This window comes from Pseudonocardia terrae (assembly GCF_021343995.1).
In the GTDB taxonomy this organism is placed as follows: Bacteria; Actinomycetota; Actinomycetes; order Mycobacteriales; family Pseudonocardiaceae; genus Pseudonocardia; species Pseudonocardia terrae.
The window spans coordinates 1-57,671 of record NZ_JAJTTE010000038.1; the positions used below are offsets into that span (position 1 = coordinate 1).

The 57,671-nt window shown below is 72.4% G+C and carries 39 protein-coding genes, 1 tRNA gene and 1 pseudogene (1 of these 41 running past the window's edge); 23 read left to right on the plus strand and 18 right to left on the minus strand.

All coding sequences use genetic code 11. The annotated features are described in order from the left end of the window. The 4 genes from LWC33_RS23290 to LWC33_RS23305 all read left to right on the plus strand — a co-directional run. On the plus strand, window positions 1-326 hold a 326-nt coding region (locus LWC33_RS23290), incomplete at its 5' end, for a hypothetical protein (RefSeq protein ID WP_233306575.1). A 219-nt stretch (window positions 327-545) separates the two neighbouring features. Continuing rightward, window positions 546-2,519 (plus strand): MFS transporter, encoded by a 1,974-nt coding sequence (locus tag LWC33_RS23295; RefSeq protein WP_233306576.1) that lies wholly within the window; start codon window positions 546-548, stop codon window positions 2,517-2,519. Next, complete coding sequence (locus LWC33_RS23300) at window positions 2,516-3,673, plus strand: DNA polymerase III subunit delta' (protein ID WP_233306577.1); 1,158 nt, start codon at window positions 2,516-2,518, stop codon at window positions 3,671-3,673. Before LWC33_RS23295 ends, LWC33_RS23300 begins: the two co-directional genes overlap by 4 nt. A 127-nt stretch (window positions 3,674-3,800) precedes the next feature. After that, window positions 3,801-4,199: a nuclear transport factor 2 family protein gene (locus LWC33_RS23305; RefSeq protein WP_233306578.1), complete on the plus strand. Its 399-nt coding sequence runs from the start codon at window positions 3,801-3,803 to the stop codon at window positions 4,197-4,199. Between the two features lie 164 nt (window positions 4,200-4,363). On the opposite strand, the gene LWC33_RS23310 is transcribed toward LWC33_RS23305, so the two are convergent. From LWC33_RS23310 to LWC33_RS23325, 5 genes are read right to left on the minus strand one after another with little or no spacing between them, the layout of a single operon-like run. Continuing rightward, window positions 4,364-4,669 carry a hypothetical protein gene (locus LWC33_RS23310; protein WP_233306579.1) on the minus strand — a complete coding sequence of 102 codons (306 nt, stop codon included), beginning with the start codon at window positions 4,667-4,669 and terminating at the stop codon, window positions 4,364-4,366. Then, the gene (locus tag LWC33_RS23315; RefSeq protein ID WP_233306580.1) at window positions 4,669-5,199 is read right to left on the minus strand and encodes a hypothetical protein; all 531 of its coding nucleotides are present in this window, start codon (window positions 5,197-5,199) and stop codon (window positions 4,669-4,671) included. The genes LWC33_RS23310 and LWC33_RS23315 overlap by 1 nt, the downstream gene beginning before the upstream one ends. Window positions 5,200-5,213: 14 nt before the next feature. Then, a complete protein-coding gene (locus LWC33_RS23320; RefSeq protein WP_233306581.1) occupies window positions 5,214-6,824 on the minus strand; it encodes a glycosyltransferase family 2 protein in 1,611 nt (536 codons plus the stop codon). Beyond that, complete coding sequence (locus LWC33_RS35380; RefSeq protein WP_255692595.1) at window positions 6,825-6,950, minus strand: hypothetical protein; 126 nt, start codon at window positions 6,948-6,950, stop codon at window positions 6,825-6,827. It lies immediately after the preceding gene. An 8-nt stretch (window positions 6,951-6,958) separates the two neighbouring features. After that, a complete protein-coding gene (locus LWC33_RS23325) occupies window positions 6,959-7,342 on the minus strand; it encodes a hypothetical protein (protein WP_233306582.1) in 384 nt (127 codons plus the stop codon). A 124-nt stretch (window positions 7,343-7,466) separates the two neighbouring features. On the opposite strand from LWC33_RS23325, the gene LWC33_RS23330 reads away from it, so the two are divergent. Further along, window positions 7,467-7,540: transfer RNA gene (locus LWC33_RS23330), tRNA-Thr, on the plus strand. 132 nt (window positions 7,541-7,672) lie between these two features. Here LWC33_RS23330 and LWC33_RS23335 read toward each other — a convergent pair. Next, entirely contained in the window at window positions 7,673-9,379 is a 1,707-nt protein-coding gene (locus tag LWC33_RS23335) for a DUF5635 domain-containing protein (protein WP_233306583.1), read from the minus strand. Window positions 9,380-10,020: 641 nt separating this feature from the next. Here LWC33_RS23335 and LWC33_RS23340 point away from each other — a divergent pair. From LWC33_RS23340 to LWC33_RS36220, 5 genes are all read left to right on the plus strand, one after another. Next, window positions 10,021-10,620, plus strand: coding sequence for a hypothetical protein (locus LWC33_RS23340; protein WP_233306584.1), 600 nt, complete (start codon window positions 10,021-10,023; stop codon window positions 10,618-10,620). A gap of 94 nt (window positions 10,621-10,714) precedes the next feature. Continuing rightward, complete coding sequence (locus LWC33_RS23345; RefSeq protein ID WP_233306585.1) at window positions 10,715-10,987, plus strand: hypothetical protein; 273 nt, start codon at window positions 10,715-10,717, stop codon at window positions 10,985-10,987. Further along, complete coding sequence (locus LWC33_RS23350) at window positions 10,984-11,580, plus strand: PIN domain-containing protein (protein WP_233306586.1); 597 nt, start codon at window positions 10,984-10,986, stop codon at window positions 11,578-11,580. The genes LWC33_RS23345 and LWC33_RS23350 overlap by 4 nt, the downstream gene beginning before the upstream one ends. Then, window positions 11,577-12,755 carry a hypothetical protein gene (locus LWC33_RS23355; protein ID WP_233306587.1) on the plus strand — a complete coding sequence of 393 codons (1,179 nt, stop codon included), beginning with the start codon at window positions 11,577-11,579 and terminating at the stop codon, window positions 12,753-12,755. The genes LWC33_RS23350 and LWC33_RS23355 overlap by 4 nt, the downstream gene beginning before the upstream one ends. 37 nt (window positions 12,756-12,792) lie before the next feature. Next, the gene (locus LWC33_RS36220) at window positions 12,793-15,141 is read left to right on the plus strand and encodes a DEAD/DEAH box helicase (protein ID WP_233306588.1); all 2,349 of its coding nucleotides are present in this window, start codon (window positions 12,793-12,795) and stop codon (window positions 15,139-15,141) included. Here the strand turns inward: LWC33_RS36220 and LWC33_RS23365 are convergent. Beyond that, window positions 15,130-15,450, minus strand: coding sequence for a PIN-like domain-containing protein (locus LWC33_RS23365; protein WP_233306589.1), 321 nt, complete (start codon window positions 15,448-15,450; stop codon window positions 15,130-15,132). The genes LWC33_RS36220 and LWC33_RS23365 overlap by 12 nt on opposite strands. A gap of 120 nt (window positions 15,451-15,570) precedes the next feature. Continuing rightward, entirely contained in the window at window positions 15,571-15,993 is a 423-nt protein-coding gene (locus tag LWC33_RS23370) for a DUF433 domain-containing protein (RefSeq protein WP_233306590.1), read from the minus strand. Between the two features lie 1,023 nt (window positions 15,994-17,016). Between LWC33_RS23370 and LWC33_RS23375 the strand changes: the two genes are divergently transcribed. From LWC33_RS23375 to LWC33_RS23385, 3 genes are all read left to right on the plus strand, one after another. Continuing rightward, a complete protein-coding gene (locus LWC33_RS23375) occupies window positions 17,017-18,306 on the plus strand; it encodes a M20 family metallo-hydrolase (protein ID WP_233306591.1) in 1,290 nt (429 codons plus the stop codon). A gap of 401 nt (window positions 18,307-18,707) precedes the next feature. After that, the gene (locus LWC33_RS23380; RefSeq protein WP_233306592.1) at window positions 18,708-19,103 is read left to right on the plus strand and encodes a hypothetical protein; all 396 of its coding nucleotides are present in this window, start codon (window positions 18,708-18,710) and stop codon (window positions 19,101-19,103) included. A 133-nt stretch (window positions 19,104-19,236) separates the two neighbouring features. Beyond that, the gene (locus tag LWC33_RS23385) at window positions 19,237-20,451 is read left to right on the plus strand and encodes an FAD-dependent monooxygenase (RefSeq protein WP_233306593.1); all 1,215 of its coding nucleotides are present in this window, start codon (window positions 19,237-19,239) and stop codon (window positions 20,449-20,451) included. A gap of 120 nt (window positions 20,452-20,571) precedes the next feature. Here the strand turns inward: LWC33_RS23385 and LWC33_RS23390 are convergent, their stop codons facing one another. The 8 genes and pseudogenes from LWC33_RS23390 to LWC33_RS23425 all read right to left on the minus strand — a co-directional run bounded on the left by LWC33_RS23390 (window position 20,572) and on the right by LWC33_RS23425 (window position 42,348). Next, window positions 20,572-21,222 (minus strand): hypothetical protein, encoded by a 651-nt coding sequence (locus tag LWC33_RS23390; RefSeq protein ID WP_233306594.1) that lies wholly within the window; start codon window positions 21,220-21,222, stop codon window positions 20,572-20,574. 240 nt (window positions 21,223-21,462) lie between these two features. Continuing rightward, window positions 21,463-23,178 carry an ABC transporter ATP-binding protein gene (locus LWC33_RS23395; RefSeq protein WP_233306595.1) on the minus strand — a complete coding sequence of 572 codons (1,716 nt, stop codon included), beginning with the start codon at window positions 23,176-23,178 and terminating at the stop codon, window positions 21,463-21,465. After that, window positions 23,175-24,857, minus strand: coding sequence for an ABC transporter transmembrane domain-containing protein (locus LWC33_RS23400; RefSeq protein ID WP_233306596.1), 1,683 nt, complete (start codon window positions 24,855-24,857; stop codon window positions 23,175-23,177). Before LWC33_RS23400 ends, LWC33_RS23395 begins: the two co-directional genes overlap by 4 nt. Continuing rightward, complete coding sequence (locus tag LWC33_RS23405) at window positions 24,854-25,795, minus strand: methionyl-tRNA formyltransferase (RefSeq protein WP_233306597.1); 942 nt, start codon at window positions 25,793-25,795, stop codon at window positions 24,854-24,856. The genes LWC33_RS23400 and LWC33_RS23405 overlap by 4 nt, the downstream gene beginning before the upstream one ends. Then, a pseudogene (locus tag LWC33_RS23410) lies at window positions 25,795-39,792 on the minus strand (amino acid adenylation domain-containing protein); the annotation flags it as partial. The pseudogene LWC33_RS23410 and the gene LWC33_RS23405, both read right to left, overlap by 1 nt. 8 nt (window positions 39,793-39,800) lie before the next feature. After that, window positions 39,801-40,826 carry an iron-siderophore ABC transporter substrate-binding protein gene (locus LWC33_RS23415; RefSeq protein ID WP_233306599.1) on the minus strand — a complete coding sequence of 342 codons (1,026 nt, stop codon included), beginning with the start codon at window positions 40,824-40,826 and terminating at the stop codon, window positions 39,801-39,803. Continuing rightward, window positions 40,823-41,050: an MbtH family protein gene (locus tag LWC33_RS23420; RefSeq protein WP_233306600.1), complete on the minus strand. Its 228-nt coding sequence runs from the start codon at window positions 41,048-41,050 to the stop codon at window positions 40,823-40,825. Before LWC33_RS23420 ends, LWC33_RS23415 begins: the two co-directional genes overlap by 4 nt. A gap of 29 nt (window positions 41,051-41,079) precedes the next feature. Further along, window positions 41,080-42,348 (minus strand): lysine N(6)-hydroxylase/L-ornithine N(5)-oxygenase family protein, encoded by a 1,269-nt coding sequence (locus LWC33_RS23425; RefSeq protein WP_233306601.1) that lies wholly within the window; start codon window positions 42,346-42,348, stop codon window positions 41,080-41,082. Window positions 42,349-42,910: 562 nt separating this feature from the next. Between LWC33_RS23425 and LWC33_RS23430 the strand changes: the two genes are divergently transcribed. Together LWC33_RS23430 and LWC33_RS23435 are read left to right on the plus strand one after the other, a co-directional pair. Continuing rightward, window positions 42,911-44,032, plus strand: coding sequence for an NAD(P)-dependent malic enzyme (locus LWC33_RS23430; RefSeq protein ID WP_233306602.1), 1,122 nt, complete (start codon window positions 42,911-42,913; stop codon window positions 44,030-44,032). A 58-nt stretch (window positions 44,033-44,090) separates the two neighbouring features. Next, complete coding sequence (locus LWC33_RS23435; protein ID WP_233306603.1) at window positions 44,091-44,879, plus strand: OBAP family protein; 789 nt, start codon at window positions 44,091-44,093, stop codon at window positions 44,877-44,879. A gap of 33 nt (window positions 44,880-44,912) precedes the next feature. Here the strand turns inward: LWC33_RS23435 and LWC33_RS23440 are convergent, their stop codons facing one another. Continuing rightward, entirely contained in the window at window positions 44,913-46,853 is a 1,941-nt protein-coding gene (locus LWC33_RS23440; protein ID WP_233306604.1) for an aconitate hydratase, read from the minus strand. Between the two features lie 168 nt (window positions 46,854-47,021). On the opposite strand from LWC33_RS23440, the gene LWC33_RS23445 reads away from it, so the two are divergent. Both LWC33_RS23445 and LWC33_RS23450 read left to right on the plus strand, forming a co-directional pair. After that, the gene (locus tag LWC33_RS23445; RefSeq protein WP_233306605.1) at window positions 47,022-48,014 is read left to right on the plus strand and encodes an NADPH:quinone oxidoreductase family protein; all 993 of its coding nucleotides are present in this window, start codon (window positions 47,022-47,024) and stop codon (window positions 48,012-48,014) included. Window positions 48,015-48,090: 76 nt separating this feature from the next. Next, the gene (locus tag LWC33_RS23450; protein ID WP_233306606.1) at window positions 48,091-49,083 is read left to right on the plus strand and encodes an RNA polymerase subunit sigma-70; all 993 of its coding nucleotides are present in this window, start codon (window positions 48,091-48,093) and stop codon (window positions 49,081-49,083) included. 40 nt (window positions 49,084-49,123) lie between these two features. On the opposite strand, the gene LWC33_RS23455 is transcribed toward LWC33_RS23450, so the two are convergent. Then, window positions 49,124-49,741: a TetR/AcrR family transcriptional regulator gene (locus tag LWC33_RS23455; RefSeq protein ID WP_233306607.1), complete on the minus strand. Its 618-nt coding sequence runs from the start codon at window positions 49,739-49,741 to the stop codon at window positions 49,124-49,126. A 123-nt stretch (window positions 49,742-49,864) separates the two neighbouring features. Between LWC33_RS23455 and LWC33_RS23460 the strand changes: the two genes are divergently transcribed. The 6 genes from LWC33_RS23460 to LWC33_RS23485 all read left to right on the plus strand — a co-directional run. Beyond that, entirely contained in the window at window positions 49,865-51,418 is a 1,554-nt protein-coding gene (locus tag LWC33_RS23460) for an acyl-CoA synthetase (RefSeq protein WP_233306608.1), read from the plus strand. Then, window positions 51,415-52,404 (plus strand): LLM class flavin-dependent oxidoreductase, encoded by a 990-nt coding sequence (locus LWC33_RS23465; protein ID WP_233306609.1) that lies wholly within the window; start codon window positions 51,415-51,417, stop codon window positions 52,402-52,404. Before LWC33_RS23460 ends, LWC33_RS23465 begins: the two co-directional genes overlap by 4 nt. Before the next feature lie 38 nt (window positions 52,405-52,442). Then, window positions 52,443-53,198, plus strand: coding sequence for an SDR family NAD(P)-dependent oxidoreductase (locus LWC33_RS23470; RefSeq protein WP_233306610.1), 756 nt, complete (start codon window positions 52,443-52,445; stop codon window positions 53,196-53,198). A gap of 54 nt (window positions 53,199-53,252) precedes the next feature. Further along, window positions 53,253-55,196, plus strand: coding sequence for an acetoacetate--CoA ligase (locus LWC33_RS23475; RefSeq protein WP_233306611.1), 1,944 nt, complete (start codon window positions 53,253-53,255; stop codon window positions 55,194-55,196). Then, window positions 55,193-55,921, plus strand: a complete 729-nt coding sequence (locus LWC33_RS23480; RefSeq protein ID WP_233306612.1) for an LLM class flavin-dependent oxidoreductase — start codon at window positions 55,193-55,195, stop codon at window positions 55,919-55,921. Before LWC33_RS23475 ends, LWC33_RS23480 begins: the two co-directional genes overlap by 4 nt. A gap of 953 nt (window positions 55,922-56,874) precedes the next feature. Next, window positions 56,875-57,671 carry the 5' portion of a hypothetical protein gene (locus LWC33_RS23485; RefSeq protein WP_233306613.1) on the plus strand. Its footprint extends 61 nt past the window's final position, so only the first 797 of its 858 coding nucleotides appear in the window; the start codon lies at window positions 56,875-56,877; its stop codon lies beyond the right edge, outside the window.

Below are 57,671 nucleotides of genomic sequence, written 5' to 3' on the forward strand. Positions count from 1 at the left end.
GCCCACCCCCCGTCCCCGCCGAGGCGCACGCCCTCGACCTGGGCCGGGCCACCCCGGATCCCGAGCCAGGACCGCCGGTCGACCCGCTGCTGTTCCGCGCGTTCGCCCGCTCGCCGACGGCCCCGCCCGCCCCGCCCCGCGATCGCCGGCGAGGCGCGGTGATCGACGGGATCGAGCACCGCCCGCCCGTGCGTCCCGACCCGCAGATCGTCGGGCTCTCCCGGCGGCTGCGCGGGCGTGTCGGATCGCGCGCGTTCACCCTCGTCTTCGTGGGTGTCTACCTGCTCATCCTGGTCCAGCTGATCGTGGCGCTGATGAACTCCTGAGACCGCCCGCGCGGAGCCCGCGCCGTCCTGTCGGTGCGCCCGTCTACCCTGAGTGCGACGACAGGGGCAGGCCCGGCTCGCGCGCGGCCCGCCGTCGACCAGCCCGGTCGAGCGAGGATCGGCGGGCGTCGCACGCGAGGGAGGTGACCCGCGATCGGCTCGGAGAGCGTTCCCGGCAGTCTGACGGGTACGGCCAACCCGGCACCCACCGCGCACCGCGTGCGCAGCGTCCTGGCCATCCCCGCCTTCCGCAGGCTCTGGACCGTCACGGCCTTCACCGCCACCGGCGAGTGGTTGAGCCTGCTCGCGCTCACCTCGCTGGCCACCCAGCTGACCAGCGGGTACGCGGCGCAGAGCTTCGCGCTCGGCGGCGTGGTCGCCACCAAGCTGCTGCCGGCGCTGCTGCTCGGCCCGATCGCCGGCGCGCTGGCGGACCGCTTCGACCGGCGCCGCGTGATGGTCACGTGCGACGTGCTGCGGTTCTGCCTGTTCGTGTCGATCCCGATCGTGGGCTCGCTGTGGTGGCTGTTCGCGGCTACGTTCCTCATCGAGCTGTGCGCGATGTTCTGGATCCCGGCGAAGGACGCGTCGGTCCCGAACCTGCTGCGCCGCAAGGACCAGGTGGAGACGGCGAACCAGCTCGGCCTCGTCCTCACCTACGGCATCTCGGTGCTGGTCGCGTCCGGGCTGTTCGCAGTGATCTCGAGCATCCAGCACCTGCTGCCGAGCCAGGACGCGTTGACCACGGTCTACGTCGCCCTGGTGCTCGACGGGTGTGCCTTCCTCCTCTCCGCCACGGTCGTCTGGTTCGGGATCAAGGAGATCTCCGGACGCTCCGGGCCGCGCGACTCCGAGGAGCAGCCGGGCCTGTTGACGCTGCTCCGCGAGGGGTTCGCCTACGTCGCGACCACGCCGCTGATCCGCGGTCTGGTGCTCGGCATCATCGGCGCCTTCGCGGCCGGTGGCGCGGTCATCGCCTCCGCCAAGCTCTACGCGGCCAGCCTCGGCGGTGGCGACGCGGCGTACTCGGTACTGTTCACGGCGGTGTTCGTCGGCCTTGCCCTCGGCATGGCGGTGGCGCCCCGGCTCGCGCACCGGCTCCCGCACAACCGGCTGTTCGGCACGGCGATCGTCGGCGCGGGCGTCGCGTTGATCATCGTGGCGGTGTCCGGCCACCTGTTCATGGCGATCCTCGCCGTGGCGCTGGTCGGCGGCTTCGCCGGCATCGCCTTCCTCACCGGGCTCACGATCATCGGCTCCCAGGTGTCGGACGACATCCGCGGCCGGATCGTCGCGTTCGTCCAGTCCCTGGTCCGGCTGGTGCTGCTCGGCTCGATGTCCCTGGTGCCGGTTCTGGTAGGGCTGGTCAGCACCCGCGCGGTCGACCTGTTCGGTTGGCACTTCACGGTCGACGGCACGCGGTTCGTGCTCGCCGGTGGCGGTCTCGTCGCCGCCGTCGTCGGCACTCTGGCCTACCGGCAGATGGACGAGCGGCGCCTGGAGCCGCTGCTGGGCGATCTCGTCTCGGCACTGCGGCAGGGCGAGGTCCGCCGCGGCTCCGGCACCCTCGTCGCGGTCGAGGGCGCCACCCCGGAAGAGGCCGCCGACCAGGCCGAACGGCTCGCGCAGGCGCTGCGCGAGCGGGGGCACGTCGTCGTGGAGCCCGACGACGGGGAGCGCGACGAGCTGCGCTGGGCGGCCGCCACCCGCGAGGCCCACCTGGCCGGGGCGCGGGCGAAGGCCCTCGCCGCGGCGGCGATCCGGGCCGACCTGGTGGAACGGGTGATCCGCCCGGCGCTCGACGAGGGCGCGGTCGTCGTCATGGACCGGTTCATGGTCAGCCCGATCGCCCACTTCGGCGTCGCGGCGGACCGGATGGACGCCGAGCTCGAGCGCGGCGAGCTCGAGCGCCTCGCCGCCTGGGCCACCGGCCGGCTCCGGCCGGACATCACCGTGCTGCTCGACCGCGAGGGCGCGAGCGCCGAGTCCGGCGGCGTCGCCGGCGAGGAGCACGTCCGGGTGCAACGGTTGCTGGCCGGCCTGGTCGCAGCCGAGCCCCAGCACTACGTGGTGGTCGACGCCGACGGCGAGCCCGAGGAGGTCGCGGCGCGCATCCTGACCGGGGTCACCCCGTCGCTGCCGGAGGCCCCCGAGCAACCCGAGGACATCCCCCGGCCCGCGGTCGAGCCGTGAGTGCGGGTGTCTGGCGGGACGTCGTCGGGCAGCCCGCCGCGGTCGAGGAACTGAGCACCGCCGCGTCCACGCCGTCGGCGATGACGCACGCCTGGCTGTTCACCGGCCCGCCGGGGTCCGGCCGCTCCAATGCCGCTCGGGCCTTCGCCGCCGCGCTGCAGTGCCCCACGGGCGGCTGCGGCGAGTGCCCGGCGTGCCACACGGTGCTCGCCGGCACCCACGCCGACGTCCGGGAGGTCGTACCCGAGGGGCTGTCGATCTCCGTGGCGGAGATGCGCAACCTCGTGCAGCTCGCCGCGCGCCGTCCGTCCACCGGCGCCTGGCAGATCTTGATCATCACCGACGCGGACCGGCTCACCGAGGGCGCGGCGAACGCGCTGCTCAAGGCGGTGGAGGAGCCCGCGGACCAGACCGTTTTCCTGCTCTGCGCGCCGTCGGACCACCCCGAGGACGTGCCGATCACGATCCGCTCCCGGTGCCGCGTCGTCGCGCTGCGCACGCCGGCGCCGGAGGCGATCGCCGAGGTGCTCGTGGAGCGCGACGGGATCGAGCCCGAGCAGGCGCGGTGGGCGGCGTCGGTCTCCGGCGGGCACGTCGGCCGGGCCCGCCGGCTCGCCCGGGACCCGGAGGCGCGGGAGCGGCGTGAGCGGGTCCTCGGTGTCCCGCTGCGACTGCGGCACCTGGGGGACGCGTTCGCGTTCGCCGATGCGCTCGTCCGCTCCGCCGAGGCCGAGGCCGCCGACGTCAGCGGTGCCCGGGACGCCGCCGAGCGCGAGGAGCTCGCCGTCGCGATGGGTGCCGGCGGCACCGGTAAGGGCGCAGCCGCCGCCGCCCGCGGCGCCAAGGCCGCCGAGCGCGAGCTGGAGCGCCGGCAGAAGTCCCGCAACACCCGTACCCAGCGCGACGCCCTGGACCGGGCGCTCATCGACCTCGCCGGCTTCTACCGGGACGTGCTGGTCGCGGGCACGGCGGCGGTCGTCGCGCTCGGGAACCCCGACCGAGAGTCGGACATCCGCCAGGCCGCCCGCGAGTGGAGCGCCGAGTCCACCCTGCGCCGCCTCGAGGCCGTTCTCGCCTGCCGCGAGGCACTCGAGCTCAACGTGAAGCCGCGGATCGCGGTCGAGGCGATGATGACCGCGCTGCAGCAGGGCTGATCGGCCCTCTCACCTCGAGAGCTCCCGCCCCGCGCTGCTCCTCGCGACCCGAGGAGCCGTGGGCCGTCCGCCCGCCGTCGGTCGTCGAGCCCGATTGCGACGGATTCGCCGGGGTAGCCCCCGAGGCATGGAGGACAACCACATCCGCCACGACCTGACGCGCCACTTCGTCGCGGCGCTGCGCAAGTCGGAGCAGGACGGCGACGTCGACGACCTCACGGCCCTCTTCGCCGACGACGCCGAGCTGTTCCGGCTCGACGGCGAGGGCTCGCGGCGCGGCGGGGTGCGCGAGTTCTGGGAGCAGTACCGCGCCCAGTTCGGCGAGGTCCGGACCCAGTTCACCAACGTCGTCGAGAGCGACGACGAGGCCGCGCTGGAGTGGCAGAGCACCGGCACCCGCCCGAACGGCCACGACTTCCGCTACGAGGGCTCGACCTTCGTCACCTTCGACGGCGACAAGATCACCGGCCTGCGCACGTACTACGACACCGCCGCGTTCGTCGACGTCCCGGCCGGCCGCCGTTAGCAGACCGGCCGCAGCCTGACCACGGCGATCCGGCGGCTGACCGCGGCCCGGTAGCCGTCGTAGTCGGCCGCCGGGAGCGCCTCGGCCCGCACCGCCTTCCGCAGCAGGACCTCACCGCCGCGGACTGGCTGGTCGGCGCCGTCGACCGGCTGCTCCTGCGCTGATCAGCGGGGCAGTACCGCCGTCAGCCACTGCTCGAACCCGGGGCTGGTGGGCGGCCACGACCACGCCAGGGCCAGCTGCGCGAGCCCGATCACCGCGAGCGTCCGGCTCGTCCGGGGTCCGCTGTCCCGCGGGATCGACATCAGCGCGACCAGCGTGAACAGCACGTACGCCGTGACGGGGGTGAACCGCAGCGCGACCCAGACCGCCAGGACCGACGCGAGCACCGACACCGCGTAGCCCACCAGCGCCGCCGGGAACCGCACCGCGTAGATGATCGCGACGGCGAGGAACAGCGGCACGTGCATCAGCGACTTCCCCACGGTCGCGGCGGCCGTGCCCAGCCCGCCCCACACGCCGTCGGGGAACTTCCCGAGATCAAGGTTCGTGGCCACGAGCTGGATCGCGTCCCCGGTGAACCGCCACTGGAGGAACATCGGGCCAGCGTCACGAAGACGGTCGGGAAGGTGATCACCGCGACGGTCGCCGGCGCGGCCGCGCGGGTGGTCCGGAAGCGGTCGACGGCGAAGAAGAAGGCCGCGGCCCCGAGGGCGATCGCGTAGAAGATCGCGATCGGGTCGAAGAAGAAGCAGGCGGCGAGGGCGAGTCCGCAGGTGAAAACCGCGTCCGTGTCGCCGTCGACCACGAACCACACGAATCCCTGCAACGCCACGGCCAGCAGTGACAGCGCCGCGATGCCGGACATCGACTGACTCGCCGCGTACGCCACCGCGGGCACCGCGAACACGGGCAGGATCAGCCCCGCGACCGTCGCCAGGTCGAAGCCGCGGCGCAGCAGCTGCTCCCCCGTCAGGTGCAGGGTGACCCCGGCGAACAACGCCGCGACGATGCTCAGCGCGATCCCGCCGCCGGGCAGGACCCCGGCGAGCAGGGTCGGCAGAGGCGGGTAGGCGAGCCTGAGCCCCTGCAGGTCCGGCCCGCCGCCGGAGACCTGGCCGGCCTGCGTGAGGAAGGCCGCGTGCCGGGTGGAGACGAACCCGCGCCGGCCCGCCCACACGCCGAGCGCGATGAGCGGCGCCGCGAGTGCGAGTCGGACGCCCCAGCGGGCCCAGCCGTTCTCAGGCCGGCGCCGGCGCCGCGGCCGTCGTCGGAATGGCTGGCGGCAGCGTGACTGAGGCCATGGAGGGTCTTCTCCCAGTAGTGCGGCTTGGTGATCAGCTGCCAGACGGCCTTGTACGAGGCGATCGAGTGCAGGATCCAGTAGAGGGGGTTGAGCAGCGCCCGAAGCACGAGCGAGTATCGGCGGCGCTTGAACGCGCCCATCATCATCGACACGTAGATCATCAGCCCGTTGCCGATCACGAGGTTGAACAGGCTGACCCAGAGCACCCAGCCGGGGAACAGGCCGTCGAGCACCGTGGGCGGCAGCAGCAGCGACACGATGAAGAGCAGGTACAGCGGCGGGGTGAACAGGAAGGTCACCGGCGTGCCGCCGATGAGCAGCGCGAACGCCAGCGTCTGCCGCAGCCCGGCCGTACGCACCAACCGTAGCGGGTGCCGCAGGTGCACCAGCAGCGTCTGCAGGTAGCCCTTGATCCACCGCGACCGCTGCCGCACCCGGTTGCCCGGCGGGCGGTTGGCCTCCTCGAAGGTCGTCGAGTTGACGACGCCCACGGTGCTGCCCAGGGCGGCCGCGCGAATGCCGAGGTCGGCGTCCTCCGTGACGTTGAACCGGTCCCAGCGGCCGAGGGTCCGCAGCGCGGCGGTGCGGACGTGGTTCGACGTGCCGCCCAGCGGGATCGGCAGTCGCAACCGGTCCAGCCCGGGCAGCATGTAGTCGAACCAGAAGGAGTACTCGGTCGTGAACATCCTGGTCAGCCAGTTGTCCGTGGCGTTCCAGTAGTTCAGGGCGGCCTGCACGCACACCAGCCGGTCGCCGCCGCGGCGGAAGGCGACCACGGCCTTCTTCAGCTGGTCGGCGTCGGGCTTGTCCTCGGCGTCGTAGATCACGAGGTGCTCGCCGCGGGCGAGGAAGAGCCCGACGTTGCAGGCCTTCGCCTTCGTCTGCGGCTGACCGGGCGGCATGATCAGGAAGGTGATGTTCTCGGGCGGGTTCGAGGCCTTGGCGGCCTCGATGGTCTCGGTGTCGCTCTCCTCGAGCAGCAGCAGGATCTCCAGCTTCTCCGCCGGGTAGTCCAGCCCGCCCAGGTTCCCGATCAGCTGCGCGACGATGTTGGCCTCGCGGAACACCGGCACCAGCATCGTGTAGACGGGCAGGTCGGCGGGGTCGAGCGCGGTGACCTCCTCGTCGGTGACCTGGACGTGGTTCTCCTGCCGCACGCCCCTCATGCAGACGACGAACTTGAACACCACGCTGACCAGGAACGCCAGGCTGACGACCGCCAGCAGCGCGATCAACGTCGTCCGCGGCGCCAGGACCAACCCGGCCACGATCGCCGCGCCGACCAGCCACATCACCACGCGCTGGCCGGGGAACAGCACCTACCGCGCGGACTGCGCCTTGTCGCGCCGCCACAGTCCCAGCGTGGCCTGCTCGACGACCGCGTCCCGGTACCCGGCGTGCAAGGCCTGCACGATATCCCAGTCCGTGGTGACGGCGAGGGTCACCGGCGCCTTCAGTCGCTCCTCGATCCGCCGCCGCCGTTCCTCGGTCGGTCGCTCGGACGTCGCGACGAGCACGGTCTCCTGCCGTGCCTGGCCGCCGGCTGACGACGGACCGGGAACCACCCCTCGGCACCGAGCTCCTGCGGGTCGAGGCCGTCGAGCAGGTCGCGGTCGATCCCGGTGTCCGCGAGGTCGACGTACCCGCACTCCCACGTCCGCGCCAGCAGCCGGTACAGCTCGGTCCGCTTCACCAGCCCGGCCGCGACCAGCACCGCCCCGATCCGCGCCCCGTTGCGCGCGGACACCTCGACCGCCCAGCCCCGCTGCTCCGCGCTGATCCGCCCCTCGGCGATCAGCACGTCCCCGATCCGCGCGTCCGTGCCGACCGTCGTCATGATCCGAGCATCGTGGGAGCGGCCCCACCCGACATGCCTGAGCTGCGAAGACGACCCGTCCGAGTGACGGGGTGGGGGTCGGGTCGCCGGTCCGGGGGCGGTGGGTAGACTGACGTCGCACCACGCCGCCTTAGCTCAGTCGGTTAGAGCGACGCACTCGTAATGCGTAGGTCTGGGGTTCGACTCCCCAAGGCGGCTCCCTTTTCGCAGGTCAGCGACCTGTCGATTCCTGCTCTCGACTTTTCGTGGCCTCCCGTGTGCGTAGCTCAGTGAGGACTCGTCCGGCAGCACTGGCATGACGGTGTGCGCCCCGATCTTGGTTTCTAGCGTCTACGGCAACGCAGCCAGGAAGTGCGCGTTCCGTCCCTTGCCGTCGCCTCGGACGAGGACTCCGTCGGCGACGAGGCGGTCGAGGTGGTTCAGCGAGCCGGTCTGGGTGAGGCCGGTGAGCGTTGCGTAGTCACCGGATGTGATCCGGGAATGGGCGGCCAGCCAGAAGCGGGCGACCGTGCCGGGGTCGTCTGGGCGTCGATAGGTCAGGATCCCTCGGGCCCGGCGATCGGGAGCGGGGGCAGCGTTCTCGACGACCCGAATCGCGGCTGGGGACAGAGCCCAGACGTCCTTGAACCGTGTGAGAAGTGGTGAAGACCCGACGCGGCATTCGGTGGCCGCGGTGTCGAGGGCTTCCGCTGCTTCCTGCGGTGTGCGCTGGAGGAGGTCGGCGATGAGGTCAGGGGTGGCGAACGGCTGGCGGAGAAGGTGGTCGACGATGAGGGCGACTCGGACGTCGCGTCGTCGGACGGCCGGCTCGATGCGGCCGGTGAGGGCCATGACCGGGATGACAGGGCGGCCGCCGACGAGCCGTGTCCTGACCCGCGGGCCGTCTTCTTCGATGATGAGGGGCGGTCGGTGGCCGAGCGCAACCATCTCCCTGTACATGCGGTCGACACCCATGCCTTGCTTCTCGACGAGGTTAAGCGCTCTGAAGAGGTCAGCGAGTGCGGGATGGCGGGCGTAGCGCTGGGCCAGGACGGTAGCGGCCGTGATGCCACCTGTGAAGCCGCCAGGGCTGATGACCTGCAGGGCCGAGTCGGCGTCGATCCACGTGATCGTCACCGGGCCGGACGACAACCAGTCGCGGTGCACGAGGCCGTTGAGAACGGCCTCGCGGGCTGCCCGGGGTGGTAGCCGGCGGACGGTCGACTCCGCGAAGCCGCCCTGGAGGGTGACCTCCGTATTGAGCGAGTTCAAGCGGTCTTCCACTGCTGACAGCTGCTCGAGCACGCTCAAGCCCGTGAGATCCGGGGGGCGAAGGAGTACGTCGCCGCCCTCCACGTCGATGGCCGTCATCGTGAGGTAGGTGCGGTCGGCAGGGCAGAACAGAAGAGCGCCGGCTTGGGTGAGGTGTCCGTCGGGATGGAGGACGCCCAGTCGTCTCAGGAGATCGGCAACGGTCTCGGTGGCATGGTGTTCGAAGCCGGCGTCGCGAAGGTAGCGGCGGGCAGTCACGATCGCGCCGTCACTCACGTCGACAAGGGTGCGGCTGGTGACGGCCGCCATGCTGTCGTGCCCGGCCTGGCTCTGGCGATGCAGCCACCATTCTGAGCGGTCTACCGCGACACAGTTGGTTCCTACTCGCCAGCGAATCCGACCGCTGGTGTCCTCGATGGGCTCGTGGGCGGATGCGACGTAGAGGACGAGGAGACGGACTCCGCTGACCTCGCGTTCCTCGACGTCCGGGGCGAGGTCGACACGGGTGTAGATGCCGTGCCGGAGCCAGTCGCGGTCCAGCGCGGTTCCGAGTAGGTCGCCGGTCCTGTTCTCGATGCCGACGATCAGCGCTCCGCCACCGGGGGTGTTGGCGAAGCAGGCGACTTCATCGGCGAGCTGTGCGGCCGCGGCGGTGTTCTGCGCCTGACCTGCCAGAAGTGCTCCTCCACTGCCACGCCGGCCAGCTTCCTCCTTGATGTCGACGTGTTCGAGCTCGGCGTCGTCGGGTAGGACTCCCGCCCGGAGCTTCGCGAGGACGGCGTCCACCGCGTGCCGGAGCGTGGAACGGGCGTCGACGAGGTCGGGCTCGGGATGAAAGGGCAACACAGTCGGACACCCGCTCACACGCTTGAAGTTTCTGGTCTGCGTAATCTACAACTGGCAGGCGCAAGTGCCGATCCGTGGGGGTTTCGACTGTGGTGCGTGAGCTGTAGGCACGTGACTGTCGGTGCTGTGTGCCACGCTCTGCAGCCGCTCGGTCAGCAGCGTCGCCAGCCCGCACCGCGCGGCAAGCGCCAGCACCGGCGCAAGCCCGACACACGACACGAGATTCGGATCATCGAACCGTACCGACACCGCGGCGCGGGCGTGAGATAGTCGCATCCAGCGGATGCCCTTCTCCTCGGTAGGCCAGGACCCTCGACAAGTCCCATCTTCCCAGGTCAGAAGGGCATTCGTGTGTCACGACCCGCTGTCAGGCGCCCATTTTCGCGGTGGAGCCTCTACGACCCGGCGCGCCTCCGCGTCCGGAGCACCTTGGAGGCGCTCGCCGCCCTTACCGGTGACGTCGATGCCGAGGTGGAGGCGATGGCCCGCGACCTCACGTCCGCCTACAGTTCCTGCGGATCGCGGAGCGCCTTCTGCGCGAGGACCGCCACGACGACGCGCTGCAGTGGGCGGAACGCGGCTTGGAGATCCACGGTCTTGCCGACGCGCGGCTGGTCGACCTCGCGGTTGCGGAGTACCACCGGGCAGGCCGCGGGGCGGCGGCGGTCGACCTGCTCCGGAGGGTGCTCGATCGCGCGCCGAACCTGCCCACCTACCAGCGGCTCGCGGGGTACGCCCGACGGGCCGGGTTGTGGGCGGATCGGCGTGACGAGGCGTTCGCCCGCCTCCGCGCCGAGGTCGATCGTCGCGAACCTCCCCGGTACCGGTGGCAGCCGGCTGCCGACGCGTCGCTGCTCGTCGAGGTGCTGCTCTGGGAGGGCGACCCTGACGCCGCCTGGGCGGAGGCGCAGCGAGGCGGCTGCTCGGGCCCAACGGTGATGCGGCTGGCCCGAGCCTGCCGGGAGCTGCGGCCGCGTGAGGTGATCCCGCTCTACCAGCGCGAGGTCGAGGCCGCGGTCGGACGCAAGAACAACTCCGCCTATGCGAAGGCCGTCGAGCTGCTCGGCGAGGTCGAGCCCCTGTTCGAGGCGGACGGGTTCGCCGACCACCTCGCCGAGCTGCGCCGCACGCACCGGGCCAAACGCAATCTCATGGCCCTCCTCGCCGCGCGGGGCTGGTGACGTCACGGGGGCGACTGCCGCCTAACGGTCGCGTTCTGCCAGCAGTCGTCGAGCCGCCTCGATCGCGACGATCGAGCGGTAGCATGCAGGCACCATGAGCACCACGCCCGAGACCGCGGACTCGTTCGAGGTCGTCGTCAGCAGCGACGGGAGCCTGACGGTTCCGGCCGCCGAGCTGGCGCGCCACGGTGTGCGTCCCGGAGCCCACCTGCGGCTGGTGAAGCCCGAGGTAGCCAGTCGTCGAGGTGGTCGTTCGGCGGGCAAGCTCGCTGGTCTGGTGCCGGACGAGGTGATCGAGGCGTGGTCACAGGCGCTCGATGACGACCGGGCCGAGCGTCGTTCCGCACTCGGGCCCGTCGCCGGGTGAGAGTCGTCGCGGACTCACATTCGCTGCTCTATTACCTGTTCACTCCGGATCGGCTCTCGGAGCCGGCGTTCGACGCTCTGGGTAACGCTGAGAAGAGCGACGGGCTCGTCGTCTCGGCCGCGACGCTGGGTGATCTCTGGTACTCGTCGCACAAGATCGGCGAGCGGGCGTTGACACCGGGTGCTTTCGAGTCGCTGCACACGACCGTCCTCGATCCGGAGAACGAGGGCTTCGAGGTGCCAGTCGAGTCTGGCCGTAGTCTCGGCGGGGTGTTGGGCGATGGGGATACCGAGTCGGCGGCGCTGATCGAGGAAGCGACGATTGACGCCTACGGCGTGGACGAGCAGCTCGGCGGGTTCCACGCCAAGCTGGAGGAGTTCGTCGAGGTCCCGTTCACGACGGTGGTGCTGGGAGTCGAGGTGACTGTGGTCGAGATCGACCTGTCCGCGAGCGGGAGGCTGGTGGCTGTCTGCCGACGGGGTGGGGAGTCTCAGCCGGTCGATCTTCGTGATCTGCCGCTGCCGACACCGCCACCGGACGGTGTGGAGTGGATTCGTGCCTATCGGCGATGGGCGGCCGAGGGTCTGGCGTGAGCGAGTACCAGTACTACGAGTTCCTCGCGGTGGATCGGCCGCTCGACGCGCGGGAGCAGGCCGCGGTGCGGGCGCTGTCGACGCGGGCGCAGATCAGCGCGACGAGCTTCACCAACGAGTACCACTGGGGTGACTTCCGCGGTGACCCGCTTCAGTTGATGGAGCGCTACTACGATGCCCACCTATACTTCGCGAACTGGGGCAGTCGGACGCTGATGGTGCGGTTGCCGCTCGGGGTACTCGAGGTCGAGGCGGTCGAGCCGTACCTGGTCGATCCGCTGGTCACCGCGTGGGACACCGCCGGACACCTGATCCTGGGGCTGCACAGCGACCACGAGGACGCCGAATTCTTCGGTGTTGACGATCTGTACACCCTGGCTGGGCTCGTCGGGGTCCGGGCCGAGCTGGCTGCCGGTGACCTGCGCCCGCTGTATCTGGGCTGGCTGGCGGCGCAGGGAACCTGGGACCGCGACGAGGGCGCGTTCGGCTCCGACAACGAGGACGTCCAAGAGCCGCCGGTGCCTCCGGGGTTGTCGGAGCTGACGGCGTCGCAGCGGGCGCTGGCGGACTTCCTTCGCCTGGACCCGGACTTGCTCACGGTCGCGGCGCAGGCGAGCCCGCCGTCGGCGGACACGCGACTCCCGGCGAAGCAGCTGGCTTCCCGAGTGGGGCGAATCCCGAGCGGCGAGAAGGACCGGTTACTCGTTCTGGTCGCGCGGGGCGAGAGCCTTGTCGCCCAGGCGGAGCTGCGTCGCCGGCTCAGCTCGGAGGGGGTGGCGACATGCGACGAGCTTACGCGTCGGACGGTTGCTGAGTTGCTGGATGCTGCGCACCTGATCCGGCAGGAGAAGCACCGGCGAGCCGAGGCAGCGCGCGTGGAAGCGGAAGCGGAGCGGGAACGGAAGAGTGCGGCAGCCCGGGAGCGGCGCCTCGCGGCGGTGTCCGCGGACGTGGAGGGGGGCTGGGCGCGGGTCGAGGCGATGATCGTCACGAAGAAGCCGGCCGAGTACGACGCCGCGGTCACGCTGCTCGAGGACCTGCGGGTCGTCGCCGAGCGGGCGGATCAGGTGGGGGAGTTCGGTGCTCGGCTCGCCGCGCTACGTACTCGTCATCAGCGCAAACCGAGCCTCGTCCGGCGGATCGATCAGGCTGGGCTCTTCGTCGGTTCCGGCTGATCGCGGGCTGCCACCCGGGCGTGGCATCGTAAGGCTCGTGTCGACGAGCTCCGGAGATCTTGAGCGTGAGCTCGCTCGGCTGCGGGCTGAGAACGGGCGGCTGCTGCGGCTGTTGGGGATGACGGCGAAGCAGGCCCGCACACCGGCTGCGTCCCAGTCGGGGCTGTTCCTGGAGCGCCCCGGCATGGTGAACGCGTCGTCGACTCCGCAGGAGAAGGTCGCCTTCTTCAGGGCGCTGTTCGCGGCCCGCGAGGATGTCTACGCGATTCGGTGGGAGAACGGGAGATCGGGGAAGTCGGGCTGGGTACCAGCGGTGGTCGGTGGGTGGCGGAAGGGCGCGACCCGTCCGTACCTGCGGCTTCGTGATGACGTTGTCGCCGCGCATCTGTCGGGGCGCGATCACATCGGGCTGTATCCGTTGATGCCCGCCGACACCTGTCGGTGGCTCGCGGCGGACTTCGACGGGCCCGCGGCGATGCTCGACGCGTTGGCCTACCTCAAGGCGGCCAGGGCGGCCGGCGTACCGGCTGCGCTGGAGGTGTCGCGATCCGGGGTGGGCGCGCATGCGTGGATCTTCTTTGCCGGCGCGGTGCCCGCGGCGACGGCGAGAGCGCTGGGTACGGGTTTGCTCCGCGAGGCGATCGCCGTCCGCGGGCGGATGGATCTGCGCAGCTACGACCGGCTCTTCCCGTCCCAGGACGTACTTCCGTCCTCGGGTGGGATCGGAAACCTGATCGCTGCTCCCCTTCACGGTCGGGCGCGGAAACACGGCGCGACGGTGTTCCTCGACCTCGGCACTCTCGAGCCGCACGAGGATCAGTGGGCCTACCTGTCCGGAGTCCACCGGCTGGCTCCGGCCGAGGTCACGCGCCTCGCGGGCCGTGTCGGGGCGGTGAAGGTGGGTGGCGCGGTAGGGCGGTTGGCTCCCGCTACGTCGACCCGGACGCGGCCGGAACCGGCGGCCGTGGTCGGGCTGAGGCTTGAGGCCGGCTGCGAGGTCGCGGTGTCCGACCTGACGCCTGCCGCGCTTGCGACGCTCAAGCACGCGGCGTCGATGAGCAACCCGCTGTTCGGCGAGCGCCAACGTCGACGCCTGTCGACGTGGAACGTGCCTCGGTTCCTGCTCGGCTACGACGAGACTGTCGACGGGCGCCTCGTGCTGCCTCGCGGGCTCGGCGAGCGGGTCGAGTCGGTGCTGAAGGAGGCGGGGAGTCGCGTCGAGATCAGCGACGAGCGCTCCGATGGCGAGAGCCACGAGTTCGAGTTGGCGGTCACGCTGCGCGATGATCAGGCCGATGCCGTCTCCGAGCTCGCTGGCCACGAGCTGGGGCTCCTGGTCGCCGAGCCGGGCGCCGGCAAGACCGTCATGGGATGTGCGCTGATCGCGGAGCACGGTGTCTCCACCCTGATACTGGTGGATCGCAAGGCGTTGGCGGACCAGTGGCGGAGCCGGATCAAGGACTTCCTGGACGTTCGCGCCGGCCAGCTGGGCGCGGGACGATCCTCGCTGCGGGGCGTCATCGACGTCGTCACCCTGCAGACGCTGGCCCGCCGTCAGGACGTCGCGGAGCTGACCGCAGGCTACGGGCTCGTTCTCGTGGACGAGTGCCACCACCTGCCCGCTGCCGCGTTCGAGAACGCGGCCCGGCAGATCCCGGCGAGGCGATGGGTCGGCCTGACCGCGACCCCGTATCGGCGTGATGGACTCGACGAGCTCATCCACCATCAGCTCGGCCCGATCCGGCACACGGTCGCGCCTCCTCCAGCAGGCACCCTGGGGACCGCCGACGCCCCGGAACGGCTCCTGACGGTGCACCCGACCTCCTACGAGTACGTGGGTGAGGCGGATCCGTCGAAGCCGGGCGGGATGGCGGCGATCTACCGGGATCTTGCCGCTGACGAGGCTCGCAGGGACCAGGTCGTCGGTGACGTCCTCGATGCGTTGGAACGCGGGAGGAACTGCCTGGTCCTCACACAGTGGAAGAACCATGTGGAGTCCCTGGCGGGACGACTCCGCGACAAGGGGTGCCATCCCGTTGTCCTTCGCGGCGGCATGGGTGCCCGAGAACGCAAGGCCGCGCTGGCTCGTCTCGAGCCGGGTGAGGCGCCATTGCTCGTCGTCGCGACCGGACCCTACGTCGGGGAGGGTTTCGACTGCCCCGCTCTCGATGCCCTCTTCCTCGCGGCGCCGATCGCGTTCAAGGGCCGCCTCGTGCAGTTCGCCGGTCGCGTGCTCAGGCCGTATCCCGGCAAGACGACGGCCGAGGTGCACGACTACCACGACGAACTCACCGCCGTACTCGCCTCTTCGCTGTCCAAGCGAGCCCCGGGATACAAGTCCCTCGGCTTCCCCGATCCCCGTGACTCGATCGTGTCACGGCGCTGATCCGGGCTGCGGATCGATATCGCCGCCGTCGAAGATCGACGCCCCGGCCCGCGTCACGCTCGCCAGCCACGGTCCGGGGTGCTCGTTGACGAGCTTCTCGATCTCGTTCCACCAGCGCAGCCAGAGGCGGACCTGCTCGAACAGGGTCAGCTGGCCGCCGGTGGTCTGGAAGCACGCTCGGACGCCGTGGTCGAGGAGGGCCCGGCGTTCGAGTGGTCGGCTGCGGATGCGCTTGTCACGGGTCAGAACGACGAGCCCGCCCCGGCCGACGATCGGAAGCCACTCGTGGTCCCTGGATCCTGCCGGCACGAGGCCTCCCGGTCCACCAGGCCGGGTGATGTCGCCTCGGACGTGCTACAGGGCCTGGGCGACGCCGATGCAGTTCTCGTCGAACAACCAGCGCGGAGTCTGGAGACGAGCGGGCACGTGTCAGGCGGCTCGGGTGAGGTCGCCATGGCGGCGCTCGAAATCGACAACCTGCTCGACGTCGGTGACAGAGATCGAGTAGATCCCCGCGACTCTGTCGGGTTCCTCGCCGGCGCTCACCAACTCCGCGACGATCTCTGTGCGCACCCCGACGTCCGGGATGGTCGGCTCGCCGAAGCTGCGTGTGGGGTCGAGGACGATCGGCTTGCCCCGTCCGAGCGGGAAGAGCCGCTCGGCGACGTCGCCGGCGTCGTTGAACTCGACCTTGTCGAGGAACGCGACGGCTGGGTCCGACGGCATCAGGAAGCCGTCACGGCCGAGGATCACGATGCTCAACGCCGGATCGAGTCCGACGAACTCCTGCGCCTCGAGCGCGAGCTCCCGGCCTGAGGTGTAGGGCTTCAGAGTGGCGAGCGGGTACTGCACCTGAAGGCGGTCGCGAAGGAATCCGATGACGGGGCGCAGGTACTGCAGGGTGACCCGCTTGGCCCGGTACTCCCGCAGATAGCCAGCCTCGATGAACTCGCCCTAGGTGACAGTGTCCACTCCCGTAAGTGCTGTGAGGGCCGTGGCCTCGTTCGTGGCCTCCAACTGGTTCCCGCGATACCGCTGATGCCTCATGCCCGGCGCTGAGCTGCACCGATGCAACTGGTGCCGGTCGTGAATACGTGGACGGCAATTCTCGTAACGCGTAGGTCTGGGGTTCGACTCCCCAAGGCGGCTCCAGTAAGACCGCAGCTCAGACGGCGTGTTGACCTCCGACGAAGCGATCTCCGGCGAAGATCATCGGGCTGTCGGTCCGCATCTGGTCCGCACTTGCTCGGGCGCGTGGACTTCGGGCTCGACGATTCGACCCGATCGGGAGCTGCGCGACCGCCCAGCCCCACGGAGGTCGAAGGGTGGGCGGCCGCGCCGTCGCGGGCTCGGTGTGGTGGACGTTCCGCAGTTGCGGGGTCGCCCCACTGCGCGTCGGTGGACCGCCCGTACAGATTCGGCCAGAACACGCGCGCGACCCGCCGCGGCCTCCCGGCGCAGAAGAAGGACCCGACGTCCGAGCTCCACGCAGACAAGGCGACCAGCCGTCTGAGACCGACCTCAGGCGGGAACCCGTGGACCGTCCGTGCCCAACCTCGGGAGGGAAGCCATGGGCTTCGGTATCGTCCTGCAGTGCGGCCCACCCGGCCCGCGCGTTGTCCGGCGGACGGTCCAGGCTGAGAACCGCGGGTTGAGCCACGCCTCGTCGTCGGTGCGCCTCTGTAGTCGGCATGGCCAAGGGCCACCTGACGGAGCCGGGGCAGCTGCCTGGACTCGGCGGGGTCCGGTCCGCCTGCTCCATCCAACGCGCCGAAGTGCATCGCACCCCCGCCGCCAATGACGACAACGCAATTCCCGAGAGCGCCACTGCACCTCAGACGATCATGGACTGAGCACATCGGACGGAGGTACCTGATGAGCAACACTCACGGACGCGTCGTCGTCGACGTCGAGCAGGCCGACGACATTGCTCTGCTCGCGGACTTCGCCGCGCTCTCGGCGATCGGCGCGACACCCGCGGGCGGCGTCGAGCGCCAGGCCGCGACCCCCGAGGACGGCCAGACCCGCGCCTGGCTGCAGGCCTGGCTGGCTGGGCGGGGCTTCACCGTGGCGCAGGACCGCGTCGGCAACCTCTTCGGCCTGCTGGAGCTGGTGCCGGGGGCGCCCTATGTGCTTGCGGGGTCACATCTGGACAGCCAGCCACGGGGCGGGCGGTTCGACGGCGCCTACGGTGTGCTTGCCGCGGCGCACGCCGCGGAGCGGCTGCGCAGGCACTACGCGGCGGTCCACGATCGGCCCCGCTACAACATCGCCGTCGTGGACTGGTTCAACGAGGAGGGCTCGAGGTTCAAGCCCTCGATGATGGGTAGTGGGGTGTTCACCGGGGCGCTTCCGCTCGAACAGGCACTGGCCACGACCGACGTGGGCGGGGTCACGGTCGGCGAGGCCCTCGACGCGATGGGCGCCCGGGGAGAGGCAGACGTCTTCGGTGAGAACGCGCGACGCGCCGTCGCCGCCTACGCGGAGATCCACATCGAACAGGGTCGCGAGCTGGAGAAGGCGGGCATCGGGATCGGCTTGGTCGACTCGACCTGGGCGGCCAACAAGTACGAGCTCTCCGTGCTCGGCAGCCAGGCGCACACCGGCGCGACCGCGATGGCGGATCGCCGGGACGCGCTCTACGGCGCCGCGCTCGTCGTGGTCGCGGTCCGCGAGCTCGCCGACCGCTTCGGTCTTGATCTGCACACCTCCTGTGGGCAGCTGACCGTCTACCCCAACTCTCCAGTGGTCGTCGCCCGAGAGGTGCACATGCACCTCGACCTGCGCTCGCCGTCCGACGAGCTGCTCGCCGAGGCAGACGAACTTCTCCGCGTGCGGCTCGCCGAGATCGAGGTGCAGGCGGACGTGACGATCAACCGCACCTACGCACACACGTGGAGGGGCCAGGTCTACCAGCCGGAAGGCGTGGAACTGGCACGGTCGGTCGCCACCGACCTGGGACTGGCCAGCGTGGAAGTGCGGACGCGGGCCGGCCACGACTCGACCAACATGAAAGATCGAGTCCCCACCGTCATGTTGTTCGTCCCGAGCGTGGACGGAATCTCTCACGCGGAGTCGGAATTCACCCATGACGAGGACCTCTGCCGCGGTACCCAGGTCCTGACGGAAACGTTGGCCAGAATTCTGCAGGGCGCATTCGACTAGTCTGGATCACTGCGTCCGCCGCGCGACCGGTCGGTTTGTCTGGCAGGGCTCTGAACATTGAAGAACATCACGCGAGTGCATGGGCCGAGCGGCCGATACGGTGACGACTTGCCTGACCAGCTCGGCCCGACGGCGCGATCCGCGCAGACTCGCAGGGTCGCTCACATTGATCCGGCGCACGGAGTCGCCATGGTGCGCGGCCTCGCGAGGGCGGCCCTGAGTCCCCCGGGAGCACGGGGTCGCGGCGGACGGTTCCCGCCGGCGGCGGGGCTGCCCACCTCCAGCCCATTGCGTTGAGCGGGTTGGCGAACCACCAGCCGGCCACGACGGGGCGTACAGCCGGCGCGAATGGGTAAACGTCTAAGGGTCGGTCGCCGCACGGTGGCCCCGAAGGAGAGACGATGAGTACCAGTGAGTACGTGTTCTACCTCATCGCCGCGGTCGTGCTGACGGTGGTGATCGGGCAGGTGCTGCTCCGCCGCGGCCAACCCTTCCTCGAGGAGGTGTTCCAGAGCAACGAAACCGCTCGCTCGCTGAACACTCTGCTCTCGGTGCTCTTCCATTTGCTCACGCTGGGCGTCCTGGCCCTCCTGTCGACGATCGACGTGCCGATCGTCACCAAGTTCGGCATTGCGCTGGTGGTCGTCGGGATTGCGTATGGCATCTCGATGCTCGTGCTGCTGCGGATCCGCGAGCGACGGCGCCAGGATCAGCTTTTCGAGCGTCGGGCCGAGCAGCGCCTCCGCCTCCAGACCCCGACGGGCAACTCGGGCCGCACGGCCCCGCCGGCGAACTGATATCGGGTCCCCGCCGGCAAGGCCGCTGGCGCGCCTGACCCACGGCCGGAACTTCGCCGCAGGTCCCGAGCAGGCGATGATTTTCGAGCATCGTGGGTGTCTTCTCCTCGACGAGCCGACGAAGGAGGCACGGGTGAGCGGTATCAGGGCGTTGGTGGCGGGGGCGAGCATCGCGGGGCCCGCGCTGGCCCACTGGTTGCGCCGGCGAGGTGCCGAGGTGACCGTCGTGGAGCGGGCCCCCGAGCTGCGTCCTGGTGGGCAGGCGGTGGACGCGCGGGGGGTGGCCAAGGAGGTCATCCGGCGGATGGGGCTGGACGCGGCGGTGCGCGCAGCCTGCACCGACACCGCCGGTGCCTACACCCTGGACGTGGACGGGAACGTGGTGGAGACCTACCGCGCGGACGACGACGGCGGCGACGGGTACATCTCGGAGATCGAGATCCTGCGCGGGGACCTGTCCCAGGTGCTCTACGACGACACCCGCGACGGCGTCGAGTACGTCTTCGGCGACCGGATCGCCGAGCTGACCCAGGATGCTGACGGGGTCGACGTGGTCTTCGCCGGCGGGGACCGGCGGCGCTTCGACCTGGTGATCGGGGCGGACGGGCTGCACTCGGCGTTGCGGGCGATGGTGTTCGGGCCGCGTGAGCAGTACGTCCGCCACCTGGGCCTGGTGCTGGCCTTCTACAGCGTGCCCAACGAGTTCGGGCTGGACCGTTGGCTGCTCGACTACCAGGACTCGGGGCGCTCTGCGGGTCTTCGGCCCGTCCGGGACGCCACGCGGGCGATCGCGATGATGTCGTTCCCCTCGCCGGACTTCGACGTCGACCACCGCGACGTCGCGGCCCAGAAGCGCCTGCTGCGCGACCGGATGGCCGGCTTCGGCTGGCTGACCCCGCGCATCCTCGAGCACCTCGACGACACCCCGGACTTCTACCTCGACCAGGTCGCGCAGGTGGTCATGGACCGTTGGTCGAGCGGACGGGTGGGGCTGCTCGGCGACGCGGCGTTCAGCTCGTCGCCGATGTCCGGGCAGGGCACCGGGCTGGCGCTGGTCGGCGCGTACCTGCTGGCCGGGGAGCTGGCCGCCGCCGGATGGGACCCGGAGGCCGGGTTCGCCGCGTACGAGGCGCGGATGCGCCCGTTCGTCGAGGCCAACCAGGAGATCGGCCGGATGCACGTGCAGAGCCTCGAAGCCCCGGGCCCGGACTCGGCGTCGAGCCCGGAGCCCGACGTGGAGGCACTCATGGAGCTCGTCGAGCGCGCGCTCAACGGGATCGAGCTGCCCGAGTACGCCGGGGTGCCGGACTCCGGGGCGTCGGCACTCCCCGAGGCGGCTCCACGCTAGTCCGCAGTCAGACCCCACGGGCCTCCGGCGGAGCGATCTTCACCGGAGATCATCGGGTCCTGGCCCGCGCTCGGTCTGCACATCGAGCGCGGTCCTCGACGTCCCGCGTGCCGCCGCCGACTACTGCGCGGCGGTGGTGGCGATGCTGCTGAGGTCGACCCCTGTCCACCGTCGGGCGACGGGTTCGGCCTGGGCGTTGATGACGACCTGGCCGTCCTGTCGGGAGGCGTAGGAGTCGCCCGTGTAGCGGACCGTGCGGTACTTGCTGCGCTCCCGGGACAGCTCGGTCACGTTCCCCGTACCGGTGGTGTCCATGAGCTGGTTGAGCGCACGGGCGCTCGACTCGTCGGGCATCTCGACCCAGGCCACCGAGACGACGGCGGCGTCGCTCTTCTGATCGCGCAGCTCGAAGAAGGCGCGATGGAGCGCCGTGCAGGGCGTCCGGCGGAAGAAGTCCTGGACCTGGCCGTAGGAGCTGGTCACGCAGTCCGCCGAGTCGTCGGTGACCTTGGCGCTGAGGCGGACGCCCTGCCCGACGATGCGCGTCTCCGCCGCGGTCGAGTTCGCGCTGCCGACCAGCGACCCGCTCCCCGTCCCGGGGCTGCCACCGGCTGCGACGGTCGCAGCCCCGGACGACGCGGCGTTCCCGACCGCCGTCGCCATCCCGGCGCTGGCCAGCAGTGCTATGCCGAGGCCGAGGGCGAGCGTCGAACCTCCGCCGCTGCTGCCCTTCTTGTTACCGCCACCCTTGCCACCCATCCGTCGCGCCAACAGGAGTCCTCCGGCTCACACTCGTGGTCATCGGGACAGCGCGTCGTCCGATCTCACTGTTACGTCGACAGATCGAGGGCTTCTGCGCGGACTCGGTCTCCGCCTGTCGACAAGGGCGACGGGAACGAGTTCTGGCTGCTCGTGTGCGAGAACGTCATCAGCGTCGACAGCGGCGAGTTCCGACGTCGCGCGGGTATCGGCGGCTGGTGACGTGGCTCCGGAACGAGGGCCGGGATGGGCTCAGCGGCTTCCCGACCATGCCGCCCACAGAGCGGCGTACGGTCCGTCGGCGGCCAGGAGGTCCGCGTGGGAGCCGTACTCGACCACCTTGCCCCCGTCGAGCAGGAGCACGGCGTCGGCGTCGGTGGCCTGGCTGAGGCGATGTGCCACGACCAGCGCGGTCCGTCCCGCGAGCGCCTGTCGCGCGGAGGCTTCCAGGGCTCGCGCGCCTGCGCTGCCTGCTTCGGCGGTGGCTTCGTCGAGGATGGCCACCGGGGGATCGGCGAGGACGAGGCGGGCGAGGGCCAGTTGTTGGGCCTGCACGGCGGTCAGACCGTGCCCACCGTCGCCGACGACCGTGGCGAGGGCCCCGGGCAGGGCATCGACCCAGGCGAGGGCGTCCACCGTGGCGAGCGCGCTGCGCAGCTCGGTCTCCGACGCCTCGGGCCGGGCCAGCCGCAGGTCGTCCGCCACGGGGCCGGCGAAGACGTGGACCTCCTGCGTGACCAGGACGACCGCAGCGGGATCGAGCCCGATGGTGCCCCCGCTCGGCTCGTGGACGCCGGCGATCACCTTCGCCAGCGTGGTCTTGCCCGCTCCGCTGGGGCCGACGACGGCGAGCCGCGTCCCCGCGGGGACGTCGATGTCGACACCGCCCAGCACGGCGGGGACGCCCGGGTAGCCGAAGACCAGCCCGGCGGCGCGGACGTGGGCGGGTCCGGTGCCGCGGACCGGCTCCGAACGGCGCTGTTCGGGCAGGTCGGCGGCGCCGACGATACGGGCCAGGCCGGCGCCCGCCGCCTGGACGGTCTGCAGCAGGAGCAGGACCTCGTTGAGCGGGTTGAACAGGGCGATGAAGTACAGCGCCGCGGCGCTGGCGGTGCCGAGGGACACGGCCCCGGTGCGAACGAGCCAGAACCCGGTGACCAGCACGAGGGCGACGCCGACGTATTCGGCGAGGTTGAGCCTTCCGAAGAAGCCGTTCTGCAGCCGCACCACCGACAGGGCGAGGTCGACGACCCGTTGCGAGCGGTCGTGGACGAGCTCGCCGTGCCGGTCACCGAGCCGGAACGCCCGCACGGTGGGCAGGCTCGTCGCGGTGTCGAGGAGTTGTTGCTGCTGGGCGCCGGCGGCGACGCGTTGCTCGGCGGAGACCGGGGTGGCGCGGCGCAGGTACCAGCGCGCGGTGAGCACCTGGATCGGCAGCCCGACGACGGCGGCGAGCAGGAAGCGCCAGTCGAGGAGGGCGAGCCCGACGAAGGTCAACACGATGACCAGTCCGTAGCGGGCCAGGGCGGGCACGCCCTCGCGCACTGCCTCGCCGACCTGCGCGACGTCCTCGGTCACCCGGGATCCGATGTCCCCGGCCCCGGCGGCCTCGATCCGCTCCAGCGGCAGGCCGAGGGTGCGCTCGACGAGGCGTTCGCGCAGCGCCGCGAGCACGATCTCCCCGACGCGGGCGGTCTGCGCGACCCCCAGCACCGCGAGCAGGCCCTGCGCCACGGCCACCGCCACCAGCAGAGCGGCGGGCCGGGTCATCGCATCCGGCCCGGCACCGGCCGTGACCAGGTCGATGATCCACCCGAGCAACGGCGGGACCAGCAGCCCGGCGCCGGCCCCGCCGGCGAGCGCGACCACGGCCAGCACGGCCCGGCCGCGGTGTGGGCGCAGCAACGTGCCGACCACCACCCGGATGCGCGCGGGGGTGGCGACGGGCAGCAGCGCACGCCCGCTCATCCCGTCACCACCTCGCGGTAGCGGGGGTGCGATCGCAGCAGCCGGTCGTGACGGTCCTCGGCCACGACGCGCCCACCCTCGACCAGCAGGACCCGGTCCGCGACGGCGAGCAGGGCCGGGCTGCTGGTCACCAGCAGGGTGGTGCGGGCGTGGCGCAGGGTGGCGAGGCCGTCGGCGATCTCCGACTCGGTGACGGAGTCGACGGCGGTGGTCGGGTCGTGCAGCACCAGCACCGGGGCGTCGGCGGCCAGCGCCCGGGCCAGTGCGATCCGCTGCCGCTGCCCACCCGAGAGCGTCCGCCCCTGCTCGGCGACGACGGTGTCGGCGCCCGCGGTCAGTGTCTCGAGCACCTGGTCGGCGCGGGCCGCGGCGAGGGCCGGCCCAGGGTCGCGGCCGGCCGCGGTGACGTTCTCCGCCACGGTCCCGGTGAACAGCGCCGTGTCGTGGGCGGCCACCAGCACCGCCGAGCGTGCGGTCTCGGGTGGGTAGTCGCCGAGCGGGACCCCGTCGAGGGTGATCGTGCCCCGCTCCTGATCGGCCTCGCGGGCCAGGCAGTCCAGCAGGGCGACGGCGTCCCCCGCGTCGGCCGCGGCCACCCCGAGCAGCTCCCCGGGGCGGGCGTCCATGTCGAGCCCGCGCAACGGTCCGTGCTGCAGGCCCCGCACCTGGACGGCTCCGGCGACCCGCTCGGGCAGCGCCGCCGAGCCGCCGGCGACGGCGGGACGGGCGCCGAGGATCCCGGCGATCCGCGCGGCGGAGGCCCTGGCCTGGGCCAGCCGTTCGTTCACCCAGCCCAGCTCCTGGAGGGGGTCGACGAGGAACTGCGCGAGCCCGACCGCGCTCACCAGCTGCCCGACGCTGATCTCGCCGGTCGCGGCCAGGCGTCCGCCGACCAGCGCGATCGCGGCGAGGAAGGTGCCGTTGACGATCAGCACGGTGCCGGAGAACCAGGCCTGGCTGCCCGTGGCGCGCAGGGTCGCGGTCAACGAGTCCGCGCTGGCGCGGGTGTAGCGGCGGATCGCGGCGGGCTCGGCCCGCAGGCCTTTGAGGACGCGGATGCCCGAGACCAGGTCGGCGGCGATGCCCGCGGCGCGTGCGGCGCGTTCCTGTTCGGCCTCGCTGCGCCGTTCCAGGGGCCGGCCGAAGAGGTGGACGAGGTACAGGACCGGTGGGGTGCCGAGCAGGATGAGCAGCCCGAGGGGCACCGAGATCCGCACCAGGGCCACCGCGGCGACCACCAGGGACGCGAGCGCGGCCAGTCCCATGGGCAAGGCGAAGTTGACCAGCCCGACGCGTTTGGTGTCGGACGTGGCGATGGAGGCGAGCTCGCCGGGCAGGCGTCCGGCCTCGCCACCGCCGGCGGGGTCGAGCAGTCGGCGGGCGACGAGCAGCCGCAGGCGCTGGTCGGCGCGCACGTCGGCGATCCAGGCCTGCCGGGCACCCAGGCGGTAGCAGGTGGACAGGAACGCGAAGTCCACCGCCAGCAGCGCGAGCCACCCGAGCAGGGCGGCCGGGTCGCCGGTGCGCACGGCGGAGTCGATGACGGCGCCGACGAGGACCGGGACCAGCGCCTCGCCGATCTGGTGGCCGCAGAAGAACAGCGTGGCCGCGCCGACCCGGCCGCCGAAGGCGCGGATCGAACCGCCCAGCACGGATCCACGGAGGACGGAACCGCTCACGTGAGATAGCCGCCCATCGCCGTGAAGTACTCGAGGGCGGAGAGCTCGCGCCCGCCCGCCGTCCGCACCCGTCGGATCGACAGGCCCGGGTTGCGGCCCCGGCGGGCCTCCGCACCCGCGACGACGACGACGCCGCCGTCGTCGTCCCGGATGAAGATCCGCCCCGGGGTGCCGCCGTAGGGCCGGTCGGTGGCGCGGGCCTCCAGGATCCGCAGCCGCTCGCCGTCGTGCAGGCACCAGGCGTTGGGGTACGGATCGACCTGGGCGCGCACGAGGTTGGCGAGGTCGCGGGCGGGCCAGGTCCAGTCGATCCTGTTGTCGACGTCGCTGCGCCGGTGGAAGTAGCTCGCCCTGCCGCGGTCCTGCGGCGTCCAGTCCGTCCGGCCGGTGGCGAGCTCGGCGAGCCCGGCCACGGTGATGGGCCCGAACATCGCCAGGGTCCGGTCGAACAGGTCGACGACGGTGTCGTCCTCCGCGATCGGGGTCGCCCACTGCAGCACGATGTCGCCGGCGTCGAAGTCCGCGTCCATCATGTGGGCGGTGACGCCGACCTCGGGCTCGTCGTTGATCAACGCCCAGTTCAGCGGGGCGAACCCGGCGTACGCGGGCAGCAGCGCGTCGTGGACGTTCACCGTGCCCAGCCGCGGGATCGTGAAGACCTCCGGGGCCAGGCGGGTGCGCCAGTTGGACACCACCATCGCATCCACCTCCGCAGTCCGGACCCGTGCGATGACCTCCTCGTCGTTCGCGCGCGTGCGGGTGAGGACGGGGATGTCGTGCTTGGCGGCGAGCTCCGCGACCGAGTCGTTGAAGATCGTCTCGTACGGGTCGTCGCTGTCCGGGTGCGTGATCACCAGCGGTACCTCGTGCCCGGCCCCGAGGATCGCCTCGAGGGTGCGGTGCCCCCAGGTCATGTAGCCCAGGAAGACGACGCGCATCACGAACCCCCCACCGCGCGGACGAGGCCGCGCAACGCCTCGAACCAGAGCTCGGCGAGCTCCGGCACCTCGTCCTCGGCGAACGCCGCCGCGGGCCACTCCCAGGACGCGTGCAGCTCGTCGTCCGTGGCGAGCACGTCCACGACCAGGGGATATCCGACGGGCATGGCCCCGCTCCGACCGCCCATGAGCGGGCTGACCCCGGCCGGGGTCTGCCAGTCGGCCTCCTCGCCGGTGGTGTGGAGAGAGGCGGCGTCGGAGTAGCGGCCGAGGTAGTTGAACTGGATCTCGGGCGAGGCGGTGGCCAACTCGCTGCGGCCGCGCGGATCCAGGTAGCGCAGCACGCCGTAGCCCAGCCCGCCGTCGGCGACCGCGCACAACCGCTCAGCGACGGCGGCGACGACCGCAGCCGGGTCCTCCAGGTCCGCCCAGGTCGTGGGGGGCAGGTGGACCGGGAACGCCGTGGTGAACCACCCGACCGTCCGGGTGAGGTCGACGTCCCCGACGTGCTCCTCGCGACCGTGCCCCTCCAGCGCGACGAGCGTTCCGTCGCCGGAGGCGCGCCCGGTGCGGCGCCGCCACTCGGCCGCGGCGAGCGTGAGTGCGGCGAGGAGCACGTCGTTGATCGTCGCGCCGAAGGCCGCCGGGACCGAGGACAGCAGCGGGGCGGTCCACTCCGCGGGCAGCACCAGGGAGTGCTCGCGGACGGTGCCCGCCGTGTCCCGGTCCGGGTCGAGCGGAGTGCGGGCGAACGTCCCCGGCCGGGATCGCGCGGTCGCCCGCCAGCCGGGCAGCTCGGCGGCCCGGCTCCCGTCCCGGCCCGCGACGGCCAGGGATCGCGCCCAGGTGCGGAAGGACGTCCCGACCGGGGGCACCGCGATCGGCTCCCCGGCGGTGTGCCGGGCCCAGGCCTCCGCCAGGTCGTCGGTCAGGATGCGCCAGGACACCCCGTCGACGACCAGGTGGTGGGCCACCAGCAGGAGAACCCCCGGCTCGAGGAGCACCGCCTGCAGCATCACCCCGCGCTCCGGGTCGAGCTGGTTCGCGGCGAGCAGGCGCTGCGCCTCGACCTGGTCCTCGAGGACCGGCGTCGCGTTCGGCGGGACCACCGTGAGCAGGTCCTCGGCGCGGACCGTGCCGGGCTCCGGCACCTCGAGCGCCCAGCCGTCGACCGAGCGGAGCAGGCGGGCCCGAAGCATGTCGTGCCGGTCGAGCACCGCCTGCAGTACCGGAACCAGCGACTCGGCGTCCGCCCCGGCGGGTGTCCGCAGTGCGATGGCCTGGTGGAACGCCCCGATCGTCTCGGGTGCGCCGAGCTCGGCCAACCAGCTGATGATCGGTGTCGCCGGGAGCACGCCGATGCCCTGGGCGTCCGCCTGCGGCGCCCCGACCGCACCACTCACGCCGAGGGCGGCGAGCGCCTCGACGGTGCGGGCGGCGCGGACGTCGCGCGGCCGGAACGTCAGCCCGTGCGCGCGGGCCTGGGTGACCAGCGCGATCGAGCTGATGCTGTCCCCGCCGAGCTCGAAGAAGTCGTCGTCGATCCCGACCTCGGGCACCCCGAGCAGCCTGCCGATCAGCACGCAGAGGCTGCGCTCCGCCTCGGTTCGGGGCGGGCGGTGCTCCCGCGCGCCGGTCAGTGCCGGGGCGGGGAGCGCGGCCACGTCGAGCTTCCCGTTGACCGTGAGCGGGAACTCCGGCACGACGTCCAGCGTCGTCGGGATCATGTGCGACGGGAGCTGCGACGCCAGGTAGGCCTTCACCTCGGTGACGTCGAGATCCGCAGGAGCCACGACGTACCCGGCGAGGTGCGCGATCCGCGCCTCGCCGCGGCGGTGCACGGTCGCCGCGGCGCTCGCGACCGCGGGATGGCGTTCGAGCGCCGCGACGATCTCCCCGGGCTCCACCCGGTAGCCGCGGATCTTGACCTGGTCGTCGGTCCGGCCGAGGAAGTCGATGTTCCCGTCCGGCCGCGTGACGACGAGGTCCCCGGTCCGGTACATCCGCCCACCCTCGACGAACGGGTCGGCGACGAACCGCTCCGCCGTCAGCGCGGGCCGGTCGTGGTAGCCGCGGGCCAGCCCCGCGCCCGCGATGTACAGCTCACCGGGGGATCCCGGCGGCTGCGGACGCAGCGCACCGTCCAGGATGTACGCGCGGGTGTTCAGGATCGGGGTGCCCACGATCGGGGTGGCGCTGTCCGTGGTGCCGCCGCCGAGGGTGTTGATCGTGTACTCGGTGGGGCCGTAGAGGTTGTAGCCCAGCACGCCCTCGGTCTCCGCGAGCCGCGACCACACCGAGTCGCTGACCGCCTCGCCGCCGAGCAGCACCAACGGCATCCGGTGCGGCCCGTCGAGCAGGCCGCCGTCGAGCAGGGTGCGGGCGTAGGTCGGGGTCACGTTCACGACGTCGACGCGGTGCTCGGCGCAGTACGCGACCAGCGCCTGGGCGTCCCGACGCAGCTCCTCGTCGCAGACGTGCACCTCGTGGCCCTCGACGAGCCAGAGCAGCTCCTCCCACGACATGTCGAACGCGAACGACACCGTGTGCGCGACCCGCAGTCGCCGCCCGGCCGCCGCGACGACCGGCGCGAAGATCTCCGCACGGTGGTTGACCAGCATGTTCGTCAGCCCGCGGTACGGGGTGACGACGCCCTTGGGCGTGCCGGTCGAGCCGGACGTGTAGATCAGGTACGCCGGGTGCTCCAGCCTCCCCGGTGTGCCCGGGGCGAAGGAGCCGAGCTCGGCCGGGGTGAGCGGCGCGGCGGAGAAGTCGCTCGCGTCGGGAGACATCCAGGGCGCGCCGGCGGGCAACCGCTCGATCCCCGCGCCGGCCGCGAGCACGCAGACCGGGCGGGCGTTCGCGAGCATCACGGCCCACCGTTCGGCCGGGTGGTCCAGGTCGAGGGGCAGGTAGGCGGCGCCCGTACGCAGCACGGCGAACAGCGCCACCACCGCGTCCGACGACCGGGGCAGGGCCAGCGCGACGACCCGCTCCGGCCCCGCACCCTGCGACAGCAGCAGCCGGGCGAGCCGGTTGACGCGGGCGTCGAACTCGCCGGCGGTGAGCCGCTCGTCGCCGCAGACCAGGGCGATCTCGTCGGGCCGATCGGCGGTGAGCAGCTCGGCGACCGTCAGCTCCGGGATGTCCTGCGCCGTCGAGGACCAGCCCGCCTCCAACGCAGCCCGCTCGGTTCCCGAGAGGAGCTCCAACCGGCCCATCGGCCGTGACGGGTCGGCCACGAGCTGGTCGAGGACGGACCGGAAGACCTGGTGCAGCCGCTCCGCCCGCCCGGCCGGGACCCGGCGCGGGTCGTACTGCAGCCGCAGGACGAGGTCGTCGCCGGGGAAGACCTGCAGGGATGCGGCGAAGTGCGTGCGCGCCTCCACCGACTCGCCCATGCCGGTGATCCGCAACCCGTCGGTCGGCGGGACATCCGCGCCGGGCGGGAAGTTCTCGAACACGAACAGCGTGTCGAACAGCTGCTCGCCGCCCTGCGCGTCGGCCAGCCCGAGGTACTGGTGACCCAGCAGCGCCGCCTGCTCGCCCTGGTGGGTCAGCAGCGCGTCGACCGCCCGGTCGGCGGGAGACCAGTGCACGCGCACCGGCACGGTGTTGATGAACAGGCCGACCTGCGCGTCGATGCCGGGGACGTCCGCGTCGCGGCCGGAGACGACGGCGCCGAACACGACGTCGTCGCGCCCGGTCAGCGCGCCGACCGCGACCGCCCATGCGCCACTGACCAGCGTGTTCAGCGTCAGTCCGCGCTCACGGGCGAGCGCGGACAACGCCTCGGCGGGCACCGTGTCGGTCAGCACGGACGGTGCGACGGGTGCGGCGTCCGCGGGGAGGGCGGTGCCGAGCATCGTGGGCTCGGTGACCCCGCCGAGGGCCTGGCGCCAGGCCGTGCGGGTTCGGGCGGTGTCCTGCGCCGTGAGCCAGCGCAGGTACTCCCGGTAGGACGGCGCCGGCGCCGGATCCTCGTTCCGGAGGATCGCGAGCAGGTCCTCGAACAGCACCGGCAGCGACCAGCCGTCGGCCACCAGGTGGTGCAGCGTGACGACGACGCTGTGCACGTCCCCCTCGGACCGCAGCCCGACCCGCAGCAGCGGCGCCCGGTCCAGTGCGAACGCCCGGCTCCGCTCCTCCCGCGCCAGCGTCTCGACGTCGGCGGAGCTCACCGTCAGCGGGACCTCGACGGTTCGGGCCACGGCCTGCACCAGGCCGCCCGCGGCGGTCTCGTGGACCGACGCCCGCAGGGCCGGGTGCCGCGCCGTGAGCGTGGCCAGCCCGGTCCGCAGCTGCTCGGGGCGAAGCGCGCCGGCCAGCTCGAGCACGTACTGGACGATGTAGCCGTCGGGGTCGCTCTCGCTGTGGGCGTGGTACCGGGAGTGGAAGTAGATGCCCTGCTGCAGCGGCGTCAGCGGCCAGACGTCGGCGAGCCCGCCGGGAACCGCCTCGACCAGCGTGTCGACGTCGGCCTGGGTCAGGGGGACGAGCGGGAAGTCGACCGGCGTCGGCCCCCACGCCCCGGGCTCCGGGGCGTGCCGGGCCAGCGCGGCCAGAGCCGTGGACCAGCGCCGGGCGATCTCGGCGACCCGCGCCTCCGTCAGTACGGCCGCCGGCCAGGCGAACGTGGCGGACAGCTCTCCGTCGGTCACCTCGGCGTTGATCTCCAACGCGTACCCGGCGGCGGTGCTCGGATCGGCCTTCTCGCCCAGCTCCGGACGCTCTGGGGCGGGCGACCAGTCCTGCCCGTCCGCACCGCCGAAGCGGCCGAGGTAGTTGAACAGCACCTCGGGCACGGCGGTTCCTGCGAAAGCCCCGCGCAGGTGCCGGAGGACGGCGTAGCCGATCCCGCGGTCGGGCCGGGACTCGATCTGCGTGCGAACCCGTTTGGCCGCGGCGGGCATCGCGACCCCGCCGTTCACGAAGTCCACGAAGGACACCCCGGGGTCGAGCCGGACCGGCGCGATCGTGGTGAACCAACCGACGGTGCGCGAGAGGTCGAGCCCCTCGTCGATCGCGGCGCTCTCGCGGCCGTGCCCCTCCAGGTCGACGAGCACCGCGCCCTCGCCGCGCAGCGCGACGGCCAACGCCGTGAGCAGCACGTCGTTCACGGTGCCGCCGAAGGCCGCCGGGACCTCGCCGAGCACCCTGCCGGTGACCTCCGCCGGGACGGTGAGGGTCAGGGAGCGGGTGGTGGCGATGGTGTCCCGGACGGCATCGAGCGGCCGGTCCGCGACCGGATCGGCCGGCGCGAGCTCGCGGCGCCAGCGCTCCAGCTCGTGTTCGCGGTCCTCCCGGTGCAGCGCCTCGGTCCAGGTGCGCAAGGAGGTCGGCACCGGCTCGGCCACCAGCGGTTCGCCGGCGACGTGGCGGCGCCACAGATCCGCGAGGTCCTCGGCGAGGATCCGCCAGGACACGCCGTCGACCACGATGTGGTGGGCGACGAGCAGGAGCCGCCGGCCCAGGAGCACCGCCTGCAGCATGATCCCGTCGTCGGGGTCCAGCCGCCGGACGGCCTGCTCCTCGGCGTCCTCGAGGGACGCCTCCGACACCGTCAGCAGATCCGCCGCGGACACCGTGCCGGGCGCCGGGACGTGGAGCGCCCAGCCGTCGGCCCGGTCGAGCCGCGCGCGCAGCAGGTCGTGCCGGTCGAGCAGGGCCTGCAGCAGCGCGGTGACCACGGCGGGATCGGAGGTCGGGGTCCGCAGGCACAGGGACTGGAAGAACCCGTCGATCCCGACGGCGTCGTCGCGCAGCCCGGCGAGGATCGGCACCGGCAGCACCCGGCCCACCCCGGAGTCCGGGGCGCGCTCGGCGCCCGGCGCGATCTCGGCGGCCAGGGCGAGCGCCTCGGGCGTACGGCGCTCGAACACCAGCCGCGGGCTGAGCCCGAGCCCCTGCCGACGGGCACGGCCGACCAGCCCGATCGACAGGATGCTGTCCCCGCCGAGCTCGAAGAAGTCGTCGTCCACCCCGACGTCCTGCACGCCCAGGACCTGCTCGAACACGCCGCAGAGCGTCCGCTCGGGCTCGGTCCGCGGCGCCCGGCGGGGGCGGCTGGACGTGAACCGTGGCGCCGGCAGTGCCGCGGCGTCCAGCTTCCCGTTCACGGTGAGCGGCAGCTCCGGCACCGCGACCAGGGCGGCGGGGACCATGTGGGCAGGCAGCCGTTCGGCCAACAGTCCCCGGACCGCGTCCACGTCCACCGTCCCGGGGACGACGTACCCGGCCAGCCGCGTGACCCCGGAGGGCTGGTGGGCGTGCACGACGACGGCCGCGCGCGACACCTGCTCCAGCGACTCCAGCGCCGCGACGATCTCGCCGGGCTCGATCCGGAACCCGCGGATCTTGACCTGGTCGTCCCCGCGGCCGAGGAAGTCGATGTTCCCGTCCGGCCGCCGCACGACGAGGTCGCCGGTGCGGTACATCCGCGCGCCGGGCTCGCCGAAGGGATCGGCGACGAACCGCTCCGCGGTCAGCCCCGCCCGTCGGTGGTATCCGCGGGCGAGGCCGACGCCGGCGATGTACAACTCGCCGGGACAGCCGGCGGGCACCGGCCGCAGCGCCCCGTCCAGCACGTGCGCGCGGGTGTGGTGGATCGGGCGCCCGACGGTCGGGGTGGCGCTGTCCCTGGTGCCGCCGCCGAGGGTGTTGATCGTGTACTCGGTGGGGCCGTAGAGGTTGTAGCCGAGCACCCCGTCGGCGTCCCGCAGCGCCGCCCACACGGAGTCGGTCACCGCCTCGCCGCCGAGCAGCACCAACGCGGGCCGGGGCTCCGCGTCCAGCAGACCCTCGTCGAGCAGGGCGCTGGCGAAGGTCGGCGTCACGTTGACGACGTCGATCCGCCGGTCACGGCAGTAGTCGACCAGCGCGCGGGCGTCGCGGCGCAGCTCCTCGTCGCAGACGTGCACCTCGTGACCCTCGACGAGCCACAGCAGCTCCTCCCAGGACATGTCGAAGGAGAAGGACACGGTGTGCGCGATGCGCAGGCGCCGCCCGGTCGTCGCCACGACGGGTTCGAAGATCTCCGCCCGGTGGTTGGCCAGCATGTTCGTCAGCCCGCGGTACGGCGTGACGACGCCCTTGGGTGTCCCCGTCGAACCGGACGTGTAGATCAGGTAGGCAGGGTGCTCCAGCCGGTCGGGATCGTCCGCGGCGAAGGGCGCGGGCGGGGTGGCCGGGAGCGAGGCGAGCACGTCGGGGTCATCGAGCCGAACGATCGGCACGCCCTCCGGCAGCGCGGTCTCTCCGCTGGTCAGGACACAGATGGGCGCAGCGTCGGCGATCATGGTCGCCAGCCGCCGGGCCGGGTACTCCAGGTCCAACGGCAGGTACGCGACGCCGGTGTGCAGGGCCGCGAACAGCGCCGCGACCATGTCGACCCCGCGCGGCAGCGCCAGCCCGACGACCCGCTCCGGCCCGGCCCCCCGGGCCAGGAGCAGGTGGGCCAGCCGGTTGATCCGGGCGTCGAGCTCGGCGAAGGACAGTTGCTCGTCGCCGCAGACCAGGGCGGTCTCGTCGGCGTGGGCGGCGGCGGTGCCGGCCAGGATCTCGGCGACCGACTCGGTGCTCGACGGCCGGGCGATCGGGTCCTCGCGCAGCGCGACCCGTTCCTCCGCGGTGAGCAGGTCGATCCGGGCGAGTCGCTGCTCCGGGTCGGCGACCAGCGCGGCCGAGACGGCCGCGGTGCGCTCGAGCAGGAGCCGAGCGGCGTCCTCGGAGACGGCGGCGTCGTGCTCCAGGGTCAGGCTCAGCTCGGGGCCCGGGGTCGCGATGAGGACGAGCGGGTAGTGCGTGGCGTCGACGTGCCCGCGCCCGACCACCCCGGCCGCGTCGAGGGTGGACTGCGGGATGTCGGCGAAGTTCTGCAGCACGAACAGGGTGTCGAACAGGACCGGCAGGCCGGCGGCGCGCTGGATGGCGCCCAGGCCGAGGTACTCGTGCTCGCCCATGGCCAGGCGCTCGTCCTGCAGGCGGCGCAGGAAGTGCCCGGTCGCCTCGGCCGGGTCGGTGCGGACGCGGGTGGGCACGGTGTTGAGGTACTGCCCGACGACCTGCTCGGACCCGGGCAGCTCGGCGGGACGACCCGCGACGGTGGTGCCGAACACCACCTCGTCGCGCCCGGTGAGCCCGCCCAGGACCAGCGCCCAGGCCGCGTTGAGCACGGTGTTCAGCGTGACCCCGCAATCGCGGGCGCCGGCGCGGATCGCGGCGGCCTCGGACACCGGAATCGTGGTGCGGTTCGGGATCGCGGCCGGCCGGCTCGGCCCGACGAGCGTCGGGCCGACCAGAGTCGGCCCGTCCAGCCCGGCGAGCTGCGCCGCCCAGGCCGCCCGCGCGCCGTCGGAGTCCCGTTCCGCCAGCCAGCGGAGGTACTCCGGGTAGCTCCCGGTCGGGGAGACCTCGTCCGGGAGAGCGCCCGCGTAGAGGGTGAACAGCTGCGTGAACAGGGTGCTGTGCGACCAGCCGTCCCACGCCAGCAGGTGGTAGGTGACCAGGAGGCGGTCGACACCGCCGGGCAGGCGCAGGACGCTGACGCGGAACAGCGGGGGATCGGCCAGGTCGAACCGGTGGGTCCGGTCGGCGTGCGCGAGTGCGGCGGCCCGCTGCTCCGCTGCGGCCGGGTCCAGCTCGGAGAGATCGTGCTCGGTCAGCGGATCGCCGACACCGCCTCGCACCACCTGCACGACGCCGTCGCCCGGGTCCACGAACGCACATCGCAGCGTCGGATGCCTGCGCTGCAGGGCCTGCACCGTCCCGCGCAGCCGGGTGAGGTCGGCGCGGTGGTCGAGCTCGAAGCGGGTCTGCCCGGTGTAGACGTCGAGCGCGGTGTCGTCGGCGGCGTCGAAGAGCGACTGGAAGTAGAGGCCCTCCTGCAGCGGGGAGAGCGGCCAGACGTCCTCGACGTCCCGGAAGCGCTTCCGCAGGCCCTCCAGGTCCGCCGGATCGAGCGTCACCAGGTCGAACGGCGCCACCGGCGCGCGCACGGCCGCGGAGGCATGGTCGATCGCGGCGACCCGCGCCAACGCCTCGGCGGTGCGGCCGGCGAACACCTGTCGCGGGGTGAGCACCAGGCCGCGGCGGCGGGCCTGCCCGACGAGCGTGATCGAGCTGATGCTGTCGCCGCCGAGCCCGAAGAAGTCGTCGTCGATGCTCACGCCGGTGGCGCCCAGCACCTCGGCGAACAGGGCGCAGAGCACCCGCTCCGGCTCGGTGCGCGGGGGCCGTCCGCCCGCACCGGCGTAGCCGGGCGCGGGGAGCGCCCGCGTGTCCAGCTTCCCGTTCACGGTCAGCGGCAGCCCGGGCACGACGACGATCGCCGGCGGAACCATGTGGGCGGGGAGCACCGCGGTCAGGTGCGCCCGCAGGACGTCGACCAGCTCGCCGGCGCTCGACGAGGCGGCCTCCGGGGCCGCCACGACGTAGGCCGCGAGGCGAGCCGGCCCGCCTGCCGGCGCGTCGACGACCACGGCCGCCTGCGCCACGGCGGGGTGCGCCTCGAGCGCGGCCACGATCTCGCCGAGCTCGATCCGGTACCCACGCACCTTGACCTGGTCGTCCGTGCGGCCGAGGAAGTCGATGTTGCCGTCGGGCCGGCGGCGCACCAGGTCGCCGGTGCGGTACATCCGTTCGCCGGCGGTGAAGGGATCGGCGACGAACCGCTCCGCGGTCAGCCCGCGCCGGTCGTGGTAGCCCCGCGCCAGGCCGGGACCGGCGAGGTAGAGCTCGCCGGGGGCGCCGTCGAGCACCGGCCGCAGCGCGCTGTCCAGCACGTACACGCGTGCGCCCAGCACGGGCCGTCCGACCGTCGGGGTCGCGCTGGCGCCGACCGCCGCGCCGAGCGCGTTGACGGAGAACTCGGTGGGGCCGTAGAGGTTCATGCCCTCGATGCGCGGAGCGTCGCGCAGCGCCGACCAGATCGACCCGGTGACCGCCTCGCCGCCGAGGAGCAGCAGCCTCGGTGCCCGGTCGCCGTCGAGGAGGCCCTCGTCGAGCAGGGCACGGGCGTAGGTGGGGGTCACGTTGACGACGTCGACGGCCGCGGCACGGCAGAGCGCCACGAGCTGCTGGGCGTCACGCCGCACCTCGTCCGGGCACACGTGCAGCTCGTGCCCGTCGACCAGCCAGAACAGCTCGTCCCAGGACATGTCGAAGGAGAACGCGGTCGTGTGCGCCACCCGCAGCCGACGCCCGTCGGCCGCGGCGCGGGGGATGATCGCGGCGCGGTAGTGGGCCAGCATGCCGGCGAGGCCGCGGTGCGGCACCAGCACGCCCTTCGGGGTCCCGGTGGAGCCGGAGGTGTAGATCAGGTACGCGGGATGGTCCGCTGCCCTCGGCACGGGCGCGAGCGCCTCGGCCGACAGCGAGGCCAGCTCCACCGCGATCTCCGGAGTACCGAGCCGGACTGCGGGAACGCCGGGGGCGGCCACGTCGGGGAGCACGTCGGCGGCATCGGCCGGCTGGTCGGCGCCGGCCGCGACGACGCAGACCGGCTTCGCGTCGGCGAGCACCGTCGCGAACCGGGCCGCGGGGAGCTCCGGGTCCAGGGGCAGGTAGGTGGCTCCGGTGCGCATCGCGGCGAACAGGGCGACGACCATGTCGATCCCGCGCGGCAACGCCAGTGCGACGACCTCCTCGGGGCCGGCACCTCGTGCCTGCAGCAGCCGGGCGAGGCGGTTGATCCGGGCGTCCAGCTCGGCGAAGGTCAGCCGTTCGGACCCGAAGACCAGCGCGGTCTCGCCCGGCCGGGCGGCGGCGGTCCGCGCCAGCTCCTCGGCCACGGTCTGCTCGGGTTCGGACCAGGTCCCGGGCAGCTCCGGGGTCTCGCCGGGGGCGAGGACGTCGAGGCGTCCGAGCGGCTCGTCGACCGCCGCGAGCAGCCGCGAGGCGGTCGCCGCGAAGCGCTGCAGCACCGCGGTCGCGGTCTCCGGGGCGAGGACGGTCGGCCGGTACTGCAGGGTGAACCGCAGCGTCCCCTCCGGCGCGACGACGAGGGCGAGCGGGAAGTGCGTGGCGTCGGCGTAGTCGACGTAGCGCGCCCCGACCGCCGAGAGGGCGCCGGCCTCGATCTTGGGGAAGTTCTGCAGCACGAACAGGGTGTCGAACGGCGTCGGCAGGCCGGTGGCCCGCTGGATCTCGGCCAGGCCGGTGTGCTCGTGCTCGACCAGCGGGGTCCGCTCCGCCTGGACCCGCCGCAGCAGGGCACCCACGGTCTCGGCGTGGTCGAGCCGGACCCGCGTCGGCACGGTGTTGAGGAACATGCCGATCGACCGGTCGCTGCCGGCGAGCTCGGGTGGGCGACCGGCGACGGTGGCCCCGAAGACCACGTCGGTCCGCCCGGCCAACCCGCCGAGGGTGATCGCCCAGGCGGTGTTCAGGACCGTGTTGAGGGTGACCCCCACGGTGCGGGCACAGGCCCGCACCTCCGCGTCGGCCTCGGGGGACAGGGCGAGCTCGGCGACCGAGGGCAGGACCTCCGCGGGGACCGCTTCCGGGCCCGCGACCAGCGTCCCCGCCACCATCGTCCCGGCGTCGAGCCCGGCCAGCGCGTCCCGCCAGGCGTCCCGGGCGGCCTCGTCGTCCCGGCTCGCCAGCCAGCGCGGGTGGTCCAGGTGCGACGGCGGCTCGGGGAGCACCGCGCGGTCGTCGCCGAGGAGGGTGAACAGCTCCTCGAGCAGGATGTGCTGGGACCAGCCGTCCCAGGCCGTGAGGTGCTGGGTGAGCACGAGCCGGGACCGGCCGTCCGGGAGGTGGGCCAGCAGGAGGCGGAACAGCGGCGGTGCGGCCAGGTCGAACCGGCGGGCCCGCTGCTCGACGGCCAGCGCTCGGACGGCGTCCTCGTCCGCCGCGGTGGTCACCTCGACCGGCACCGTGGCGTGCGGGAGCACGACCTGGACGGGGAACGGAGCGCCCTCCCCGGTCAGCGCGGCGCGCAGGAACGGGTGACGGTCCAGCAGCGCCGCGCAGGCCCGCCGCAGCCGCGCGACGTCGAGCGGGCGGTCGAACTCGAACACGTGCTGGGCCGTGTAGGGGTCCGCGTCGTCCGCACCGTCGAACAGCGACTGGAAGTACAGCCCGGCCTGCAGCGGCGCGGCCGGGAACACCGCCTCCGCGCCGACCCCGAACCGCGCCCCCACCGTCGCGGCGACCTCGGGATCGAGGAGCGTCACGGGTTCGGCAACCAGGGCCCGCCCGGGCTGGTCGGCCACGGGGAAGCGCGCCCCGAGGGCCTCGGGGGTGCGCAGCTCCATCAGGTCGCGGACCCGCACGCGCAGCCCGTCCGCGTGCGCGGCCCGGATCACGCGGACCGCGGTGATGCTGTCCCCGCCGAGGGCGAAGAAGTCGTCCTCCGGGCCCACCTCGGGCAGGTCCAGGGAGCGGGCGAGCCGCGCGCACCAGCGCCGCTCGGCGTCGTCGCGCGGCGCGCGCCCGCCACCCGCCTCGATCTGCGGTGCCGGCAGCGCCTCGCGGTCCAGCTTGCCGTTCGGGGTCATCGGGAGCCCGCCGGCGACCGGTACGAGCACCGTCGGGACCATGTACTCGGGCAACGTCTCCGCGAGCGTGGCGCGCGCCCGGGCGCGGTCCCCGCCGTCGAGCACCACGTACCCGACCAGCATCTTCCGGCCCGGCTCGTCCTCGCGGACGAGGACCGCGGCCTGGGTGATGCCGGGCTGCGCGAGCAGCGCCGCCTCGATCTCACCCGGTTCGATCCGGTGGCCGCGCAGCTTGACCTGCTGGTCGGCGCGGCCGAGGAAGTCCAGGATGCCGTCGGCGCGCCAGCGGGCCCGGTCCCCGGTCCGGTACATCCGGGCCCCCGCACCGTCGACTCCGCCGGCGAAGGGGTCGGCGACGAACCGCGACGCCGTGAGCCCGTGCCGACCCCGGTAGCCCCGGGCGAGACCGCGACCGGCGATGTAGAGCTCGCCGACCTCACCCACCCCGACCGGGCGCAGCATCTCGTCGAGGACGTAGGCATGGGTGTTCGGGTCCGGCCGCCCGATCGGCGCCGGGCCGTCCCAGTCCGGCTCCGCCGTCCACAGCGTGGAGTTCACCGTCGCCTCGGTCAGCCCGTAGGCGGTGACCACGCGCAGCGGGCCGGTCCAGCGCCGCAGCACCTCCGGCGGCACCGTCTCGGTCCCGACGATCAGCACCGCCCCCTCGGGCAGCCGCGCGTCCACCGGCAGCGCCGCGACCAGCGAGGGCGGCAGGATCATGTGCGTGACCCGGTGGGCGAGCAGGTACTCCGTGAGCTCCGGGCCGGCCACGCGGCGGTGCGCGGGCACGACGACGACGGTCCCGCCCACGCACAGCGACATGGTCAGGTCCCAGACCGCGACGTCGAACCCGATGGACGCGAACTGGGCCACCCGGCTCCCGGCGTCCACCCCGACCCGGTCCAGGGCCGTGGCGACGAGGCTGCCGATGCCGTCGTGCGTCAGCACCGCGCCCTTCGGCCGGCCGGTCGAGCCGGAGGTGTAGATCAGGTACGCGGCCTGGTCCAGCGCCGGCTCGACGTCGACCAGGTCCGCCCCGGACAGCCCGACCAGCTCGGTCAGGGTGCCCGGGGTGTCCAGGAGCACCGTCGGCGTCCCCGGCGGGAGCTCACCGTCGAGCTCGGTGGTGGTGAGCACCAGACCGGTGCCGGAGTCCGCGAGGAGGTAGGCGATCCGCTCGGCCGGGTGGTCCAGGTCCAGGGGGAGGAAGGCCGCTCCCGCCTTGAGCACCGCGAGCACCGCTGCCACCAGCTCCGGGCCGCGGGGCAGGGCCAGGCCGATCGCGTCCTCCGCCCCGACCCCACGGGCCCGCAGCAGCCGGGCCAGCCGGTTGGCGCGCTCGTTCAGCTCGCCGTAGGTCCACGAGTCGTCCTCGCAGACCACGGCGACCGCGTCGGGTCGCTCGGCGGCGCGGGCCTCGAACTGCCGCGACCACGGTTGCTCGTCGACCGGGCGGGGCAGCGCCCTCGCCCACGGCGTCAGCTCGTCGATGCTCACAGCGGTCACTGCTTCGCGTCCATCCTCTCCAGCTCGGGAACGACCTGGTCCAGCGCGTACGGGATGCTCAGCACGGTGTTGAAGGTGATCGCCGCACCCGGGAACGGCGCCGTGGTGTAGTCGAAGTAGCCGACGCGGCCGTCCTTGACCACGTCGAGCCGGTTGTAGATCGGGTCGGACTGCAGCACCTGCAGCAGATCGGGGTCCGAGGTCCACGCCAGACGGTCGACGTCGAGGAGCGTGAACTCCTCCGCGCTGACCGTGGCCACGTTGTCGGCCACCCGTCCGGCCAGCCACGAGGGCTCGGTGGCGAAGCCCAGGTCGGCGAAGAAGCGCACCTTCGGGTCCTGCGGCGAGAACACCTGATAGGTGCCGCCCTCCGCGGTCGCCCCGACCAGCATGGTCTTCTGCGCCCAGTCGGGGTGCGCGTCACGGACGGCCTCGAGCTTCGCCTCGACCCCGGCGACGAGGTCCTTCGCCTGCTGCTCGCGCCCCAGCGCCTTCCCCGCCGTCAGGGTCATGTCCTGCCACGGCGCGCCGAACTGGTCGAACTGGGCGGACTGGGCCACGGTCGGGGCGATGGCGGCGAGCTTGTCGTACTCGGACCGGTCGAGGCCCTCGTAGAGCGCGAGGATCAGGTCCGGCTCGAGCGCGGCGACCTTCTCGAAGCTGATCTCCCCGGCGTTGGACACGATCTCGGGGACGGTGCCGCCCGCCGCCTGGGTGGCCCACGGGAAGATCGCGCCGGGCTGCTCGTCGAACCACTCCGTCGTCCCGACCGGCTTCACGCCCAGGGCGAGGACGGCGTCCTGGTCGCTCCAGCCGATGGTCACGACCCGCTGCGGCGGCGCGGAGATCGTGGTGGAACCCAACGCGTGGGTGATCGTGACCGGCATGCCCGCCGTCTGCTGGGCCGGCTGGGGGGCTGCCGGGGCTTCCGCCGGACCACCACAACCGGCGACGACGGCCAGGGCGGCGGCGCCGGCGAGCAGCCAACGACGTCGGACGGGACGAGACGATCGGATACTCACCGCGTGCTCCTGTTCTGCTCCATCGCCTGCTGCAGGCTGCGGGGGCGCAGGTCGCGCCAGTGCTCCTCGATGTGATCGAGGCAGTCCTGCCGGCTCGCCGCCGGCAGCGTCACCTGCCACCCCTGCGGGACGGCGGCGAACGTGGGCCACAGGGAGTGCTGTCCCTCGTCGTTGACCAACACGTGAAAGGTGCCGTTCTCGTCGTCGAACGGATTGGTGGACATGCGCTTTCGCCTTCTGTCGGTGTCGGGGGTCAGACGTGGGCGGGGGCCGGGGCGGCGATCGAACGGACGATCTCCCCGCTGCGCACGGCGATGTTCGACAGCAGGGTCGAGGACAGGCCGTGGGTGTGCTCGGTGGCGCCCTGGACGTAGAGGCCGGCCCGCAGCCCCGGGTCGGTCCGGATCCGGTAGTCGCGACCGATGTCGAGGCGTCCGGCGTCGTCGCGCAGGCAGCTCGCGGCGAGGTCGCCCAGCAGGTCACAGGGATCGCTGGACCGGTAACCGGTCGCGTAGATGACGAGGTCGGCGCCCAGCACCTCGCGCCCGCCGTGGATCAGGGACTCGACCGCCAGCTCGACGTGGTCGTCGGTCGCGACGACGTCGGCGACCCGGCTGACGTTGAGGAACCGCAGCCGCTCCCGGCCGGCGACCTTCTCGTGGTAGTGCCGCCGGTACAGCGACTCGATGAGGTCGGGATCGACCACCGAGTAGTTCGTGTTGGCGTGGTAGCCCAGGATCATCCGTTTGATCCGGTCAGGGGCCCGGAAGAAGTCGTCGACGGCGTCGGGGTCGAAGACCCGGTTGGCGAACGAGGAGTCGTCCGCCGGGCTGTAGCCGTAGCGGTGGAACACCGCCCACACCTCGGTGCCGGCGAACCGGCGGTGGATGTGCTCCACCGCCTCGGCGGCGCTCTGCCCGGCGCCCACCACGATCACCCGCTTCGGGTCGGCGACCCGGTCGAGGCGGGTCAGGAGGTCGCGGGTGTGCCAGATCCGCTCGCCCGGCTCGACCCCCTCGGGCAGGTTCGGCGTCAGCCCGGTGGCCAGCACGACGTTGCGGGTGCGCAGGACCGTTCCGCGGGACGTCACGACGTCGACCAGGTCCGGCGACTCCGGCACCGGGTCGATCGACGTCACCTCGGTGCCGTAGTCGACCTGGTCGGCGAACCGCCCCGCGACCCACTCCAGGTAGTCGTGGAACTCCAGCCGGGTCGGGAAGACGCTCCCGTAGTTGATGAAGTCGACCAGCCGGCCGCGCTCGTGCAGGTAGGACAGGAAGCCGTAGCGGCTGGCCGGGTTCCGCAGGGTCACGAGGTCCTTCAGGAAGCTCACCTGCATCGTCGCGTCCTCGAGGAGCATGCCCCGGTGCCAGCCGAAGGTGCCCTGGCGCTCGACGAACCTGGCCCGCAGATGCGCGGCGCAGGCGCTCTCGGTGTTGTACTCGGCGACGGCGACGGTCAGGGCCAGGTTCGACGGCCCGAACCCGACGCCGACCAGGTCCAACGGACCGAACTGAGACATCCACACTCCCTCCTCGCCGGGCGACTCGCCCGTTCGTGCCCTACGTCAACTCGTCGTGCGACGCGCATGTGTCCACACTGGACTCATTCCGGACGGACCTGCCCGCCGCGGGCCGAGCAGGAGAGGGTGGAACGACGCGTGTCGGAACCTCCGGCGGTGACCGGAGGCGCACGGCACTGTCACATGGAGTTCTCATCCTCTCTGGTGAAAACCTCGCTAAGGCTAACCTAAGATCCACGGGGCGCGACGTGATGTGTCTCAGGTTGCAACATGTCGGAAATTATGCCTGTAACCTGCTGAATCGTTCGAACGCGCCAGAACCGGACACGGCGCGTTGGAGAACGCGACCGCGACAAGGCCGAGGACGCCGTCGAGACAAGGCCGAGGACGCCGTCGAGACAAGGCCGAGGACGCGGTCGAGCCGGGCCGCGACGACGACGGGTTCAGCCGGGTTGCGCGAGGTCGGCCTGGCGGCGGCCCGGCAAGCGCCCGTCGGCACGGCGCGAGCGACTCCGGTCCCCCGGCCGGTTCCGGGCCGTCACGGGCGGGTAGCCCGGGAGACATGAGTGATCGGGCGGGGAAGATCGAGATCCGGGCCCGGGTGGAGCTCGACGATGCCGACGACCTGGCCGTCCACTACACGCCGGGAGTCGCGGAGGCGGCGAAGCGCATCGCGGCCGAACCGTCGCGGTCGCGGACCGAGACCGTGAAGGGCAACGCGGTCGCGATCGTCAGTGACGGGTCGGCGTTGCTCGGTCTGGGCGACCAGGGGCCGGCGGCGGCGCTCCCGGTCATGGAGGGCAAGGCCGCCCTGTTCTCCCGTTTCGCCGACATCGACGCGTGGCCGATCTGCATCGCGAGCCGCGAGCCCGACGACGTCGTGCGGACCGTCCGTGACCTCGCGACCTCGTTCGGGGCGATCAACCTGGAGGACGTCGCCGCGCCCCGCTGCTTCGAGATCGAGCGTCGCCTGCGGGAGGAGCTCGACATCCCGGTCTTCCACGACGACCAGCACGGAACGGCGATGGTCGTGCTCGCCGCCCTGCACAACGCCCTCGCGCTGACCGGTCGTGACGCCGCCCGAACGCGCGTGGTGATCGCGGGGGCCGGAGCGGCCGGCAGCGCGACCGCCCGCCTGCTGCTCGCGGCGGGGTACACCGAGGCCGGAATCGTCGTGTGCGACAGCAAGGGCGCCCTGCACCCGGGGCGGCAGCTCGACGGCGAGAAGGCCTGGCTCGCCGAGCACACCAACTCCGACCGGGCCGAGGGCTCGCTGGTCGAGGTCCTCGACGGGGCCGACGTGTTCATCGGGGTCAGTGCTCCCGACCTGCTCGCCCCCGAGGATCTTTCCCGGATGGCGGATCGGCCGGTCGTGTTCGCGCTGGCGAACCCGGATCCGGAGGTCGACCCGCGCGGCGCGCAGGAGCACGCCGCCGTGCTGGCGACGGGACGCAGCGACCTGCCCAACCAGATCAACAACGTGCTGGTGTTCCCAGGGGTGCTGCGCGGGCTGCTCGACGCCGGCGCGGACACCCTCACCGTGGACATGCAGCTCGCGGGGGCGCGCGCGATCGCCGAGCTCGTGGGCGACGACCGTTCACCGGAGCACATCGTGCCGTCGGTGTTCGACGAGCGTCTGGTGCCCGCGCTGGCCGGGGCGGTGTGCGACGCGGCAGGCCGCTGACGTCGAGCGTCGCGGCCGGGGCGGGTTGAGACGCCCGGACACGGGTAGAGCCGCAGCCATGCTGCCTCCACGCGTCAGGTCCGGGTCCCGTCGCTCCGGTCGCGGGGCCGCTGGATCCGTCGGCGCCGGTGTCGCCGCGGGGGTCGCGGCGGCGGCCGGTGTGCTGCTCGGCCGCAAGGTGGCGGTGGCGGCCAAGGTCGGCGCGGGCCACCCCCTCAAGCATCGCGCGCTCGACCTCGCGGCCGGGCTGATGCAGCCGAAGTACCCGTTGGCGGCGATGAGCACCTACCTCAACGGCTTCCACATGTACGCGGACGAGATGGGAAGACAGGTGGAGGCGTCGCACTTCTGCATCCACCTGCGCCACGACCTGCACCAGTGCGTGATCTTCGACCGCAACGCGCCGGACGCCCGGCTGATCGGGATCGAGTACATCGTCAGTGAGGAGCGCTTCGGGAGCCTGCCCGACGACGAGAAGCGGCTCTGGCACAGCCACCACCACGAGGTGAAGTCGGGCGTCCTGGTCGCTCCGGGGGTCCCCGAGATCGCGGAGCACGCCTACTTCGAGGACCTCGTCACGACGTACGGGAAGACTTTCCACACCTGGCAGTACGACCGCGACGACTTCCCGTACGGGATCCCGCAGCTGATGATGGCCTTCACCGGCGACGGCCAGGGCGACGAGTCAGCGATCGCCGATCGCGACCGCCGGCTCGGGGTGTCCACGTCGCGCAAACGGGCGCGTCGGGCCGACATCGCCGAACCGAGCCTGGCGCCGGGTGCCAACTCCTGGGAGAGCGGCCGGACGGTGCAGACGCGCCTCGAGGAGATCGACTTCAGGCGCTAGCGAGGCCTGCGGCCCCGGCCGCGGCGCCGGCTCTCAGTCCCGGTGCGCGAGCCGGGGAATCTGCCCGCCCGCCAGCACGGCCTCGATCTGGCGCGCCGAGAGGTGGTGGGTGAGGCGGTACTCGGCGCCGTCGTCGTCGGTGGCGGTGAGCTCCCGGGTCTTTCCGAGGCCGTGCAGCCCGCGCAGGTGGAGCGTGCTGCCCACGTCGAGGCGGTCGAGGTCGGCGGGGTCGGTGAACTCCAGGGCGAGCACGCCGAAGTTGGCGAGGTTCTGCCAGTGGATGCGCGCGTAGGACCGCGCGACGACCGCGGCGAGCCCCAGGAACCGCGGGCAGATGGCGGCGTGTTCGCGGGAGGAGCCCTGGCCGTAGTTGTCCCCGGCGACGACCGCGTGGGGACCGGTGTCCTTCGCCCGGTCCGGGTAGTCCTCGTCGATGCGGGTGAAGGTGAACCGCGCCAGCTCCGGGATGTTCGAGCGGTAGGGCAGGGCCTGCGCGCCGGCGGGGGAGATCTCGTCGGTGGACACGTCGTCGTCCATGTGCAGGAGGACGGGGAGGTCCAGCTCGTCGGGCAGGGGTTCGAAGTCCGGCAGGGCGGAGATGTTGTCCCCGCGGACGAGTTCCTGGTGACGGGCGTCCTCCGGCGCTGCGGGCGGGACGAGCATCTCGGTGTTGACCGTCGCGCGCTCGGGCAGGGCGAGGTCGGGCACCGGGAGGTCGAGCTTCTCCGCGAGGGCGCGTGGATCGGTGATCACCCCGGTGAGCGCGGCGGCCGCGGCGGTCTCCGGGGAGCACAGCCATACGGAGTCCTCGGGCGTGCCGGAGCGTCCCGGGAAGTTGCGCGGGAAGGTGCGCAACGAGTTCCGGCCGGACGCGGGCGCCTGGCCCATGCCGATGCAGCCCATGCACCCGGCCTGGTGGATGCGGGCACCCGCGGTGATCAGGTCGAAGGTGGCGCCCATCCTCGTCAGGTCCGCGAAGATCTCCCGCGACGACGGGTTCACGTCGACGCTCACGGCGTCGTTCGTCTGCCTCCCGGCGAGCATCGCGGCCACCACGGCGAAGTCCCGCAAGCCCGGGTTGGCCGACGAGCCGACGACGACCTGGGACACCGGCTCGCCCTCGACCTCGCGGACCGGGACGACGTTCCCCGGCGACGACGGCTTCGCGATCAACGGCTCGAGCGCGGACAGGTCGATCTCGTCGGTGAGGTCGTAGACCGCGCCCTCCTCCGCGGCGAGGGGACGGAAGTCGTGGACGCGGTCCTCCGCGCGCAGGAACGCCTCGACCGCGTGGTCGGAGGGGAACACGGTGGTCGTCGCGCCGAGCTCGGCGCCCATGTTGGCGATGACGTGCCGGTCCATCGCGGTCAGCCCGGCCAGGCCGGGGCCGTGGTACTCCAGGATCCGGTTCACCCCGCCGCCGACGCCGTGGCGACGCAGCATCTCCAGGACGACGTCCTTGGCCGAGACCCACGGCGGCAGCTCGCCGACGAGCCGGATCCCGAACACCTCGGGCGTCCGCAGCCACAGCGGCTCCCCGGCGATGGCCAGGGCGACCTCCAGGCCGCCGACGCCGATCGCGAGCATGCCCAGCGACCCGGCGGCGCAGGTGTGGGAGTCGGACCCGACCATCGCCTTGCCCGGGATCCCGAAGCGCTGCATGTGGGTGGGATGCGAGACGCCGTTGCCGGGCTTGGAGAACCACAGCCCGAAGCGGCGCGCGGCGGTGCGGAGGAACTCGTGGTCCTCGGCGTTGCGCTCGTCGGCCTGGAGCAGGTTGTGGTCGACGTACTGCACCGAGCACTCGGTGCGCGCCCGGTCCAGGCCCAGCGCCTCCAGCTCCTGCATCACGAGGGTTCCCGTGGCGTCCTGGGTCAGCGTCTGGTCGATCCGCAGGGCGATCTCCTCGCCGGGGGTCGGGTCGCCGTCGACCAGGTGGTCGTCGATCAGGATCCGGGCCAGTGTGCGGGGCATGGGCCACCTCCTGTCCACGGACGGTCCTGCGGTGTACCCGTCTTCGCAGGGGTGCAAGCCTCGGCCGGCGCCCGTCCCGGCCGATTCCTCTGCGCGCCGGCGGAGGTCTACATGGTCGACAGCCGCCCGGCCGGCGGCGATGGAGCGAGCCGAGACAAGGAGAGCGCCGTGAGCATTCCCGTCACCATGCGCGCGCTGCAGCAGACCTCGTTCGGGGGTCCGCAGGACAGCGGAGTGACCACCGACGCACCGGTGCCGAACCCCGGCCCGGACGAGGTGCTGGTCCGGGTCGTCGCCGCCGGTGTCAACTTCGCCGACGTCTCGAGGGCCCACGGCACGTTCCTGGGCGGCCCGCAGCCGCCGTACGTGGCGGGTTTCGAGGCGGCCGGCGAGGTCGTGGCGGCGGGCGAGGCGGTGACCGGGCCACGGCCGGGGGACCGCGTGATCGGCGTCGGAGACGGGGCCTTCGCCGAGTACATGGTCCTGCCCGCGGCCGCGGCGATGCCGGTGCCGGAGGGCTGGACGGCCGAGCAGGCGTTGGGCCTGGTCGTGAACCGGCCCACCGCCCTCGCCGCGCTCAAGCCCCTGGGCCACCTCGCGGCCGGGGAGACCGTGCTGGTCCACGCCGCCGCGGGTGCGACCGGCCAGGCCGCGGTGACCCTGGCCAAGCACTACGGCGCGACGGTCATCGCCACCGCGTCGCCGAGCAAACACGAGACGGTGCGGGCCCTGGGCGCCGACCACGTCCTGGACTCCCGCGACGCCGACCTCGCCGCCGAGGTGCTGCGGCTGACCCGTGGGGCCGGTGCCGACCTGGTTCTGGAGTCGGCGGGCGGAGCCACGTTCCGGGCGAGCCTGGCTGCGGCCAGGCCGGTCACGGGCCGCGTCGTCGTGTTCGGGGTGGCCGGTGGCGAGGCCTCGATCACCAACCGGGAGCTGGTGTACGAGCACCAGGTCCAGATCATCGGCCTCAACATCGGCGTGCTGATGCAGGCGGCGCCGCGCATCTTCGGCGAGGTCACCGCGGAGCTGGCCACCCTCGTCGCCGCCGGCGTCCTCACCCCCGCCCGCCCCACCGCCTACGACCTCGCCGACGGCCCGAAGGCCCTCACGGAACTGGAGGCCAGGGCGACCGTCGGCAAACTGGCCCTGGTGCCGTGACGACCCGGCCGCCGGGCCACCGCCGCCGGGCGACGACCGCGGTCCCGGTCACTGGGCCGCGGCCTACGCTCGCGGCATGAGGGCGCCCGTGCCGGAGGCGGACCAGGACCGGTTCGGCGCCGAGACCGAGCAGTTCCGCAGGGAGCTGCTGGCGCACTGCTACCGCATGGTCGGCTCGGCGCACCACGCCGAGGACCTCGTGCAGGAGACGTATCTCCGGGCGTGGCGGTCCTACGCCGGTTTCGAGCGCCGCGCGTCGGTGCGGTCCTGGCTCTACACGATCGCCACGAACGTCTGCCTGACCGCGTTGGAGCCGCGCCGGAACCGGGTGCTGCCGGCGGGCCTGTCCGCTCCCTACGACGGGCCCGATCGCCCACCGAGCCAGGTGCCGCCGGGCGAGGTCGCGTGGCTGGAGCCGTTGCCCGACAACTGGATCACCCCGGCCGCCGCCGATCCGGCCGCGACGGTGGTCGCGCGCGAGTCGCTCCGCCTGGCGCTCATCGCGAGCCTGCAGCACCTGCCCGCCCGCCAACGCGCGATCCTCATCCTGCGCGAGGTGCTGGCGTTCTCCGCGGCGGAGACCGCGGAGATCCTCGGCACCACCACGGCGGCGGTCAAGAGCGGGCTGCAGCGCGCCCGCGCCCGGCTGGAAGAACTGGAGCCGGAGCCGGAGGACCTGCTCGAGCCGACCGACGAGCGGGCGCGTGCGCTGCTCGACGGCTACATCGCCGCGTTCGAACGCTCCGACGCCCGCCTGCTGGAACGGGTGCTGCGCGCGGACGCCACGCTGGAGGCAAGGCCGTTCCGCGAGTGGTACGCGGGCCGGGTGCGGTGCATCCACATGCTCGCCACGTACGTGCTGGGTGCGCCGGGCGACTGGACGATGCTCGCCACCACGGCCAACGGCCAGCCCGCCGCCGTCGTGTACCACCGGGACGCGGACGGGACCCTCCGGTCGCACGGCATCGTGGTGCTGGCCCCGACCGCCGCCGGCGTCTCGCGCGTGATCGAGTTCCACGACCCGGCACTGGTGCCGATGTTCGGCTTCGCGGAGGTGCTCGTGGACTGATCTCGACCGTGCCACCAGGACGCCTCCGGTGGATCGTGTCTCAGACGAACAGCCGCGGCAGCAGATCCCTGCAGTGGTCCCGCAGCTCGTCGAGCGCCGTCCCCGATCCGGCGAGGTGACGTTGCAGCGCGTGCTGGAACAGCCCGTCGAACATCGCGTAGGCCGCGGAGGGCGAGCAGGTCGGCTCGGTCCCGGTGAGGTCGGCGTAGGCGCGGACCAGGCGCCAGATCATGTCCTGCAGGCGGCCGTCGATCTCGGCGACGTCGTCCCGGAAGGCCTCCTCGAACAGGGACTGGGAGCGCACGTCGTACCAGAGCCGGTGCAGCAGCGGGGCGTCGGCGAGGGTGGCGGCCAGCCCGTTCCCGCAGGCCGTGGCGAGCTCCGCGGGGGTGGACGCCTCGGCGACGAGCCCCTCGTAGCGCTGCACGCAGGCGTCCTTGTACCGCTGCACGCAGTAGGTGATCAGGTCGCTCTTGTCGGCGAAGTAGTAGTGCAGGAGGCCGTGGGAGTGCTCCGTGTTGTCCGCGATCGTGCGCAGGCTGGTGCGTGCGTAGCCGAGTTCTGCCAGGGTCAGCAGCGCCGCGTCGGCGAGCTCGCGGCGCCGGTCCTCGAACTTGTCGGCACGGGACCGCTGCCGCACGGCGGCGGTGCTGGGCATACGCCGACGATACCCATCGAGCGGATTTCCTGACCACTCGTCCAAGAAAATCTTGACATGTGTCCAAGATCGGGCCACGGTCGTGACTGCCATCACTGCCGCCGGCGAAGACCGAGGGACGACGTGTCGCTGACCTTCTACCTGGACAAGGGCGCTTCCCTCGACCCCGAGGCCCCCTGCCTGACCCTCGACGGCGCGTCCCTGTCGTACGGCGAGGTCGTCGAGCTCTCCCGCGCGGTGGCAAGGGCGCTGCGCCGCTCCGGCGTCGAGCCCGGGGACAAGGTCGGCATCCTCTCGGCCAACGACCCGACCGCGTTCTCCTGCGTCTTCGGCATCGCGCGGGCAGGGGCGGTCTGGTGCCCGATCAACCCGCGCAATGCGGCAGGGGAGAACGCCGAGCTGCTCGACCTGTTCGACTGCTCCACGTTGATCTTCCAGCCGGCCTTCGACGACCTGGTCGCCGAGATCGCGCCGAAACTCCCGAAGCTGACCACGCTCGTCCGGCTCGGCGAGAAGGACGGTCTCGCCCAGGGGTTCGACGACTGGCTCGCGGCCGCGCGCGCGGACCCGGAAGCCGAGGCCGCCCAGCCCGACGACGTCGTCGCCCTGGTCGGCACCGGTGGCACCACGGGGCGCCCCAAGGGGGTCATGCTCACCGATCGCAACCTCGAGGCGATGTCAGCGATCACGCTGATGAGCTACCCCTTCGAGGGTCGGCCCGTGTACCTGGCCCAGGCTCCGCTCACCCACGCGGCCGGCGTGCTGTGCTTCCCGATCCTCGCCCGCGGCGGCGAGGTCGTGATCATGGCGAAGCCCGACGTCGGCCGGTTCCTGGAGCTGATCGAACGCCACCGGGTCACCCACACGTTCCTGCCGCCGACGTTGATCTACATGGTCCTCGGCCACGAGGCGCTCGACCGCACGGACCTCTCGTCGTTGCAGTGCTTCTGGTACGGCGCGGCGCCGATGTCGGTGGCCAGGCTGGCCGAGGCGCTCGACCGGATCGGGCCGATGGCGCAGCTGTTCGGGCAGTCCGAGGCCCCGATGATGATCTCGACCATGTCCCCGGCCGAGCACCGCCTGGCCGACGGCGCGATCGCCACCGACCGGCTGTCGTCGGCCGGGCGGCCGTCGCCGCTGGTCACGGTGGCGATCCTCGATCCGCAGGGTGCGCCCGTCCCGCGCGGGGAACGGGGGGAGATCTGCGTCCGCGGCTCGCTGGTGATGGCCGGGTACTACCGCAACCCCGAGGCCACCGCCGAGGCGTCCGCCCACGGCTGGCACCACACCGGCGACATCGGCTACCTCGACGCCGACGGCTTCCTCCACATCGTCGACCGCGCCAAGGACATGGTGATCACCGGCGGTTTCAACGTCTACTCCGCCGAGGTCGAGCAGGCGCTGATGGCCCACGACGCCGTACGCGACTGCGCGGTGGTCGGCCTGCCCGACGAGAAGTGGGGCGAACGGGTCACGGCCGTGATCCAGCTCCAGCCGGACACCGTGATCGACGTCGACGAGCTGATCGCGTTCGTCAAGCAGCGCATCGGCAGCGTCAAGACGCCCAAGCAGATCGAGATCTGGCCCGATCTCCCCCGTTCCACCATCGGCAAGGTCCTCAAGACCGAGATCCGCACGACCCTCACCGCAGTACCGCAAGGAGGCGGCACCTCATGAAACTCGCTCTCTACCTGCCCAACTTCCGCGACAAGGTGACCATCAAGGAGCTGGAGGACCTCACCGCGCTCGCCGAGGAGCTCGACTTCGACTCGGTGTGGACGCTCGACCGGATCGTCGTGCCGGAGGCGTCGGACAGGCAGGAGCTGCAGTACTCGTTCGGGATGATGGAGGGCCTGCCCAAGGCGCTGCCGGTGTCCTCGCGGGGCCAGTGGTTCCAGGGCTACCCGCTCATCCCGTGGCTCGCGGCGAAGACCTCCAAGGTCCGCATCGGCATGAGCATCATCGACACCCCGTTCCGCGCCCCGGGCGTCCTGGCCGCGGAGATGGCCACGATGGACCACCTCTCGAACGGCCGGCTCAACGTCGGCGTCGGGTCCGGGTGGATGCCGGAGGAGTTCGCGGCCGCGAGCGCCGCGCACATCTTCCCGAAGCGGCACAAGCACGTGCGCGAGACGATCGAGGTCATGCAGGGCATCTGGAACAACGAGCTGTTCGAGTACCACGGCGAGTTCGCGGACTTCGACAGCTGCGGGTTCGGGATCAAGCCGCTGCAGGACCCGCTGCCGATCTTCTTCTCCGGCCTCAAGGACCCGGCGCGCGCCGCCAAGCGCGTCAGCAAGTACGACCTCAAGGGCTGGATCGGGATCCAGGACTCGCCGGAGGACATCGCCACGTGGCGCGGCGGGATCGAGCGTGAGCTCGAGGAGATCGGCAGCCACCGCAAGATCGGCGACCTCGAGATCAGCAGCATGATCTGGACGGTCATCACGGACGTCGACCTGGACGACTCGCCGGCGGGCAAGGTCACGAACCTGCTGGCCGGCAGCGAGCGGCAGATCACCGACAAGCTCAAGGCGTACAAGGAGGCCGGGATGACGATGCCGATGTTCTGGCCGCCGTTCGCCGACGTCCCGGTGTCCAAGACGCTCGACGACCTCAAGCGGATCAAGAACGACATCATGCCGAAGGTCGAGGCCTCCTGAGCGTCGGTTCCACCCCCACAACGAAGTGAGAGGAAGAGATGCCCGAACTCGAGGGTAAGCGGGTCTTCGTCACCGGATCCGGTGCCGGGATCGGCAAGGCGATCGCGACGCTGTTCACGCAGCGCGGCGCCCGGGTCGTCGTCAGCGACATCAACGCCGACGCGGCCAAGCAGACGGCCGACGAGATCGGGGCCGTCGGCGTCGCCAACTGCGACGTCACGGACGAGGCCCAGGTCCAGGCGGCGGTGCAGCAGGCGGTGGATCTGCTCGGCGGCCTCGACGTCCTGGTCAACAACGCCGGGATCGAGGTCTCCTCGCCGCTGCTGCAGCAGTCGACCGAGAGCTTCGACAAGATCTACGCGGTGAACGTGCGCGGTCCGTTCGTCGCGATGAAGGCGGCCATCAGCCACCTGATCGAGTCGAAGGGCAACGTCGTCAACATCGCCTCGATCGCCGGCATCGGCGGCAGCCCGCTGCTCGGCTCCTACTGCGCGACCAAGGCGGCGCTGATCCAGATGACCCGTGTCGCGGCGGTGGAGATGCGACCGACGGGCGTGCGGGTCAACGCCGTCTGTCCCGGCTTCGCCGACACCGCCATGGTGGAGCGGCTCGTGCCGGACTTCGAGGCGGCGACCCAGGTCCCCTTCGGCGACCTCGTCGCCATGAAGCAGGGCCGGCTCGGCACCCCGGAGGACATCGCCGAGGTGGCGGCCTTCCTCGCGTCCGACCGGGCGTCGTGGGTCACCGGCAGCCATTACGTCCTCGACGGTGGGCTGACCGCGTCCCTCGTGTGACCATGTGCGACGGGCCCGGTTCCGCCGGGCCCGTCGCACGGTGAGGCGGTACGGATGATCCTGTGGAGCCCGACGGCGGAGCGCATTCAGGGGTCGGCGCTGCGCGAGTACCTGGACTGGCTGGAGGAGCGCGAGGGGCGGCCGTTCGCGGACCACGACGCCCTCTGGGCCTGGTCGGTCGAGGAGCTGGACCGGTTCTGGCTGTCCATCGTCGACTACTACGGCGTCGACTTCTCCGCGCCCTGGACACAGGTGCGCACCGCCGACCCGATGCCGCACACCCGCTGGTTCACCGGGGCGCGCCTGAACTGGGCGCAGCACGTGCTGCGCCGTGGGCCCGACTCCTCGGTGGCGTTGCTGTGTGTCCAGGAGGGCGGTTCACCCGCACGGGATATCACCTGGGGCTCGTTGCGCCGGTCGGTGGCAGCGGCGGCCGGCTGGCTGCGACGGGCGGGCGTGCGTCCCGGCGACCGGGTCTGCGCCTACCTCCCGAACACCGAGCACGCGGTGATCGGGCTCCTGGCCGCCGCCGCGGTCGGTGCGGTGTGGTCCTGCTGCTCCCCGGACTTCGGCGCCGAGGGCACCATCGGCCGGCTCGCGCAGCTCGAGCCCACCGTGCTCATCGCCGTGGACGGCTACCACTGGAACGGCAAGGAGATCGACCGCGCCGACGTCGTCGCGCGGCTGCGCGAGAAGCTCCCGACGGTGCGGCACTTCGTCCACGTCCCGTACGTGTTCGACCGGCCTGCTCCTGCGGATGCGATTTTGTGGGACGAGATACTCGCCGAGGACGCGCCGCTCGAGTTCGAGCAGGTCGAGTTCTCCCACCCGTTGTGGGTGCTGTTCACCTCCGGCACCACCGGGCTGCCCAAGGGCCTGGTGCACGGGCACGGGGGGATGACGCTGCAGGGTCTGATGTGGTCCGGGCTGTACTGCGGCCTGCGTGAGGGCGAGCGGATGTTCACCTTCACCTCGACCGGCTGGGCGTTGTGGAACATGCAGCTGGGCGCGCTCGCCCAGGGCGCGAGCATCGTGCTGTACGAGGGCAGCCCCGGCCACCCGGCGGGCGCGGTCTTCGAGGTCGCGGCCCGCACCGAGGCGGACGTCCTGCTGCTCGGCGCCGCCGTCGTCACCGCGACGGCGAACACCGGGGTCTCGCCCCGGCAGGAGTACGACCTGACCCGGCTGCGGCACATCATGATCAGCGGCTCGGCGCTGCCGTCGGCCGGCTACCACTGGATCATGGAGCACGTCGGCCCGGACGTGCGGATCGACTCGACCAGCGGCGGCACCGACATCTCCGGCGCGTTCGTCGGCGCCAACGAGTACGCCCCGGTCCGGGTGGGGCGCATCGGCGGCCTGCTCGCCGGCGTCGACTGCGCGGCCTGGGACGAGGACGGTCATCCGGTCGTCGACGAGGTGGGCGACCTCGTCGTCACCCGGCCGATCCCGTCGATGCCGGTGTGCCTGTGGAACGACCCGGACGCCGTGCGCTACACGGAGTCGTATTTCGAGACCTGGCCCGGCGTCTGGCGCCACGGGGACTGGGTGACGTTCTACTCGGACGGCAGCCTCGCCATCCACGGCCGCTCCGACTCGACCTTGAACAGGCAGGGTGTCCGGCTGGGCAGCAGCGACTTCTACGACGTGCTCGAGACCATGCCCGAGATCAGCGAGACCCTCGTGGTCGGGGTCGACCAGCCCGACGACGGCTACTGGCTGGGCCTGTTCGTCGTCCCGGCTCCGGGGCACGAGCTGGACGACTCGCTCAAGCAGAAGATCGTGCAGACGCTGCGGACCCGCCTGACACCCCGCCACGTCCCGGACGAGATCCTCGAGGCGCCCGCCGTGCCGCACACCCTGAGCGGCAAGCGGCTCGAGGTCCCGATCAAGAAGCTGCTGAGCGGCAGGCCGCTGGAGAAGGCCGCGAACATCGCCTCCGTCGACGATCCCGACGCGCTGCGCTGGTACGCGCGCTTCGCTGCCTCCCGGCTGTGAAGCTCGGCGCCTATCTCGCCCACCTGGGTTCGGGCCTCCCCTACGACGTCGCCTCCTGGGCGCGGCGGCTGGTGGACGCCGGCTTCGAGAGCCTGTGGATGCCGCAGATCATCGGGCGTTCCGGCTTCGTCCCGGACCCCTTCGTCGCCTTGGCGGCGGCCGCCTCTGCAGTGGATGGGGTGGAGCTGGGGACCGCCACGGTGCAGGTCCCGCTCCACCATCCCGCCTACCTCGCCCACAAGATCCGGTCGCTGCAGCTGGTGTGCGGAGACAGGCTGGTCATGGGCGTCAGCCCCGGCTCAACGTCCACGGACTACGCGCTTCTCGATCGGGACTTCCACAGTCGCTTCCGCACCTTCGACGAGAACGTGGCGAAGCTGCGGGACCTGCTCGCCGAGGGGCGTGGTGCTCTCGTAGCCGGCGCCCCGCCGCTCCTCCTGGGCTCGTGGGGTGCCAACGTCGAGAAGGCCGCCCGGCACTTCGACGGCTGGCTCGCCTCCGCCCATCGCCGCACCCCGGACCAGATCATCGAGGCTCTCGGGCGCTTCCGAGCGGCAGGTGGCGGACGAGCCATCGTCTGCGCCATCCCACTCTCCAGCCCGGCCGACCTCGGCCCGGTGGGCGAACAACTCCATCGCTACCGGGAAGCGGGCTTCGACGACGCGGTCGTGGTGATCGAGCCGGGAGGGCCGGATCCCGAGACGGTCAGAGCTCTCCTCCTGTGACTGCCGAGGCGTTCTGCCACGCGCCCGGCCGACCCGTCGAGCAGGTGCGTCTGGACGACCTCGTGGCGCTGCCGCAGCGTTCGTGAGGCCCTGGCACCGGGACCGGCCCGTGCCCGGTCGCCCGGACCGCCACCGGGAGCCCGTGATCCGCCGCGAAACGCACCGCGGTCGCTACGTCGGACTCGGACGTCACCGAGACCGCGACGTCCGGGGTCGGGATCGCCGCCAGGTCGAAGCCGGCGCACGCCGCGTCGAAGCCGGACGTGCCGGGCGGTGGACCCGGCCGGCGAGGGCCTGGTCGAGCGAAGCGAAGCCGTCGGACATGGTGGTCCCTCCCGAGCGCGAGCCGCCTCACCGGTCCGGTCGGGGAGGGCCGTCCACCCGTCGGCTCCAACACGATTCCAACTCCGACCTGGCTGGAGGAGAGCGGCGAGGCGGCCAAGCTCGAGACAACCGCGCCGAGGTGGCGGGCGACGACGATCGGCCGCCTCCCGGCGGGCGCTGACCCAGCCGCTCGGCTCGAGCCTCGCCGCTCTGCCCGTGATCGCGGCTCGTGGACGTAGAGGGTCGGAAATCGTCGTTCGACGTCCAAAAGTGATGATCTTGCCCCGGTCACTCTCGGGTGCTCGGTGGCCGGAGCGGGGTTCGCCGATAAGCGGGTGTTCCTCGGGTCCGGGCCGAGCGGCGGAAGCCGAACTGCAGCACCTACCACATGATCCCGGGGATCAAGCCGGTGCCGCCGTGCACGGACCGCGCCGGACAGGGCGGTTGGTCGGCCGCGGAACCTCTCGCGCTGACCGGCCGCACGGCCGCCTGACCAGCGCGTCCGGTCCTCTTCCCGATGCGGAACACGGGTCTGTGCCGGCGTCCCTTCAGCCCAACTCCGTCCGTGGACGGGATAGCAGTGCCCGGGAAGTGGTAGGCCGACGGCCCCGACGAGGAGAGGCAGACCGATGACGGAATCCGATCGGCCCCAGGAGGAGCGCGGACCCGACCGCGCAGAGGACCAGTCCGACGCTCCACGGAAGCGCCGGGGCCGCGTGCCCGGGGAGAACGCGCCCGACGGGGGCACGAAGCCGAGGGTCAAGGGGATCGCGGGAAGTGTCCGCCGGGCGACGGGGACGACCGGCCGGACCGCGACCCAGGCCGGCCGGGCCGCGGCCACGCGAGCGGGGCGGACGGTGAGCCAGGCGGGCCGGGCCGCGGGCGAGGCGGGCCGGGCCGGCGGGCAGGCAGGTCAGGCAGGCGCGTCAGGTGCGGGACGGACCGCGCGGAGCATCGCGCAGACCGGGCGGGCCGCGTCGTCCGGCGCGGTGCAGGCTGTCGGCAGCGCGGGCCGCACCGCCGCCACAACCGGCGGTGCGGCAGCGTCCGGTGTGGCCAAGACCGGCGGGGCCGCGGCGTCCGGTGTGGCCAAGACCGGCGGGGCCGTCGCCTCGGGCGTCGCGAAGACCGGTGAGGGCGCAGTGGGTGGGCTGGCCTCGGCCGCGACCGGAGCCCTGAAGGGCACCGTCGGCGCCGTGGGCTCGGTGGCCCGGATCGGGCTGGGGGCGAGCTTCGCCTTCCTGATGGCCAGGGCCGCGATCCTCCTGCAGCTGATCAAGCGGCTCGCGCTGCTGGCCCTCCAGGCCCTCGAACGGCTCGCCCGCCGGCTGGAGCAGTTCGCGGCGTCGGCCGCGCAGCCCAAGGCCGACAAGGCCACCGACTCCGAGACCGAGGACGAGACGGAGGACGAGACCGAGGACGAACC

Excerpts from the sequence above, each read along its gene's own strand:
- LWC33_RS23440 (WP_233306604.1), bottom strand. The coding sequence starts at position 46,853 with ATGCCCCGCACACTGGCCCGGATCCTGATCGACGACCACCTGGTCGAC.
- LWC33_RS23305 (WP_233306578.1), top strand. The coding sequence starts at position 3,801 with ATGGAGGACAACCACATCCGCCACGACCTGACGCGCCACTTCGTCGCG.
- LWC33_RS23435 (WP_233306603.1), top strand. The coding sequence starts at position 44,091 with ATGCTGCCTCCACGCGTCAGGTCCGGGTCCCGTCGCTCCGGTCGCGGG.
- LWC33_RS23325 (WP_233306582.1), bottom strand. The coding sequence starts at position 7,342 with ATGACGACGGTCGGCACGGACGCGCGGATCGGGGACGTGCTGATCGCC.
- LWC33_RS23310 (WP_233306579.1), bottom strand. The coding sequence starts at position 4,669 with ATGCACGTGCCGCTGTTCCTCGCCGTCGCGATCATCTACGCGGTGCGG.
- LWC33_RS23375 (WP_233306591.1), top strand. The coding sequence starts at position 17,017 with ATGAGCAACACTCACGGACGCGTCGTCGTCGACGTCGAGCAGGCCGAC.
- LWC33_RS23395 (WP_233306595.1), bottom strand. The coding sequence starts at position 23,178 with ATGAGCGGGCGTGCGCTGCTGCCCGTCGCCACCCCCGCGCGCATCCGG.
- LWC33_RS23405 (WP_233306597.1), bottom strand. The coding sequence starts at position 25,795 with ATGCGCGTCGTCTTCCTGGGCTACATGACCTGGGGGCACCGCACCCTC.
- LWC33_RS23380 (WP_233306592.1), top strand. The coding sequence starts at position 18,708 with ATGAGTACCAGTGAGTACGTGTTCTACCTCATCGCCGCGGTCGTGCTG.
- LWC33_RS23430 (WP_233306602.1), top strand. The coding sequence starts at position 42,911 with ATGAGTGATCGGGCGGGGAAGATCGAGATCCGGGCCCGGGTGGAGCTC.
- LWC33_RS23425 (WP_233306601.1), bottom strand. The coding sequence starts at position 42,348 with ATGTCTCAGTTCGGTCCGTTGGACCTGGTCGGCGTCGGGTTCGGGCCG.
- LWC33_RS23450 (WP_233306606.1), top strand. The coding sequence starts at position 48,091 with ATGAGGGCGCCCGTGCCGGAGGCGGACCAGGACCGGTTCGGCGCCGAG.
- LWC33_RS23470 (WP_233306610.1), top strand. The coding sequence starts at position 52,443 with ATGCCCGAACTCGAGGGTAAGCGGGTCTTCGTCACCGGATCCGGTGCC.
- LWC33_RS23475 (WP_233306611.1), top strand. The coding sequence starts at position 53,253 with ATGATCCTGTGGAGCCCGACGGCGGAGCGCATTCAGGGGTCGGCGCTG.
- LWC33_RS23455 (WP_233306607.1), bottom strand. The coding sequence starts at position 49,741 with ATGCCCAGCACCGCCGCCGTGCGGCAGCGGTCCCGTGCCGACAAGTTC.
- LWC33_RS23465 (WP_233306609.1), top strand. The coding sequence starts at position 51,415 with ATGAAACTCGCTCTCTACCTGCCCAACTTCCGCGACAAGGTGACCATC.
- LWC33_RS23420 (WP_233306600.1), bottom strand. The coding sequence starts at position 41,050 with ATGTCCACCAATCCGTTCGACGACGAGAACGGCACCTTTCACGTGTTG.
- LWC33_RS23345 (WP_233306585.1), top strand. The coding sequence starts at position 10,715 with ATGAGCACCACGCCCGAGACCGCGGACTCGTTCGAGGTCGTCGTCAGC.